46 protein-coding genes (2 of these 46 cut by a window edge) are annotated in these 57,671 nt (G+C 69.3%); 26 read left to right on the forward strand and 20 right to left on the reverse strand.

From position 1 onward, the window contains the following. The 5 genes in view from fdhF to ACGFI6_RS30400 are tightly spaced (at most 37 nt apart) and all read left to right on the forward strand, a layout consistent with a single transcriptional unit that may run on beyond the window. A protein-coding gene (fdhF, locus tag ACGFI6_RS30380; RefSeq protein WP_393124548.1) for a formate dehydrogenase subunit alpha crosses the window boundary here: on the forward strand, positions 1–1,276 show its 3' end. Its footprint begins 1,547 nt before the window's first position; 1,276 of the gene's 2,823 nt are visible here — the last part of the coding sequence; its start codon lies beyond the left edge, outside the window; its stop codon occupies positions 1,274–1,276. Continuing rightward, positions 1,273–1,491, forward strand: a complete 219-nt coding sequence (locus ACGFI6_RS30385; protein ID WP_393124550.1) for a formate dehydrogenase subunit delta — start codon at positions 1,273–1,275, stop codon at positions 1,489–1,491. Before fdhF ends, ACGFI6_RS30385 begins: the two co-directional genes overlap by 4 nt. Continuing rightward, positions 1,488–2,792 carry a molybdopterin molybdotransferase MoeA gene (locus tag ACGFI6_RS30390; RefSeq protein ID WP_393124552.1) on the forward strand — a complete coding sequence of 435 codons (1,305 nt, stop codon included), beginning with the start codon at positions 1,488–1,490 and terminating at the stop codon, positions 2,790–2,792. The genes ACGFI6_RS30385 and ACGFI6_RS30390 overlap by 4 nt, the downstream gene beginning before the upstream one ends. A 37-nt stretch (positions 2,793–2,829) precedes the next feature. Continuing rightward, positions 2,830–3,687 (forward strand): formate dehydrogenase accessory sulfurtransferase FdhD, encoded by an 858-nt coding sequence (fdhD, locus tag ACGFI6_RS30395; RefSeq protein WP_393124554.1) that lies wholly within the window; start codon positions 2,830–2,832, stop codon positions 3,685–3,687. Next, positions 3,684–4,163: an SRPBCC family protein gene (locus tag ACGFI6_RS30400; RefSeq protein WP_393124556.1), complete on the forward strand. Its 480-nt coding sequence runs from the start codon at positions 3,684–3,686 to the stop codon at positions 4,161–4,163. Before fdhD ends, ACGFI6_RS30400 begins: the two co-directional genes overlap by 4 nt. A 39-nt stretch (positions 4,164–4,202) precedes the next feature. Here ACGFI6_RS30400 and ACGFI6_RS30405 read toward each other — a convergent pair whose 3' ends face one another. Both ACGFI6_RS30405 and ACGFI6_RS30410 read right to left on the reverse strand, forming a co-directional pair. Beyond that, positions 4,203–4,628: a MerR family transcriptional regulator gene (locus tag ACGFI6_RS30405; RefSeq protein ID WP_393124558.1), complete on the reverse strand. Its 426-nt coding sequence runs from the start codon at positions 4,626–4,628 to the stop codon at positions 4,203–4,205. A gap of 20 nt (positions 4,629–4,648) precedes the next feature. Next, complete coding sequence (locus ACGFI6_RS30410) at positions 4,649–5,683, reverse strand: aminotransferase class V-fold PLP-dependent enzyme (protein WP_393124560.1); 1,035 nt, start codon at positions 5,681–5,683, stop codon at positions 4,649–4,651. Between the two features lie 102 nt (positions 5,684–5,785). Between ACGFI6_RS30410 and ACGFI6_RS30415 the strand changes: the two genes are divergently transcribed. The 8 genes from ACGFI6_RS30415 (at position 5,786) to ACGFI6_RS30450 (ending at position 13,582) form a co-directional block, all read left to right on the forward strand. Next, complete coding sequence (locus tag ACGFI6_RS30415; protein ID WP_393124562.1) at positions 5,786–6,823, forward strand: aldo/keto reductase; 1,038 nt, start codon at positions 5,786–5,788, stop codon at positions 6,821–6,823. Positions 6,824–6,893: 70 nt separating this feature from the next. Next, positions 6,894–7,139 (forward strand): hypothetical protein, encoded by a 246-nt coding sequence (locus ACGFI6_RS30420; protein ID WP_393124564.1) that lies wholly within the window; start codon positions 6,894–6,896, stop codon positions 7,137–7,139. 51 nt (positions 7,140–7,190) lie between these two features. Further along, positions 7,191–8,201: a LacI family DNA-binding transcriptional regulator gene (locus ACGFI6_RS30425; RefSeq protein WP_393124565.1), complete on the forward strand. Its 1,011-nt coding sequence runs from the start codon at positions 7,191–7,193 to the stop codon at positions 8,199–8,201. Positions 8,202–8,293: 92 nt separating this feature from the next. Beyond that, entirely contained in the window at positions 8,294–9,583 is a 1,290-nt protein-coding gene (locus ACGFI6_RS30430) for an extracellular solute-binding protein (RefSeq protein ID WP_393124567.1), read from the forward strand. Between the two features lie 13 nt (positions 9,584–9,596). Next, entirely contained in the window at positions 9,597–10,541 is a 945-nt protein-coding gene (locus ACGFI6_RS30435; RefSeq protein ID WP_393124569.1) for a carbohydrate ABC transporter permease, read from the forward strand. Beyond that, positions 10,538–11,416, forward strand: coding sequence for a carbohydrate ABC transporter permease (locus ACGFI6_RS30440; protein ID WP_393124571.1), 879 nt, complete (start codon positions 10,538–10,540; stop codon positions 11,414–11,416). The genes ACGFI6_RS30435 and ACGFI6_RS30440 overlap by 4 nt, the downstream gene beginning before the upstream one ends. A gap of 22 nt (positions 11,417–11,438) precedes the next feature. Beyond that, positions 11,439–12,941 carry an alpha-N-arabinofuranosidase gene (locus ACGFI6_RS30445; RefSeq protein ID WP_393124573.1) on the forward strand — a complete coding sequence of 501 codons (1,503 nt, stop codon included), beginning with the start codon at positions 11,439–11,441 and terminating at the stop codon, positions 12,939–12,941. 14 nt (positions 12,942–12,955) lie between these two features. Then, positions 12,956–13,582 carry a TMEM175 family protein gene (locus tag ACGFI6_RS30450; RefSeq protein WP_393124575.1) on the forward strand — a complete coding sequence of 209 codons (627 nt, stop codon included), beginning with the start codon at positions 12,956–12,958 and terminating at the stop codon, positions 13,580–13,582. Here ACGFI6_RS30450 and ACGFI6_RS30455 read toward each other — a convergent pair. Then, positions 13,557–14,006 carry a GNAT family N-acetyltransferase gene (locus ACGFI6_RS30455; RefSeq protein WP_393124577.1) on the reverse strand — a complete coding sequence of 150 codons (450 nt, stop codon included), beginning with the start codon at positions 14,004–14,006 and terminating at the stop codon, positions 13,557–13,559. The two genes, ACGFI6_RS30450 and ACGFI6_RS30455, sit on opposite strands and share 26 nt — an antisense overlap. A gap of 10 nt (positions 14,007–14,016) precedes the next feature. Continuing rightward, a complete protein-coding gene (locus ACGFI6_RS30460) occupies positions 14,017–14,721 on the reverse strand; it encodes a siderophore-interacting protein (RefSeq protein WP_393124579.1) in 705 nt (234 codons plus the stop codon). A 90-nt stretch (positions 14,722–14,811) separates the two neighbouring features. Here ACGFI6_RS30460 and ACGFI6_RS30465 point away from each other — a divergent pair, with 90 nt between their 5' ends. Continuing rightward, positions 14,812–17,370 (forward strand): GNAT family N-acetyltransferase, encoded by a 2,559-nt coding sequence (locus tag ACGFI6_RS30465; RefSeq protein WP_393124581.1) that lies wholly within the window; start codon positions 14,812–14,814, stop codon positions 17,368–17,370. Here the strand turns inward: ACGFI6_RS30465 and ACGFI6_RS30470 are convergent. The 3 genes from ACGFI6_RS30470 to ACGFI6_RS30480 are packed head-to-tail and all read right to left on the reverse strand — an operon-like array spanning position 17,360 to position 24,554. After that, the gene (locus ACGFI6_RS30470) at positions 17,360–23,827 is read right to left on the reverse strand and encodes a hypothetical protein (RefSeq protein ID WP_393124583.1); all 6,468 of its coding nucleotides are present in this window, start codon (positions 23,825–23,827) and stop codon (positions 17,360–17,362) included. The two genes, ACGFI6_RS30465 and ACGFI6_RS30470, sit on opposite strands and share 11 nt — an antisense overlap. After that, positions 23,824–24,174, reverse strand: coding sequence for a hypothetical protein (locus ACGFI6_RS30475; protein ID WP_393124584.1), 351 nt, complete (start codon positions 24,172–24,174; stop codon positions 23,824–23,826). Before ACGFI6_RS30475 ends, ACGFI6_RS30470 begins: the two co-directional genes overlap by 4 nt. After that, positions 24,171–24,554, reverse strand: coding sequence for a YbaB/EbfC family nucleoid-associated protein (locus ACGFI6_RS30480; protein ID WP_393124586.1), 384 nt, complete (start codon positions 24,552–24,554; stop codon positions 24,171–24,173). Before ACGFI6_RS30480 ends, ACGFI6_RS30475 begins: the two co-directional genes overlap by 4 nt. Positions 24,555–24,675: 121 nt before the next feature. On the opposite strand from ACGFI6_RS30480, the gene mycP reads away from it, so the two are divergent. Next, on the forward strand, positions 24,676–25,983 hold the full coding sequence (gene mycP, locus ACGFI6_RS30485; RefSeq protein ID WP_393124588.1) for a type VII secretion-associated serine protease mycosin: 1,308 nt from the start codon (positions 24,676–24,678) through the stop codon (positions 25,981–25,983). A 48-nt stretch (positions 25,984–26,031) separates the two neighbouring features. Here mycP and ACGFI6_RS30490 read toward each other — a convergent pair whose 3' ends face one another. Together ACGFI6_RS30490 and ACGFI6_RS30495 are read right to left on the reverse strand one after the other, a co-directional pair. Continuing rightward, complete coding sequence (locus ACGFI6_RS30490; protein WP_393124590.1) at positions 26,032–26,328, reverse strand: hypothetical protein; 297 nt, start codon at positions 26,326–26,328, stop codon at positions 26,032–26,034. Positions 26,329–26,350: 22 nt separating this feature from the next. After that, entirely contained in the window at positions 26,351–26,662 is a 312-nt protein-coding gene (locus ACGFI6_RS30495; protein WP_393124592.1) for a hypothetical protein, read from the reverse strand. 160 nt (positions 26,663–26,822) lie between these two features. Here ACGFI6_RS30495 and eccCa point away from each other — a divergent pair, with 160 nt between their 5' ends. The 3 genes from eccCa to ACGFI6_RS30510 are packed head-to-tail and all read left to right on the forward strand — an operon-like array spanning position 26,823 to position 32,841. Next, a complete protein-coding gene (eccCa, locus tag ACGFI6_RS30500; RefSeq protein WP_393124594.1) occupies positions 26,823–30,794 on the forward strand; it encodes a type VII secretion protein EccCa in 3,972 nt (1,323 codons plus the stop codon). Between the two features lie 53 nt (positions 30,795–30,847). Further along, positions 30,848–31,210 (forward strand): hypothetical protein, encoded by a 363-nt coding sequence (locus ACGFI6_RS30505; RefSeq protein WP_393124596.1) that lies wholly within the window; start codon positions 30,848–30,850, stop codon positions 31,208–31,210. Further along, positions 31,210–32,841 (forward strand): hypothetical protein, encoded by a 1,632-nt coding sequence (locus tag ACGFI6_RS30510; RefSeq protein ID WP_393124598.1) that lies wholly within the window; start codon positions 31,210–31,212, stop codon positions 32,839–32,841. The genes ACGFI6_RS30505 and ACGFI6_RS30510 overlap by 1 nt, the downstream gene beginning before the upstream one ends. A gap of 186 nt (positions 32,842–33,027) precedes the next feature. Here ACGFI6_RS30510 and eccB read toward each other — a convergent pair whose 3' ends face one another. Beyond that, positions 33,028–34,452, reverse strand: a complete 1,425-nt coding sequence (gene eccB, locus ACGFI6_RS30515; RefSeq protein WP_393124600.1) for a type VII secretion protein EccB — start codon at positions 34,450–34,452, stop codon at positions 33,028–33,030. 1 nt (position 34,453) lies between these two features. Next, positions 34,454–35,836 (reverse strand): type VII secretion integral membrane protein EccD, encoded by a 1,383-nt coding sequence (gene eccD, locus ACGFI6_RS30520; protein ID WP_393124602.1) that lies wholly within the window; start codon positions 35,834–35,836, stop codon positions 34,454–34,456. A gap of 147 nt (positions 35,837–35,983) precedes the next feature. Between eccD and ACGFI6_RS30525 the strand changes: the two genes are divergently transcribed. From ACGFI6_RS30525 to ACGFI6_RS30540, 4 genes are read left to right on the forward strand one after another with little or no spacing between them, the layout of a single operon-like run. Next, positions 35,984–36,601, forward strand: a complete 618-nt coding sequence (locus tag ACGFI6_RS30525; protein WP_393124604.1) for a hypothetical protein — start codon at positions 35,984–35,986, stop codon at positions 36,599–36,601. Beyond that, positions 36,598–37,182 (forward strand): hypothetical protein, encoded by a 585-nt coding sequence (locus ACGFI6_RS30530; protein ID WP_393124606.1) that lies wholly within the window; start codon positions 36,598–36,600, stop codon positions 37,180–37,182. The genes ACGFI6_RS30525 and ACGFI6_RS30530 overlap by 4 nt, the downstream gene beginning before the upstream one ends. Before the next feature lie 13 nt (positions 37,183–37,195). After that, the gene (locus tag ACGFI6_RS30535) at positions 37,196–38,545 is read left to right on the forward strand and encodes a serine/threonine protein kinase (RefSeq protein WP_393124608.1); all 1,350 of its coding nucleotides are present in this window, start codon (positions 37,196–37,198) and stop codon (positions 38,543–38,545) included. Between the two features lie 55 nt (positions 38,546–38,600). Beyond that, positions 38,601–40,931 (forward strand): fibronectin type III domain-containing protein, encoded by a 2,331-nt coding sequence (locus ACGFI6_RS30540; protein WP_393124610.1) that lies wholly within the window; start codon positions 38,601–38,603, stop codon positions 40,929–40,931. A 488-nt stretch (positions 40,932–41,419) separates the two neighbouring features. Here the strand turns inward: ACGFI6_RS30540 and ACGFI6_RS30545 are convergent, their stop codons facing one another. The 7 genes from ACGFI6_RS30545 to ACGFI6_RS30575 form a co-directional block, all read right to left on the reverse strand. Further along, the gene (locus ACGFI6_RS30545) at positions 41,420–42,232 is read right to left on the reverse strand and encodes an SAM-dependent methyltransferase (protein WP_393124611.1); all 813 of its coding nucleotides are present in this window, start codon (positions 42,230–42,232) and stop codon (positions 41,420–41,422) included. Between the two features lie 98 nt (positions 42,233–42,330). Further along, entirely contained in the window at positions 42,331–44,448 is a 2,118-nt protein-coding gene (locus ACGFI6_RS30550) for a DUF3488 and DUF4129 domain-containing transglutaminase family protein (RefSeq protein WP_393124613.1), read from the reverse strand. After that, on the reverse strand, positions 44,445–45,581 hold the full coding sequence (locus ACGFI6_RS30555; RefSeq protein ID WP_393124615.1) for a DUF58 domain-containing protein: 1,137 nt from the start codon (positions 45,579–45,581) through the stop codon (positions 44,445–44,447). The genes ACGFI6_RS30550 and ACGFI6_RS30555 overlap by 4 nt, the downstream gene beginning before the upstream one ends. Further along, complete coding sequence (locus tag ACGFI6_RS30560) at positions 45,578–47,647, reverse strand: fibronectin type III domain-containing protein (RefSeq protein WP_393124616.1); 2,070 nt, start codon at positions 47,645–47,647, stop codon at positions 45,578–45,580. The genes ACGFI6_RS30555 and ACGFI6_RS30560 overlap by 4 nt, the downstream gene beginning before the upstream one ends. A gap of 2 nt (positions 47,648–47,649) precedes the next feature. Further along, the gene (locus ACGFI6_RS30565) at positions 47,650–48,612 is read right to left on the reverse strand and encodes an AAA family ATPase (protein WP_393124617.1); all 963 of its coding nucleotides are present in this window, start codon (positions 48,610–48,612) and stop codon (positions 47,650–47,652) included. A 78-nt stretch (positions 48,613–48,690) separates the two neighbouring features. Further along, positions 48,691–49,983, reverse strand: a complete 1,293-nt coding sequence (locus tag ACGFI6_RS30570; protein ID WP_393124619.1) for a sensor histidine kinase — start codon at positions 49,981–49,983, stop codon at positions 48,691–48,693. 7 nt (positions 49,984–49,990) lie between these two features. Continuing rightward, on the reverse strand, positions 49,991–50,677 hold the full coding sequence (locus tag ACGFI6_RS30575) for a response regulator transcription factor (RefSeq protein ID WP_393124620.1): 687 nt from the start codon (positions 50,675–50,677) through the stop codon (positions 49,991–49,993). 53 nt (positions 50,678–50,730) lie between these two features. Here ACGFI6_RS30575 and ACGFI6_RS30580 point away from each other — a divergent pair, with 53 nt between their 5' ends. The 4 genes from ACGFI6_RS30580 to ACGFI6_RS30595 all read left to right on the forward strand — a co-directional run bounded on the left by ACGFI6_RS30580 (position 50,731) and on the right by ACGFI6_RS30595 (position 55,962). Further along, the gene (locus ACGFI6_RS30580) at positions 50,731–52,335 is read left to right on the forward strand and encodes a BTAD domain-containing putative transcriptional regulator (protein WP_393124621.1); all 1,605 of its coding nucleotides are present in this window, start codon (positions 50,731–50,733) and stop codon (positions 52,333–52,335) included. After that, positions 52,332–53,579: a hypothetical protein gene (locus tag ACGFI6_RS30585; protein WP_393124622.1), complete on the forward strand. Its 1,248-nt coding sequence runs from the start codon at positions 52,332–52,334 to the stop codon at positions 53,577–53,579. Before ACGFI6_RS30580 ends, ACGFI6_RS30585 begins: the two co-directional genes overlap by 4 nt. A 218-nt stretch (positions 53,580–53,797) precedes the next feature. Further along, a complete protein-coding gene (locus ACGFI6_RS30590; RefSeq protein ID WP_393124623.1) occupies positions 53,798–54,343 on the forward strand; it encodes a LuxR C-terminal-related transcriptional regulator in 546 nt (181 codons plus the stop codon). Beyond that, positions 54,340–55,962: an AAA family ATPase gene (locus tag ACGFI6_RS30595; protein ID WP_393124624.1), complete on the forward strand. Its 1,623-nt coding sequence runs from the start codon at positions 54,340–54,342 to the stop codon at positions 55,960–55,962. The genes ACGFI6_RS30590 and ACGFI6_RS30595 overlap by 4 nt, the downstream gene beginning before the upstream one ends. Before the next feature lie 53 nt (positions 55,963–56,015). On the opposite strand, the gene ACGFI6_RS30600 is transcribed toward ACGFI6_RS30595, so the two are convergent. Together ACGFI6_RS30600 and treZ are read right to left on the reverse strand one after the other, a co-directional pair. After that, positions 56,016–56,213, reverse strand: coding sequence for a hypothetical protein (locus tag ACGFI6_RS30600; RefSeq protein ID WP_393124626.1), 198 nt, complete (start codon positions 56,211–56,213; stop codon positions 56,016–56,018). Between the two features lie 156 nt (positions 56,214–56,369). Further along, positions 56,370–57,671: the 3' portion of a malto-oligosyltrehalose trehalohydrolase gene (gene treZ / locus ACGFI6_RS30605; RefSeq protein WP_393124628.1), read on the reverse strand. 438 nt of this gene lie beyond the right edge of the window; the window shows 1,302 of its 1,740 coding nt (coding positions 439–1,740); its start codon lies beyond the right edge, outside the window — the gene reads right to left on this strand; it ends in the stop codon at positions 56,370–56,372.

Here is a 57,671-nt window from a genome sequence, read left to right on the forward strand (position 1 = left end):
GGAAGAGATCCGCGAGGCGGCCCGGCTGTACGCCACCGGCGGCAACGCGGCGATCTACTACGGCCTCGGCGTCACCGAGCACAGCCAGGGCTCCACGATGGTGATGGGCATGGCCAACCTGGCGATGGCGACCGGCAACATCGGCCGGCCGGGCGTCGGCGTGAACCCGATGCGCGGACAGAACAACGTGCAGGGATCCTGCGACATGGGCTCGTTCCCGCACGAGCTGCCCGGGTACCGGCATGTCTCCGACGACGACGTCCGCGGCATCTACGAGCACCTCTGGGGTACGCCGATCCTGAACGAGCCCGGCCTGCGGATCCCGAACATGTTCGACGCGGCGATCGACGGATCGTTCCGGGCGCTGTTCGTGCAGGGCGAGGACATCGCCCAGTCGGACCCGAACACGCAGCACGTCTTCGCCGCCCTCGGCGCGCTGGACCTGCTCGTCGTCCAGGACCTGTTCGTCAACGAGACCGCGAAGTTCGCGCACGTGCTGTTGCCGGGGACCTCGTTCCTGGAGAAGGACGGCACGTTCACGAACGCGGAGCGCCGGATCAACCGGGTGCGGCCGATCATGGCGCCGCAGACCGGCAAGCAGGAGTGGGAGATCGTTTGCGAGATCGCGCAGGCGATGGGCTACCCGATGCACTACGACTCGGCCGCACAGATCATGGACGAGATCGCGATCACCACGCCGACGTTCAACGGCGTCTCGTTCGCCAAGCTCGACGAGCTCGGGTCGATCCAGTGGCCGTGCAACGTGGAGCACCCGTCCGGTACGCCGATCATGCACGAGGACGAGTTCACCCGCGGCAAGGGACGGTTCATGGAGACCGTGTACGTGCCGACGTCGGAGCGGTCGACGCGGAAGTTCCCGTTGATCCTGACGACCGGGCGGATCCTCTCGCAGTACAACGTCGGCGCGCAGACCCGGCGGACCGCGAACGTCGCCTGGCATGCGGAGGACGTGCTTGAGATCCATCCGCACGACGCGGAGGTGCGCGGCGTGACCGACGGGGACCTGGTGGCGCTGTCGAGCCGGGTCGGGCGGACGGAGTTGCGCGCGAAGATCTCCGACCGGATGCCCGTCGGCGTCTGCTACACCACGTTCCACCACCCGGTGAGCGGGGCGAACGTCGTCACCACGGACAACTCGGACTGGGCCACCAACTGCCCCGAGTACAAGGTCACCGCGGTCCAGGTCGACCTCGTACCGCATCCGAGCGCCGAAGACGCCACCCGCGAGCCCGTAGTTGCCGGAGGCAATCGATGAGCGGCGGCGTACCGCCACATGTCCGGCTGGTGAACGAGATCGCGGCCCAGTTCGCCCACCGCGCCCCCGCGGACGCGGCCACCGCGATCGCGAACCACGTCAAGGCGACCTGGGATCCGCGGATGACCAAGGCCCTGATCAGCCACGCCAACTCGGGCGCCACTGACCTCGACCCGGCCGCAGCACTCGCCGCCCAGAAACTCCAAACCCTATGACCCAAGCGCCTCCGGATCGGGCCCAGCCCACCTCGACGGAGCAGGGTCGGTTCGACAAGGCGGGGTGTGTCGGGGAGGGTGTGCCTGTGGAGGACGGGCCAGGGCACACACCTACCGACAGCCGTGGCCTTCGGTCGCGGGGAGATGCGGTCGCGTGGGATGTTGCGCGCCGGCTGGCTCATGCGGTCGCGCGGCCTCCGGCCGTGGTCTCGCGAGCGCTGAGCGAGGCCGACGGGTGTGTTTTGGGTACGCCCTTGGTGTCGCCGGTCGCGGTACCGCCCGTGGATCGATCCGCGATGGACGGGTACGCGGTCCGCGGCGCCGGCCCGTGGCGGGTGATCGGGCACGTGGAGGCGGGCGCGCCAGATCCTGGAGTGCTCGAGGACGGTCAGGCGACCGGCATCGTGACGGGTGCTGCGGTACCGGCCGGCGCGACCTCTGTGGTGCGGTCCGAGGACGCGGTTGTCGCCGGTGATCGTTTGGAAGGGCCGTCGGACGAAGGGCGGCACATCCGTCGTACGGGCGAGGAATGCCGCCCCGGCGATCAGCTGCTCGCGGCGGGCATCGTCGTCGGTCCGGCCGTACTAGGACTGGCCGCGACCGTCGGGCTCAACCGCCTCACGGTCGTTCCACCGCCCACGGTCGCAGCCCTCATCACTGGCGACGAACTGGTCCACCGTGGTCCGTCCACCTCCGGCCGCGTCCGCGACGCCATCGGGCCGATGCTGCCCGGGCTCATCACCCGCGCCGGTGCCCACAACGGCGTCCATCAGTATCTGCCAGATTCACGGGACGAGTTGATCGCGGCGCTGAGTGCGGCGCAGGGCGAGCTCGTTCTGGTGTCCGGATCGTCCGCGGCAGGTCCTGCCGATCACCTTCGGCCGGCGCTCACCGCGCTCGGGGCCGAGCTGATCGTCGACGGGGTCGCCTGCCGTCCGGGGCATCCGCAGGCTCTCGCTCAGCTGCCCGACGGACGGCTGGTGCTCGGTCTGCCTGGCAATCCGTTCGCGGCGCTCGTCGCGTTCCTCACGCTCGGCGTCGCGGCCATCAGCCGACTGCGCGGACTCCCGTTGCCCGAGCTCGCGCACATCGCCGTACCGGGCGGAATCCCGTGTCACCCCACCAGCACGCGGCTCGTCCCGGTTCGCCTCACCCCGCAAGGTGCCGTACCGGTCGGCCATGGCGGCGCCGCCATGCTCCGCGGCCCCGCAACCGCCGACGCCCTCGCGGTCGTAGCGCCCGGGCCCGCCGAAGCGATCGCCGCGCGCCTCCTCCCCATCACCCCGGGACCCCACTCATGAGCGGGAGAGGGCCACTGGTTGCAGAAAGGAGCGCGCCGTGGGGCGGTTGATCGCGCGACGGCCGGTGGTGCGGATCGGCCCGGACGGCCAGCGGTCGCGGCCGGACTCGATCGCTGTCGAGGAGCCGCTCGAGCTGCGTGTCGACGGCAAGGCGCTCGCGGTCACGATGCGGACGCCCGGGCACGACGTCGAGCTCGCGCACGGGTTTCTGCACACCGAGGGCGTGATCGGCTCCGCCGACGACATCCACGACGCCCGGTACTGCGACTCCCGCGACGACGAGGGCCGCAACACGTACAACGTCCTCGACGTCGGCCTCGCGCCGGGCGTACCCGCACCGGTCACCGGCGTCGAGCGGAACTTCTACACCACGTCCTCCTGCGGCGTCTGCGGCAAGGCGTCGCTGGATGCCGTACGAACGAAGACCCGCTACTCACCGGCTGCTGACGACGTCGCCATCTCGTACGACGTGCTCGCCGCGCTCCCGGATGCGCTCCGCGCTCATCAGCAGGTCTTCGACCGCACCGGCGGCCTGCACGCGGCCGGGCTGTTCACGCCGTCCGGCGAGCTTCTCGTCGTTCGCGAGGACGTCGGCCGCCACAATGCGGTCGACAAGGTCGTCGGCTGGGCGCTGCTCAACGGGCACATCCCGGCGCGCGGCCTGATCCTGATCGTCTCCGGCCGGACCTCCTTCGAGCTCGCCCAGAAGGCCGTGATGGCCGGCATCCCCGTCCTCGGCGCCGTCTCCGCCCCCAGCTCACTCGCGATCGACCTCGCCACCGAGTCCGGTCTCACCCTGGCGGGCTTCATCCGCAACGGCAGCCTGAACGTCTACAGCCGCGCCGATCGAGTAAATGTCGAGGTTCAGGAGCGGCCTACGATGTCTCAGGCATGACTGACTACGGAGTGACCGGTGCGAGCATCGGTGTCGAGGTGCGGCTTGCGTTGCCGATCCAGCAGGTCTGGGACGGCATCTTCGCGATCGACAGGTACGGCGAGTGGAGCCCGGAGTGCATCTACGGCGCCTGGCTCGAGCAGGATGCCCGGTTCGAGGCGCGGAACCGGTTCGCGAACGGGTTCGAGACGTACGTGATCTGCAAGGTCACCGTCCTCGAGGAGCCGAAACGGTTCGGCTGGGACGTGTACGGGGACGAGGAGCACCCGCTCGCGCACTGGGAGTACGAGCTGGAGGACCGCGGCGCCGAGACGCTCGTCCGGCAGAGCTTCACGCACGGTCCGGGCATGAGCGGGCTGCGGATGGGAGTCGCCGAGCACCCAGACCGGGCGGCCGAGATCATCCAGGGCCGCCTCGACGAACTGGCCGGCAACATGCGCAAGACGCTGGCGGCGATGGAGTCTGCGCTGCGGTGATGACTCCTCCTCCCCCCGAGCGAAGCGAGGGGGCGGGGCTCAGGACGCTTCGCTGGCTGCCTGGGCGGGTGGCGCCGTCCACAGGCAGTCGGCGGTGCCGGCGTCGACGTGCTCCTGATAGATGCCGACTTTCCAGGTGATCACGTTCAGGCACTCGTTGAGGTCGGCGATCTGCTGACTCACGTGGTCCTGGTGGCTCTTGAGCAGCGCCAGCCGGTCCGCCTCGTTGCCGGGCCCCTGCCGGACCAGGTCCGTGTACTTGCGGATGGTGTCGAGCGGCATCCCCGACGAGCGGAACTTGATGCACATGTTCAGCCAGTCGACGTCGTCCTCGGAGTACACGCGCCGCCCGTTCGACTCCCGCCGTACCGGATCGGCGAGCAGCCCTTCGCGTTCGTAGAACCGCAACGCGTGCACGCTCAACCCGGTCCGCTCGGCCACCTGCCCGATGCTCAGTCCACCCATATCGGCACTGTAGCTCGGGATTAGATCAGCGGTTTGAGCGCGGAGAGTGCCTGGTGGACGTCGGTACGTGTCGTGTAGATGTGGAACGACGCGCGCAGCTTGCCGTCGCGTACGGCGGCCCGGATCCCCGCTGCGGCGAACGCCTCCTGTGCGCCCGGGAGGTTCGTACTGACGATGGCGCTGTTCGACGGGGGCAGGCCGAGGCCGTCGCGGAACTCGTTCGCGAGCGCGAGGTTGTGCTGGTTGATCGTGCCGACGCCGATCTCCTCGATCAGCTCCAGTGCGGGCGCGGCGCCGACGAAACTGAACCACGCCGGCGACTGGTCGAACCTCCGCGCCCCGGGATCGAGCTCCATCACGGGACCGTAGTAGGAACCGTGCACGTCGCGGGCTGCGTACCAACCGGCGGCCGACGGACGGCACAGCTCCTGCAACCGGGGCGACAGGTACCCGAAGGTGGCGCCGCGCGGGGACATCATCCACTTGTAGCTGTGGGCGATCAGCGCATCGACACCGTCGACCGCGATCGGATGCCAGCCGACCGCCTGGGTGGCGTCGAGCACCACGAGCGCGCCAATCTGCTTGCTGGCAGCAACTACCGCGGGGAGGTCCAGAACCTCACCGGTCGACGACTGCACCGCACTCACCGCGACCACGTCGACCCCCGGCGTGATCGCGTCGACCAGCTCGGCCGACGGCACTCCGACCACCTGGACGCCGCGGTCGGCGTGCACCTGCCACGGGAAGACGTTCGACGTGAACTCCACGTCATCGGTGAGTACCTTCGCGCCGTCCGGCAGCGCGGCGGCGATCGGCGCCACCGCCGCGGACACCGTGCTGCCGACGAACACGTCCGCGGCCGCCGCCCCGATCAGCCGCGCGAACGACTCCCGCGCCCGCGTCGTCGACTCGTCCCACGGCTCCCAGCTCGTCGCACCGACCCGCCAGTCCCCCAGCGCCGCCTGCAACGCCTCCCAGGCAGGCCGCGGCGGCAGCCCGTACGACGCCGTGTTCAACCACCCTGGCTCCGCGTTCCACAACTCCGCAATCTCCACAGCCCCACCCTACGGACCGCCTGCTTGACCAAGGTCAAGTCAGACTTGACCTAGACCGCGCTCTAGGAAATAGCTTGGCGGCACTGAGCGAGAGGGGCTTTCATGCGTTACCGGACACTGGGTGCCACCGGGATCGAGGTCAGTACGCACTGTCTCGGCGCGATGATGTTCGGCGCGGTCGGGAACCCGGACCACGACGACTGCATCCGGATCATCCACGCCGCGCTGGACCGGGGCATCAACTTCGTCGACACCGCGGACATGTACTCCGCGGGCGAGTCCGAGGAGATCGTCGGCAAGGCGCTCAAGGACCGCCGCGACGACGTCGTACTGGCGACCAAGGTGCACTTCCCGCTGACCGAGGGACGGAACCGGAGCGGCAACTCGCGCCGCTGGATCACCCGCGCGGTCGACGACAGCCTGCGCCGCCTCGGCACCGACTGGATCGACCTGTACCAGGTGCACCGGCCGGACCACACCACGGACATCGAGGAGACGCTCTGGGTGCTGAGCGATCTGGTCAGCGCCGGCAAGATTCGCGCGTTCGGCTGCTCGGCGTTCCCGGCCGAGGACATCGTCGAGGCGTACCACGTCTCCGGCGACCGTGGGTACGGGCGGTTCCGGACGAACCAGCCGCCGTACTCGATGCTTGCCCGCGGCATCGAACGCTCGGTGCTCCCGACCTGCCGGCGGCTCGGGATGGGGGTGCTGACCTACAGCCCGCTCGCGTTCGGCTTCCTGTCCGGGAAGATCCGCCGGAACGGATCGCTCGACGGATCCGCCCGCGCCGCGCTCGCGCCGGCCCGCTTCGACCCGGCGCTGCCCGCGAACGCGGCGAAGTACGACGCCGTGGAGCAACTCGTCGAGGTTGCCGACGGCATCGGTACGACGCTGCCCGAACTGGCGCTGGCCTTCGTCACCTCGCATCCGGCCGTCACGTCCGTGATCTCCGGTCCGCGGACGATGGAGCAGCTCGAGGGCCTCGTCACGGCCGCCGATCTGACCCTGGACGACAAGACCCTGGACCGCATCGACGAGATCGTCGCGCCCGGCACCGACACCTATCAGGTCGACGGTGTGTGGCAACCCCAGTCCCTCACCAACCTGACCCAGCGCCGCCGCCTGGTGTCCGACCGCTGACCGATCACTCCTGGCTGCGGGGTGGGCCGTATCGTGGGTGGGAGCAACGTTTGACTGGGAGGGTGACGCGATGAGTTTCGACAGGCCAGGTTTGCCGCATCCAGGGCATGAGCTGGATCCCGCGGTCGAGGACGTGCTGCGGGAGGAAGGTGTCGAGTTGAGCGACACCGACGAGCCCGACGTGCCGGAGCATCCGGGCAGCCAGTCCTTGGGCCCACAGCCGAACCCGCCACGCCGTCCGCCGCACAACCCGCAGGCGCAGCAGTCGTCGCAGGACACCGAGGCACAGCAGCCGACGCGCGGCGCCGAGGGCTGACCGGCTCCGGAGCCTGTGCACTACCGTGGCGCCCATGACGGGGAGACAGCCATGGCGGTGACGATGCGTGACGTCGCGCGCGCGGCCGGCGTGTCGCCGAAGACCGTCTCGAACGTGATGAACGGGTACCCGTACATCCGCGAGGAGACCCGGACCAAGGTGCTCGCGGCGATCGAAGCGCTCGGCTACCGGATGAACATCTCCGCGCGGAACCTGAAGTCCGGCCGGACCGGCATCATCGGGCTCGCGGTCCCGGAGCTCAGCCTGCCGTACTTCGGTGAGCTCGCGGACCAGGTCATCGTGGCGGCCGACGAGCACGGGCTGACCGTGATGATCGAGCAGACCGGCGCGGACCGCGACCGCGAGCTGACCGTCCTCAGCCGGCCGCGCGGTCATCTGGTGGACGGCCTGCTGTACAGCCCGCTCGGTCTCGGCCAGGAGGACATCGGTCAGCTGAAGTCGAACACGCCGATGGTCCTGCTCGGCGAGCGGATCTTTCACAGCCCGGTCGACCACGTGATGATCGACAACATCCCGGCCACCAAGGCCGCGGTCGAGCACCTGCTGGCGATCGGCCGCCGCCGGATCGCGGTGCTCGGCGTCCACCCGGGCGAGAAGGTCGGTACCGCCGCGATCCGGTACGACGCGTACGCCGAGGCCCTGACCGAACACGGGCTGCCGGTCCCCCTCGAGCTCGCCTTCACCGCCGGACGGTGGCACCGCTCGACCGGGGCCAGGGCGACCGAGCAACTGCTCGCGTCCGGGCTGAAGTTCGACGCCATACTCGCGCTGAACGACACCCTGGCGCTCGGTGCGCTCCGAGTGCTGTCGCAGCACGGCATCCGGGTCCCCGACGATGTCGCGGTGGCCGGCTTCGACAACATCGACGAGGCCAGCTACAGCACGCCAAGCCTGACCACGGTCGATCCGGGCCGCGCGCAGATCGCCCGCACCGCGGTCGAGCTGCTCGTCCAGCGGATGGCCGGCGACGACTCCGAGCATCAGGAGATCGCAGCACCGTACGCGCTGCACACCCGCGAATCCACCCTCGGCAGTCACTGACCTCTTGACGGGTCTCGAGGGCCCCGGGCATCCTTTCTACACCGATGTAGTACACCGATGTAAATCCGTGCTCCGCTCCGCCTGGAGGACAGATGCCCCCTGACTTCGCTCCCCTCCGCCCAGGACGCCGGACAGTCCTCGGTGGCCTGCTCGGCGCCCTCGCCCTCAGCGGTTGCGGCGCCTTCGACGCCAAGCCCAGAGTCCGCGAATGGAACCTGTTCGGCGGCGGTGACGGCGCCCGCCTGCTGCAGATCCATCAGCAGTACGTCGCCGAGCATCCCGGTGTCAGGTTCTCGGCGACGACGCTCGCCTGGGGCCCGCCGTTCTACACCAAGCTCGCGATGTCGGCGGCCGGCGGCCGGGCACCGGAGGTCGCGACCATGCACATGTCCCGGCTGAAGGGATTCAGCCCGACGACGATGCTCGACCCGATCCCGGTCGACCTGCTGAAGGCCGCCGGAGTGCAGCAGTCCGACTTCCTGCCGGCCACCTGGGACCGCTGCGTCATCGACGGCCAGTTGTACGCGGTGCCGCTGGACCAGCATCCGTTCGTCCTTTACTACAACACCGACATCTGCAAGAAGGCCGGCCTGCTCGACGCGGACGGAAAGATCAAGCCGGTCAAGGGCGTGACCGCGTTCCTCGAGATGCTCCGGGCGGTCAAGGAAACGACCGGAAAGTACGCCGTTTCTGTGGACACCACCAGTCCGTGGCGACTCTGGTACACGCTCTACGGCCAGCTCCAAGGCGAGTTCTTCAGCCCGGACGGCAAGGAGCTGGTGATCGACGACGCCAAGGCACTCGAGGCGCTCGACCTGATCGCGAAGCTCGCGAGTGAAGGGCTCACGCCGAAGTCGGCCAACTACGCGGCGCTGGTCGCCCAGTTCAGCAACGGTGACGCGGAGATGAGCTTCAACGGTGAGTGGGAGGTCACGACGTACCAGACCGCGAAGTTGCCGTTCAGCATGGCGCCGTTCCCGGTCGTGTACGACGTACCGAAGTTCCAGGGGGATTCGCACACGTTCGTGCTGCCGCACCAGGCGCATCGCAACGCCGACGACACCAAGGCGACGATCGAGTACATCGCCTGGATGCTCAAGCACAGCGTCGAGTGGGCAGCCGGCGGGCACATCCCGGCCTACCAGCCGGTGGTGCAGAGCACGGAGTACCTGAACCTGAAGCCGCAGGCGGAGTACCGCAGTGTCGCTCCGAACGTGCTGTACGACCCGGACGGCTGGTTCAGCGGATCGGGAGCCCAGCTCGAGAACGAGTCGGCGGCCGCCTTCAGCGGGATCGCGAGCGGACAGGCCACCCCGAAGGCCGCGCTCGCCCAGTTCAAGGCAGCCACGCAAACGCTGCTCGACACCCCTTCCCCCGTCTGAAAGGAGCCGGATCATGGCTGTTCAATCACCACCACGTGCCATCGGCAGTACCGGGCGGGTCGCGGCGGAGCCGGCAGCGGGTCAGCCGTGGCGGGAGCGGTGGGGCGGGCTGTTCTTCGTGGCGCCGTTCCTGCTGCTGTTCGCGGTCTTCCTGCTCTGGCCGATCGTGTCCGGGCTGTGGAACAGCCTGTTCAACACCAGCCTGGCCGGCGCGAAGCACGAGTTCCTGGGCCTGGCGAACTGGCGCGAGATGTTCGGCGACCCGGCCGTCTGGTCGTCGCTGAAGAACACGCTCGTCTTCACCGCGATGAGCACCCCGCCGCTGGTGATCATCGCCCTGGTGATGGCGCTGCTCGCCAGCCGCAAAGGCCTGCTGGGCTGGCTGTTGCGCTTCTCGTACTTCGCTCCGTTCGTCCTCCCGGCGACTGTCGTCACGCTGATCTGGGTGTGGATCTACCAGCCCGGATTCGGCCTGGTGAACGGGTTGCTGACGGCCGGCGGGTTCGCGGAGATCGACTGGCTGAACACCGACAACCGGGCCATGCTCGCCGTGGTGATCACGACCGTCTGGTGGACGGTCGGGTTCAATTTCCTGCTCTATCTCGCTGCCCTGCAAGGGATTCCGGCGCAGGTGTACGAGGCGGCCGCGATCGACGGCGCGAGCGGACGGCAGCAGCTGTTCCGGATCACGCTGCCGCTGCTGAGCCGGACCACCGGCCTGATCGTCGTCCTGCAACTGGTGGCGTCGCTGAAGATCTTCGACCAGGTCTACCTGATGACGAGCGGCGGCCCGAACCACGCCACCCGGCCGATCATCATGTACATCTACGAGAACGGCTTCACCAACTACCGGATCGGCTACGCGTCGGCGATCTCGTACATGTTCTTCGCGATCATCGTGGTGGTCGCGATCGCCCAGTTCAAACTCTTCTCCGGCCGGAAGGAGGTCGGCGAATGACGGCCGCGACGTTGCCCGCGGCAACCAGGCGGACCCGCAGCGGTCCGGTGGCACCGCGCTGGTCCTTCCCGAAGGCCGCCACCGCCGTCGGTGCGGTGATCCTGGCCCTGGTCTGGCTGGTCCCGTTGTTCTGGGCCTTGGACACCTCGCTGAAGCCCGAGCCGGAGACCACCCGCGCTCCGATCACCTGGTTCCCGCAGTCGCCGACCACCGAGGCGTACCGCAGCGTCATCGATCAGGGTGACCTGATCCGCTGGTTCCTGAACAGTACGGTCGTGTCGATCCTGGTGACGGCGCTGACCCTGCTCGTCTCGGTGCTGGCGGCGTACGGCTTCTCGCGGACGACGTTCCCGGGCCGGCGGGTGCTGTTCGGGCTGATCATCGCCGGCATCCTGGTGCCGCCGCAGGTGCTGATCGTGCCGCTGTTCCAGGAGATGACCGGTCTCCGGCTGGTCGACACCTACTGGGGCATCGTGCTGCCGCAGGTGGTCGCGCCCGTGATGGTGTTCGTGCTGAAGAAGTTCTTCGACGGCATCTCCCGCGACTACGAGGACGCTGCCCGGGTCGACGGCGCGTCCCGGTGGCGGATCGTCTGGAGCGTGATGGTGCCGATGTCGCGGCCGATCCTGGTGGCGGTCGGCATCTTCACCTTCATCGGGGCCTGGAACAACTTCCTCTGGCCCTTCATCGTGACCACCGACCCGTCAATGATGACGATCCCGGTCGGACTCGCGAACGTGCAAGGCTCGTACGGCCTGCGCTACGCCCAGATCATGGCCTCGGCCGTCCTGGGCGGTCTTCCACTGCTGATCGTCTATGCCCTGTTCCAGCGTCAGGTCGTCCGCGGTGTGGGCGATGCCGGAATCAAGGGCTAGGCACTATGACAGGAGCCACCTGGTGCCCTCTGCCAAGCTGACCATCGACCCTGCGTTCACGATCGCGCCCGTGAACCGCAAGACCTTCGGGACCTTCGTCGAGCACATGGGCCGGTGCGTCTACACCGGCATCTACGAGCCCGAGCATCCGACCGCCGACGAAAACGGTTTCCGTAAGGACGTTCTGGAGCTGACCCGGGAGCTCGGTGTCTCCGTGGTCCGGTATCCCGGCGGAAACTTCGTTTCCGGCTACCGCTGGGAGGACGGCGTCGGCCCGCGGGACGCGCGGCCGCGGCGCCTCGACCTGGCCTGGCACAGCGTCGAGACCAACGAGTTCGGGCTGGACGAGTTCACTCGCTGGTGCGCCGCCGCCGGCGTCGAGCCGATGATGGCGATCAACCTCGGTACCCGTGGTGTCCAGGAGGCGCTCGACCTGCTCGAGTACACCAACCACCCCGGCGGTACGGCGTTGTCCGATCTGCGCACGTCGCACGGCGCGGCACCGTACGGGATCAAGCTGTGGTGTCTGGGCAACGAGCTCGACGGTCCTTGGCAGATCGGGCACAAGACGCCCACGGAGTACGGGCGGCTGGCGGCCGAGACCGCGCGCGCGATGCGGATGATCGAGCCGGACCTGCAACTCGTCGCGTGCGGCTCCTCGTCGTCGAAGATGCCGCTGTTCGGGACCTGGGAGCGCGACGTCCTGCGCGAGACGTACGAGTTCGTCGACTACATCTCCTGCCACGCGTACTACGGCAACGAGGACGGCGACACCGCATCGTTCCTGGCGTCGGCGGTGAACATGGACCACTTCATCGACTCCGTGATCGCCACCGCGGACCATGTCGGCGCGGAGCTCAAGAGCACCAAGAAGATCGGCATCTCGTTCGACGAGTGGAACGTCTGGTACTCCGACCGTTCCCGGTGCACCGACGGTCCTGCCGACCAGTGGGAGGTGGCCCCGCGGCGGATCGAGGACCAGTACAACGTGACCGATGCGGTTGTCGTCGGCAACCTCCTGATCTCGCTGCTGCGGCACAGCGACCGGGTCGGCGTCGCATGTCTGGCCCAGCTCGCGAACGTGATCGCGCCGATCATGACCGAGCCCGGCGGCACGGCCTGGCGGCAGCCGACGTTCCACCCGTTCGCGATCACCTCGCGGCTCGCGGCAGGTCAGGTGCTCCGGATCGAGACGGACTCCCCGACCGTCAGCACCACGCGGTACGGCGACGTACCGGCCGTCGACGCGGTAGCGACGTACGACGAAGGCCGGACGTCGATCTTCGCGGTGAACCGATCGAGCGACGGGCCGGTCGAGGTCACCGTGGACGTCAGCCGGACGGGCGCAACCACGATCGAGGAGGCCGTCATCGTGCACGACGCCGATCCGCTCGCGACCAACTCCGCGGCCGCGCCGGACCGCGTCACGGCGCAGCCGTTCGAGTCCGCGCACCTGGCCGACGGCAAACTCACGATTACGCTACCGGCGATCAGCTGGACAGCGATTTCTGTTACCGGCGGCTGACACACTGGGTGCCCGTGAGCACCCCTTCTGAGATGGCGGAGACGAATCGGCTGGAAGCGTTCAGCGACGGCGTCTTCGCGATTGCGATCACCCTCCTCGTCCTCGAGTTGCATGCACCCGAGCTCGAGGAGGGTGAGCATCTGTGGGCGGGGCTCGTGAACGAGTGGCCGCAGTTCGCGGCGTACCTGGTGAGCTTCGCGATCCTCGGCATCATGTGGGTCAACCACCACTCGATGTTCCGGCAGATCCAGCGCGCCGATCGCGGGCTGATGTTCCTCAACCTGTTGCTGCTGCTGTGGGTGACGTTGCTGCCGTTCCCGACCAGTCTGTTCGCGGAGCACCTCAAGGACACGTCGGTCGACGGCCACGTCGCCGCCGCGGTCTACAGCACGACGCTGACGCTGGCCGCGATCGCGTTCAGCCTGATCTGGTGGTACGTGCTGCGCCACAATCTCGTCGAGCACACCATGTCGAAGGCGCAGATCCGCATGTCGCTGGTCCGCTACTCGGTCGGCACGGTGATCTACGCCGCGGCGATCGGCGTCTCGTTCGTGTCCCCGCGGCTGACGTTGCTGATCGTGTTCCTGCTCGCGCTGTACTACGGGTTCGAACAGGTCAGGACGCGCGGCGAAACTGCGTGAGGTGGACGCCGGGCGCAATCTCGATCCGCCCGGTCTCGGTGTAGCCGCGGGACGTGTAGAGCTTCACGGCCGGCGTGTTCGCGGATCCGGTGGAGACGAGGCTCACCGGGCGCGGTTCGAGCTCGTCCAGATGGTCGAGCAGCGCCCGCCCGTGACCGCGCCGTGCGTGCGCGGGATCCACGATCAAGCGGGAGATCTCGACCTCGTCGGCGCTCAGCTCATAAGCAATCGCGCCGACCAGTGTGTCCTCGTCGTACCGTCCGAGCCAGTGTTCGGTCGACGCCATCAGACCGTCGAGATCCTCCTCCAACGGCGGAATCCCGTCGAACCCGATCAGCTCGGCCTCCACGGCGTACGCCGCATGCTGAACCTCGAGAAGACGTCCGGCGAGCGTACGGTCGGTGACATCGAGCGGCCTGATCACGGACGTCAGACTACGCGTCCTTCCAGTAGCCGAGGGACTTGACGCGATGCTTCGGAATCGCAAGGTCCTTCAGTACGTACGAGGTGAGCACACGGGTCGTCGTGGTGTCGCACGCGATCCAGACGAACGTGTCGGGCGTGACGAGTTCGCCCAGCTCGGCCTTCACGCTCTCGACCAGCTGCGCTCGCGGTACGGTCCGGAGCTCGTGATGGTCCGCGATCCGGAACGGGAGCTCCTGATCCGCCGTGTGCGTGGTCTCGAACCAGATCGTCGCGGGCAGCTTCGGGGCGATCGCGAGCAGCGAGTTGATCGCGGGCAGCGAGGCCGGATCGCCGACGACGAGCATCCGCGGCGGCAGCGGATCCGGTACCTCGAACCCGGTCCCCTGCACCGTCGCCTCGATCGTGTCGCCCGGCTCGGCCTTCCGGGACCAGTCGCTCGCGCACCCGTCGTGCAACGCGAACTCCAGGCTGAACGTGCCGGCGTCGACGTCCGGATCGACCAGCGTGTACGCACGCTGGTGCGGTTTGCCCGCGTTGTCGAACCACAGCCGTACCCACATCGTCGGGTGCACGCCGGCCGCCTGCAGCAGACCGCCGTCCGCGAAATGCACCCGGCGGTAACGTTCGGTGACCTGCTCCGCGCCCGTCACGGTGAAGACGAAGTCCTTCGCCCGGAAGAGCTTGAGCACCACGCCTTCCCAGCCATGCCTCACGATGGACCTCCAGCGAGAATTGCACTTGTCGGGCAAGATAGCTGCTGAGTAAATTAGCCAAGCCTAACCTAATCGATGTGGGGGACTGTTGTGAACGCGAGGGTGTTCCGGGACACGTACGGCGTACCGCAGCTGCAGGCCGGGGACCCGCTCGCGCTCGTGTATCTGCAGGGCGTGAACGCCGCCCGCGACCGCGCCTGGCAGATCGAGCTCGAGCGGCGCCGCTGCCTCGGGACGAGTGCCGCGTTCCTCGGGCCGGAGGCGGCCGGGTGGGACGTGTTCGCGCGGCAGGCCCGGCTGGCGGACACGGCGCAGCGGTGCTTCGAGTCGCTCGACGTCGAGACGCGCGAGTGGGTGAGCGCGTACGTCGACGGGGTGAACCACGCGCTACCGGGCGGAGCGTTGCGCGCGCCGGAGTTCACACAGACCGGGCTGACGTTGGAGAAATGGGAGCCCTGGACACCGCTTGGGATCTGGCTGGCGGTTCACATTCTGTTCGCGGGGTTCCCGTCGAAGCTGTGGCGGACGCACGTCGCGGAACAGCTCGGCGAGTCGTCCCTGGACCTGTTCACGTCGGAGGGCCCACATGGTGCCGGGAGCAACGGGTGGCTGATCCCGGGCACGCACACCGCGTCCGGCCAGGCGATCGTCGCGGGTGATCCGCATCGGTACGTCGAGAGTCCGGGCGTCTACCAGCAGATCCGGCTGACCTGCCCGGAGTACGACGTCTTCGGGCTGGCCGTTCCGGGCATCCCCGGCCTGGCGCATTTCGGGCACACCGGGTCGGTCGCGTGGTCGATCACGAATGCCATGGCCGACTATCAGGACCTCTACTTCGAGCAGCTGCGTCCTACGGCGTCCGGGGTCGAGGCGTTGGGGCCCGACGGGTGGAAGCCGGCGACGGTACACACCGAGGTGGTGGAGGTCGCGGGCGCGGATCCGCTGTCCGTCGAGGTCACCGAGACCGAGCGCGGGCCGATCATCCAGCCCGGGATCAGCCTGCGGTACCCGCCGCGTGTGACCGGGCGGCTCGGGTTCGAGGCGGCGTATCGGTTGCTGCAGGCAACTTCCGTGGCGGACGTCGACGCCGCGTTCGACAAGTGGGTCGAGCCGGTCAACGTCGTACTGGCCGCTGATACGGCGGGCGGGCTGCTGCACCGTACTGCGGGCGTGGTGCCGCGGCGCCCGCGGGAGAACATGCTGCGCGTCGTACCGGCCTGGGAGGCTGAGCATCAGTGGGAGGGCTGGCAGGCGCCGATGCCGCGGGCGGACGTGGACGGTCCGGTCGTGATGGCGAACGCGCGTGAGCTGGCGGCCTCGCTGGGCGTCGAGTTCGCGGCGCCGCACCGGGCCAACCGGATCCGCGAGTTGGTCAACGCGCGCGACGACTGGTCGGTCGACGACATGCCGGACATCCACCGGGACACGTACCTCGGCTCGGCCGGCTCTGTCCTCGACCTGCTGACCGGCCTCGACGATCTCTCCACACGAGCAGTTGCCCTACGCACCGAACTGTTCGCCTGGGACCGGCACATGGACGCCACCAGTACGACAGCATCGTCGTACGCCGCGATCCGCAAGGCACTCGTCTCGCGGATCACCGACCACTTCTCGATGCTCGAGAACGCCGACGTGACGGAGATCTTCGCTCCGTGGATGGATCCGCTCACCCACGTCTCGTTCGCGCTGGAGAATCTGCTCGCCACCGATCTGATCCCGCAGGTCAACGTTCGTTGGCTTGCGCGCGAGGCGCTGGAGGAGGTCGCGGCGAACAGCCCGCGGCCGCCGTGGGGCGAGACCCATCAGCTGACGCCGCTGCACGCGCTGCGCGGGTCAGTGTTCGCGCCAGGTGAGGAGCGGTTCGATCTGGAGCTGTCTGGTGACCACCACTGCGTGATGTCCACGTCGAGCCTTCCTGGGTTGACGGATCTGTGCGTGCGAGCGTCCGCGGCCCGGTACGCGTGGGATCTCGCGGATCGGTCGGCCAGCGGCTGGGTCGTGCCGCTCGGTGCGTCCGGCGTGCTCGGGGACCCGCATCATCACGACCAGCTTCGGCTGTGGTTGCGTGGTGTGCTCACGCCGGCGGACGGTGCGGTCGTGCGGGAGGACACCGAGTTCACGTCGGTGGTCGAGGGGCTTGGGACCGTACGGATCTCGGAGGCGGTGCCGGCGCGGGACCTCGACCTGGTGCATGAATGGGTGACGGCGGAGCGGGCTTCGTACTGGGGCATGGGGGCGTTGTCGCGGGAGGAGATTGCGCGGACGTACGAATTCCTGGACTCGGTGCCGACGCATCACGTGTACGTCGTGCGGCTGGACGAGCTACCGGTGGCACTGCTGCAGACGTACGACCCGCAGGCGGATCCGGCCGGCGAGGCGTACGACATCGAGCCTGGGGATCTCGGCGTGCATCTGCTGATTGCTCCGGGGCATCCTCGTCCGGGCTTCACCGGTCAGCTCGTCGGGGCGCTCGGCCGGTTCATCTTCGGCGTACTGGGGCACCCGCGGATCGTTGTGGAGCCCGACATCCGTAACACGGCGGCGATCGCACGATTCCACCGCTCAGGCTTCGTTCTCGGGCCGCAGTCCAAGATCACCTATCCCGATGGGGCGACCAAGATAGCCCAGTTCGCGTTCCTCAGCCGCTGATCCCCTCGGGGCTGATTGCGGGGCGGGGGAAGCCGCCGGGGAGGTTCGTCTGCTCCAGGAGCTCCTCGTAGGCCGCTATGCGGTCGGCTAGTTGTTGCTGGACGGCCGCTCGTGATCTGGCCGTGCCGGCCAGTTTGTGGGCATCCACTGCGTTGGCGGCTCGAACGATTTCCTCCAACGCCACCAGGCGTTCTTCGAGGTGCGGTTTGTCGCCCGGTTCGCCCAGGATCCGCCCGAGCGCCCGCGCGGCGCCGGACCGTACCTGATCGGTCGGCCCGCCTGTCACCCGCTGGCCTCGCCCGGGCGCTACCTGCCGTACGTCCGGGAATGTCTTGCTCGTGCCGTCCTCATCGACAATCCCTTCGTACACGGCGATTGCGTGGGCCAACCGGGTCTGTGCCTGCTCGGCGTCGGACGCATCCGCCCAGTCGAGAGCCGCCGCCAACTGGTCGATCCGTTCGAGCAGTCGGATACGTTGCAGCTGCACGTCCGGGTGGGTGGCCTCGAGGTTGTCCAGGTACGCCTGCTCGGCGGCGGCCCGGATTCGATCGGTGTAGCCGGGATCACCCGGCCGTACGTCGACAGCCTGCCCAACGACCTGCTCGTGCAGTTGCTGGATCTGATCGAGCAACTGCGCGACGAGATACTTGCCGAAGGCCACCTGCTTGTTCAGGACGCTGCGATCGACGTCCTGCTTGCGGAGATCGAAGGCGTTCTGGTCCTTCCGCCGCAACTCGGCCCGGCGGAACAGCATCCGCGCCACCGGCGTACCGATGACACCACCGACGGAGCCGGCCACCGTGATGACCACGCTGTAGTCGTCGAGATCGAAGATCTGGTCGAGCGCGAGTGCCCCGCCCGCGGCGCCGATCGCCGCGAACGCAACCTGTATCAGATACGCCCGGAACTTCGACTGCCCCGGCGGCCGGGCCCCATCCGGGCGTGCCGGTGCTGTCGGGAAACTCAAGCGGTCGAGCGTCCGATCGCCTAGGCCGACGTCCGGGTGCTGGTCTGCGACCGACTGCCGGAGTTGCTCGATCGCGTCGTCGACCCGCTGCAGCTGGTCCGTGAGTACGTCGACCAGCGCCTGTCCGCGGACCGCGTCGCGCTCGGCCTCGTCCCAGAGCTTCTGTGCGTCGCTCGCGCCCTCTTCCTGGTTGAAGAAGATCTTGTCGCCGACAGCGCCGAGGAGAAGGCTGGTGACGGCCGGGCCGACCGCGTTGATCAGAGCGTCGGTGAGCAGCTGAAGTTGGGCGGCTCCGTTGCCCGGCGGCTGGGCCGGATCCGGGTTCTGGTTCTGCATCGCGGAAAGATGGCTCAGCAGCCGGCGAGCAGCGGCGGTGACGTTCTCGATCGACTGTGCGGCGAGTTGGAGAGCGAAACTCGGAGTGCCTGGCGAGTCCACGATTTCCGGACCGTCGATCGGCGCCGGCAGCTCGGTCTGCGTACCGGTGAGCTGCGCCCGCAGGACATCCAACTGCGCGTGATAGTCCTGCAGCAGCGCGACGAGCTGATTCTGCAGAGCGGCGGGATCGGACAGCTGGCGGCGCATGGCGGCATCCAGGCGCGCGATCCGGAGGTCGAGTCTCCGGCGGTCGACCAGGCGTTCGGTGAGCGTCTTCGCGAGCGCGGTGGTGCCGATGACGGCAATCGTCGACATCGCGGGGATTCCGAACAGGCCCAGGATCTTGGCCGTTCCGGTTGCCGCCAGCAACGGCACGGCATGGCGCACCAGATAGTGCCGCCGCTTGGTTGCTCGGGGCAATTTGTCCTCGGCATCCGCGGCCTGATCCTCGTGAGTTCCGTCGAGCATTCCCTTCATTCCCTGGTACTTCTTGGCCCGCAGCGCCTTCTCGGCGTCGTACGCCGACGTACTGCCCTCCTCCTTGCGGCCGTCGAGCCAGTGTTCGGCCAGGGCACCGATGAGTGAGTTGACCATCGTGGGAACGGTCAGCGCGACACCCACAGCGAGGCTGCCGGTGTGTACGTATCCAGCGGCTCCGATCACGACGGCCGACAGGACCGAGCTGCGCACCGACTTCACGACGTACGCCCGCCTCGGTACGCGATCGTCGTGGGGCGACCGGCGGTCCTGGAAGCGTTCGGCCATCGCGCTGTCGTCGCGGGAGACGAGCGTGTGCCGGAGCTCGGCGTCCGGCTGCTCGGCACCGAGGCTCATCGACGCGACCAGGGTGGCCAGGAGCTGCCTGATGCGGCGCCTTCGGATCCCGGACGTTGTCGCTTCGTGCTCGGCAGTGAGCGCGCGGGCCTCTGCCAAGGCGCCGTGGTCCTCGGCCTTCAGCAACGGGTCCAGCTCGGGGTCGCCGGACGGGTGCAGGGTCAGGGATTCTTCGATCCCCGCGAGTTGTGCAGGGGTCGGATCGGTCGTCGCCGCGGCGGTTTCGGCGAGGACGCGCGCGACCACCTGCGGTACCTCGTCCAGGGCGAGGTGGTCCGAGAACGTCACCTCTGCCGCCGTGGTGTTCGGTACGGCGACGTACCGCGCGACGGTGGTGGGACCGAGCGGACCGATCCGCAGGTGCAAAACGTAGGTGCGACCATCGGTCGTCGTCACCTGGTAGCGGTTTGCGGCGAGTTGGACGACCTCCTGGATGTTCGCGGCCTGTAGGACGATGTCCGACGTGATCGCGTCAGCGACCGCGGTCCCCACCAGGAGGAATCCCGGCAGGAACCTCAGTCCGGGCTGACGAGCGCTGTCCCCGGCCGGAGCAGCTGGGCGTGCTCCCGATCCAGAATCAGCGCCACCTGGGTCCGGGTCGCCCCCGATCGGGCGGAACAGGACAACTCCACTCCCCGGATCCGTACGTCCTGATCCGTCCCCTCGATCCGGAGGACCATGCCGGCCCGGACCTCCCCGCTCCGGATCTTGCCGGGGGTCACGAGCCCGGGCTGACTCGGCAGGTCGTACATGGTCTCGATCGTGAACCTGGTCATGTGCGTGCAACCTCTCCAGCGCGGACGCCTCGCTCGCGTACGCCTCGGTCTCCATCTCCGGTACGTTCTCTCTGCTCACCCGGCCGGCCCGGAACTGGTCGGCATGGGTCTTCTCGTGCGCCAGCGTCCTGGCCAACGTCTCCCGGTCGACGAAGCTCGCCGGCCCCAGCTGGATCCGGACCGTACCGTCCTCCAACTGCTGCGCATTCGCCATCGCCTGCTGATCGTCAAGCCTCGCGTAGTCGGCCGCATCATTCAGCACCACCACGTCGATCCCCGTCAGATCCACCCCCGCTGCCCCCGCAACCTCCACCACCACGTCCGCCGTACGCTCCAACCCCCCACCCCCATCCACCACCGCCTGATTGGGCCGCTCCCCCACACCCTCGTGGTTGTGCTCGGGGTTGTCGGGCGGTTGTGGGGTCTGGTGGTTGTTGGGGTCCGGGGTGGGGGCGTCGGCTGGGGTCGGGTCGGTGAGGTCGAACTCTGTGATGCTGAGCCCAAGAGCCGTACGCCCGTCGAGCAGCAGCGGCTTCACCATGAAGAACTCAAGCTGCCCGGTGTCGAGCGCGGCGAGCATCGCCTCGGCCAGCTGGGCCTCGTTCTCCAGCGGTTCGTCCGCGCGTACGTGACGAGGCGCCGACTTCGGCCCCTCCCCGAGCTCGCGCGGACCACCCTCGACCATGACGTCGTTGTCGAGCACCGCAGTCGGCCCGGCGCGCCGGATCATCTCCAGCAGAATGCTGCGGATGTACTCCCGATGCCCCTGCTGATACAGCAGATCGTGCATCCGCCGGTACCCCAACTCACCGCCGACGTTCTTCGCCTCGCCGATCACGAACCCGAGCACCCGCCCCGTACCAGGCTCGAGCCGAATGAAGATCTGATCAAACCGCCCCGACCCGAGCGCCCGATCGGCAAAGACCCGATGCACCTCCTCGCCCACCCCACCCCGCTGACCCAGCCACCTGAGCATCAGCTTCGCAAACCCGTCCCCCATCCGCTCTCCCGCCTGCTGAGGCGTAGGCCTGTACTCCCCACCCACCTCCTCACGCCCGCCCTGCCTAGCATCCCGCCGGGCTTCGATCCACCGATCGGTGTCGCTCTGGACGTCCTGCCGATCTCCAGGTCCGTCACCCAGCGCCGGATCGCCGAACAGTACGTCGGTCTGACCGCCCACCTTCGGTACCGCAGGAACCTTCTGCAGACTTCCGAACTCCCCCGTCCCGGTCACATACCTCAGCTCCGGAACCTGCACCAACAGCACCCTGCCGTCAGGCAACACCGCCTCGAACGTCCCGCTCTTGGAACGCCGATGAACGGTCCCAGTAGGCTTCCCGCCCTTCAACCCGTCAGGCGTCGCGTAGTACCGCCCCCGCAACCCCCGTGCCGCCGGCGTGAACTCACCGTCCGCCCCCCGCTCGTTCAACGCCTCGACAAACGCCTTCTGTGCAGTCGATTCCAGCGACTCCCCATCCACCGGCCTAACCCGAACCCCCTCCACCACCTCTTCCGCCCCCGAAGCCTCCCGCCCCACCCGAGCCAAAACCGGCAACCCCTGCTCCCCATCGCTTGTGGTTGCGCGGGGGGTTGAGGCCGGGGTGGGGTGGTTCTGGGCCCGTGGTTGGGGGGAGCCGGGTTGCTGGGGGTTGGGCTGTGGGGGTGCGGACTGCGCGGCAGTAGCTGACGGTTGGCCTGTGGTCGGCCGAGCAGCATCCTGCTGTTGCGCGCTGGCTGCCGGCTGAGGTGGGTTCGGCTGCTCGGCGGCAGCACCTCGGTGGGTCGCCGGTTGCTGGGCGGTTGCCTGCTGCTGGGCGGCTGCCGGTTGCTGCGTCGACGCCGCTTGCTGCCGCGTCCCCGGTTGTTGGGCTGCCGGCTGTTGCGTCGTCGCCGGCTGCTGTTGGGGCGCGGGTTGCTGGCCTGTCGGCTGTTGCGTCGCCGTCGGCTGCTGGGTCCCTGGCTGTTGGGGTGTCGCCGCTGGTTGGGGTTGGGCTGCCGGTGGCTGGGTTGTCGCAGGCGGCTGGGTCGCCGCGGGTTGCTGGGTCGCCGCGGGCTGCTGGGCCGTTGTTGGTTGTTGCGTGGTTGGAGATTGGGTCGAGGTGGCTTGGGCGCCGGTGGGTTGGGCGCCGGTGGCGGTTGTGGGGTGGGTGGCGGTTGTGGGGTGGGTGGCGGTGGTTTGGGTGGTTGGTTGGGCGTGGGCTTCGGGGGTGGCTGTGGTGATGGGTGGTCGGGGGGTGGCTTGCAGGTCCTGGGAGGTTTGGGTGGAGGCGGTGTTCGTGGTGGTGGGTGGGGTGTTGGTGGTGCCGGGGTGGGTCTGGGTGAGGTCGGTCGAGCCGGGGTGGGGCTGGGTGACGTTGGTTGGGGTGGTCTGTGGGGTCGGGTCGGTTGTGGGGGTGGGTTGGGCGGTGGGGGTGGCGGGCTGGGTGATGTGGGGGGTTTCGGGGGCGGGGGGTTGGGGGGCGTTGGGGGGTGGGGTTGTTGGGGTGGGGTGGAGTTTGGCGGCTGTGTAGTGGCCCGCCAGGTGGCCTGTTTCGTGGGCGGTGATGCGGCCGCTGGCCAGGGCGCCGGAGCCTAGGCCTTGTTGGTAGACAGCCTTGCCCAGGTCGTTCCAGGTCAGGTCGCCGAGTTTGCCGTCGGCAACGGCTTGGGCTGTTACCGAGGTGACTGGGGACGAGATGCCGTTGACTACGAACGCGTGCGTCTGGCGTTCGAGCGAGTTGCCGACCCCGCGTACTGCCGGCTGGAACCTCGCCGGCGCCGGGATCCGGCGTACTGCTGCACCGACGGGTTTCGAGGCCAGCCAGCCCACCGGCTTGAGAATCGGTGCGAGCACCGCACCACCACCGCCCGCACCGGCCGCGATCGCGATCTGCTTCGGGTCGAGCTGTTCGCGGTATCCGCGGATGATGTCGATGGTCTCGCCACTGATCTCGACCAGCGGTTCCTCGATCATCTCCTTGCCGATCTCCTTGCCCGCAGCAACCAAAAGGTTCGCGGCCCCCTCCGAGAGTCGCATCGCGGCGGCGGCCGCGCGGACGATGGCGCCGATCCGGGTCGCGATCCCGACCACGATGCGGCCGCGGATCCACTGCCCGAGCGGGAGCGGCAGCGCGAAGCTGGCCGCGAACGCGAGCCCGTTGGCGATCAGCTCGGCGTAGATCGAGTCCTTGATGTTGGCGATCTGCCGCGCGTAGTCGTGCGACATGGTCGCCATGTCGTTCATCATCTGGATGATCTCGCCGTACCCGCCAGTGGCGCCGACGCCGTTGACCAGGTCGCGTACGCGGTCGTGGTACAGGATGCCGTTCGCGTCCGGCCAGGCGCCGGGCAGCGCGTTCAGCCCGCTGGTAGCCTGCGCCACGGTCTCCCCCAGCGCCTGCGCGGCTGCAGCCCAGTTGTCACCCATCCGCTGGGCGGCGTCCTCGTCGACCCAGACCGGGAAGAAGCCGTCGATCATCTTGCGGAGCTCGAGCCAGAGCGCCGTCGTGGGTTCCGGAATCACACCAGTGAACTCATGTACGCGGGCTGTTCCTGCTCGCTCAGCTGCAGGTACTTGAGCACGCCGAGCCGCCCCCGGTTGCCCGCGTCGTACAGCTTCGGCGCCACCTCGTCGGCCCGCTTCGGCACGACTTCCTTGTACTTGTTGTACGCCTCGCGATACGCCACGCTGAGGTCGTCGAACCCGACGGACACGATCTGCTCGTCGTGGTCGATCGCCCTGAGCAGGTCGGGCCACCGGTTCCCGAACACGCTGCCCGACCGGTAGATCTGCTGCGCCGCGCGGAACGTGTCGTCCGGGTACATGTCGATGTCCCCGACGCCACCGAAGTTGACCGGTTGCGGACTCATCGCCCCGTCCTCCCCTGCGCCCGCGCCAGCTCGGTAAGGAACGGTCCGAACGCCGGGTCGCCCGCCGCCGGTCGGTCAGCCGGCGGCAGTTGGTCCGCGAACGCCAGCAGTACTTCGTCCTGCGCCTGGCCGCGCGCATCGTTCACCGCCGTACGGATCTCGTCCGCGAGCGTCCGGCTGTCGAGGTCCCGCAGCACTCGCGGGTCGAGGATGAGTTCGGCCAGCTCGCCGCGTGCAGTCACGGTCGCCTCGATCAGGCCGTCGGCGGATTCGGCCGTACCGGTCCCGGAATCCATCAGGCGCTGCGCATTGAGGGTCTGCTTCTCCATCTCTTCCAGGTCGTCCAGCCACCCGCCGCGGACCCGCTGATCGTCGGTCATCACGCCTCCCGTTCCGGAGCAGTCGAACCTCACGGTGACCGACGAACCCATCGCCCGGAGGCCCGTGACCGCTTCAGGCCAACGCGGCAGGTACGGCGGCAGCGCGCCCGACGATGCTCAGGTGACGATCAGCTCGTGGGTACGTATTCATGCCCGGTACGCCGTCGGGCTGCTCGCCGGTGGTCTCCTCCTGCTCCCGGTGAACGCCGTCGCCGCACCGCCGAAAGGCGCCTGCTCCAACCCGGATCCTGGCCGGAACCCGGTCCGGATGCTCCCGTGGGCGCAGGAGACCCTGATGCCTCAGCGCGCCTGGCCGTACAGCACCGGCGTCGGTGTGACGGTCGCCGTCGTCGACTCCGGCGTCGACGCCGATCATCCGCAACTGCACCGCGCCGGCAAGGTCCTGCCTGGTCGCGACTTCTTCCTGGTCGGCAAGCTGCCGGGCAACTACGACTGTGTTTCACACGGGACCGGCGTCGCGAGCATCATCGCCGCCGACGCGGCGCCCGGGATCGGGTTCCGCGGCGTCGCGCCGGGTGCGCGGATCCTGCCGGTCCGGGTGACCGACCGGGAGACCACCGGCAACGGGAGTGTCGAGTACGTCGACCCGAACGTCCTCGCGCGCGGCATCGTGTACGCGGTCGACCAGGGCGCGAAGGTGATCAATCTGTCGATGGCCGGGGACCAGGATCAGGCACCGGTCCGGAAGGCGGTCGCGTACGCGGTCCGCCAGGACGTCGTCGTGATCGCTGCCGTGGGCAACAGCCAGCGCGGTTCCGACGGCGAGCATCCCTCGTACCCGGCGGCGTACTCCGGCGTCCTCGGCGTCGGCGCGATCGACCAGGCGGGCGCCCGCACCGACAGCTCTCAAGTCGGTCCGTACGTCGACCTGGTGGCGCCCGGCGACAGCGTCCTCGCGGCGACGCGCCGGACCGGCCATGAATACGTATCCGGTACCAGTTTCGCGGCACCGTTCGTTGCCGGGACCGCCGCACTCGTCCGGTCTGCCTGGCCGAAACTCACTGCCCCGCAGGTGATCCAGCGGCTCAAAGCGACCGCGACGCCGGCTCGGGGCGGCCGGGACAGCCCCGAGTACGGTGCCGGCATCGTCGACCCGTACCGCGCGGTGACCGAAGGTCTGATCGCCGCGCCGGCGAAGAAGATCCCGGCGATGACTGTGCCGCCTCCCGATCAGCAACGGCTTGCCGCGCTGGGTTGGTGGCGGTCTGCGGGCGAACACGCCCGCGAGCTCACGGTGCTCGCGACCGGCGGCGCACTGCTCGTCGCCTTGCTGAGCAGCATCCTGCTCGCCGGACGGCGGCGGCGCTGGCGCGCAGGCCGGACACCGATCGTTCGCACCGAGGCGTCCACGCCGAAGGACGAACTGCCGCCGGAATACCTGTTCGCCGGCGACCACGCACAGCAGTGAGCCCCGGCCGGATCATCCGGCCGAGGCTCACCCGCGCGGATCAGCGGATCAGAACTGGACCAGGCCCGAGACGGTGTTCGAGCAGGTCATGCCGAGGTCGGCGCAGTTGTCGACCGCGTTGCCGCGAGCAATGGTGTGCTGCGCCTGATCCTCGGCGTTGTTCGTCATGTTCAGCGCGTTGCCCTGCAGGACATGGAACTCCGGGCTCAGCCAGTTGGCTCCCTTGCCGTTCAGGAACGCCTGGTGGGTGCCGGACGTCTCGCTCAGCCCGCTGCCGACACCCTTGTACCCTTCGCCGGCCGCGAGCATGCCGTCGAAGTGCTGCCTCAGGAAATCACCTGACATGTTGGTTCTCCTTTCTTGGGGATCAGCAGTTCAGTTGCTGCTGCATGAGCAGTGCGGTGTCCGAGATCGTGCCGTCGATCGTGTTCGCCGCCTGCTGCAGGTTCTCGCCCTCGGTGTGACCGCGCACCACCAGGTTGGGGTTGATGTAGTCGACCTGGTTGTAGACGCCCTGGCTGTTGAGGTCGGCAGCGGTGCACTGGAACGAGGGCTGCAGGTTCTCGGTCTCGCTGACCATCCGGGTGAGGTGCGCCCGGTGCTGCTCGGCGGTGTCCACGGCGTGCTGGCCGAGTTGAGCCACGTCTCCGGCGAAGACATGGATGAAGGGATTGGCCATCGGTCGGTTCCTTTCTGAGTCGGATGTGACCGGCTTCGACGGTACGAACCGGGCGACCTCGGCAGCCGCCGGCGGCACGTTCCTGCCAGTACGCCGCGGACGCCCGGAACGGCCGTGATGATCGGAGCGCCAGATCCGCGCGACGAGATGAGGTTCGCCCATGGCGACGATGGTGGTCCGGCGGCCGGAACGGCGCCCCGCGCCCGAGCTGCCTGCCGGCGAGTTGTTGCTCTCGGCACCGCCCGGGGTTCCCGAACCGGGCGGCCGGCAGTGGGTACAGGCAATGATGGTCGTCCCCATGGTCGCGATGATGGGCGCGATGATGCTGATGTTCTCCGGCAGCATCGGCGGCAGCATCCGGTACGCCGTGTTCGGCCTGTTCGGGCTCGCGATGATCGGCATGATCGTGGTCGGCCTGCTGTCCCGGTCCGGCGGCGGCAAGGCCGAGATGGGTAATGCCCGTCGTACGTACCTGCGCCAGCTGGCCCAGCAGCGCACCCGGCTCGGCCGCTCGATCGAGCAGCAGCGAACCACCTTGTCGTACGTACACCCGACGCCGGACAGCCTGTGGGTGCTCGCGGGCAGCTACCGCCTGTGGGAGCGCCGCCGCGACGACGGCGACTTCGGGATCGCGCGAATCGGAGCCGGTCCGCAAGGCCCGGCCGTGACCGTCGTACCACCCGACACGCAGCCGCTCGAACGGCTGGAGCCGCTGTCCGCGCTGGCGTTGCGCCGCTTCGTGTCGACGTACGCCTCCGTGCCCGGTCTGCCGATCGCGATGGCGGTGACCGGCTTCGCGCGGATCCATCTCCCCGGGGACCGAGCCCGTTCTGCGGCACTCGTGCGAGCACTGCTAGCTCAACTAGCAACGCTCCAGGCCCCCGATAACCTGCGGATCGCGATCTGTGCAGGCGATGACGTACGCGAGGACTGGGACTGGGCCAAGTGGTTGCCGCACGCCCTGCACCCGGAGCGCTCGGACGCCCTGGGTCCGCTGCGCTTGCTCGCCGGCTCCATCACCGCGATCGAGGCGATGCTCGACGACGTACTGGCGAACCGGCCCAGGTACGACCCGCACTCGGACACCCGGCTGCCCGGCCCGCACCTGGTGGTGGTCGTCGACGGCGGCATCGTGGACGGCTCGGACCACCTGCTGGCCGGTCCGGGACTCGAGGGAGTCACGGTCATCGAGCTCGGCGCGCAGCCGCCACGAACGATCGACAGCGGTGCGATCATCCTCGATGTCGATGCCGACGGCACCCTGGTCAGCGAGACGATGGACGGCGAGACCAGGCTCGGTGTGGCCGACGAGCTCGACCTGGTCAGCGCGGAGGGCCTGGCGCGGCAGCTGGCACCGCTACGGCTGACCGCGGGGTCGGTCGGCGAGCAGTCGCTGACCGCCGACCTCGGGCTCGCGGAGCTGCTCGACCTCGGCGATCCGTACGACTTCGATCCGAACGAGACCTGGGTCCAGCGCCCGAACCGCGACCGGCTGCGAGTGAAGTTCGGGATCCGCCCGGACGGCCAGCCGATCGAGCTGGACCTGAAGGAGTCCGCCCAGGAGGGGATGGGCCCGCACGGCCTGCTGATCGGCGCGACCGGTTCCGGCAAGAGCGAGCTGCTCCGTACGTTGGTCCTCGCGCTGGCCATCACCCACCCGCCGCGTTCGCTGAACTTCGCGCTGATCGACTTCAAGGGTGGCGCGACCTTCACCCGCCTGGACAAGCTGCCGCACACCAGCGCCGTGATCACCAACCTGGCCGAGGAACTCCATCTGGTCGACCGGATGACCGACGCGATCAACGGTGAGCTGATCCGGCGGCAGGAGCTGTTGCGTGCCGCCGGCAACTTTTCCTCGCTGCGCGACTACGAGAAGGCGCGGGCGGCGGGCGCTCCGTTGCCCGAGGTACCGACGCTGCTCGTGATCTGCGACGAGTTCAGCGAACTACTCACGCTGCGGCCGGACTTCATCGAGATCTTCGTCCAGATCGGTCGGGTCGGCCGCTCGCTCGGCGTTCATCTGCTGCTCGCCAGCCAGCGGCTGGACGAGGGGCGGCTGCGCGGCCTGGAGGCGCACCTATCGTACCGGGTCGGCCTGCGGACGTTCTCCGACATGGACAGCCGTACGGTCCTGGGCGTCGGCGACGCCTTCAAGTTGCCGAGGGCACCTGGTCACGGTTACCTGCGGATCGGAACCGAGGAACTGGATCGTTTCCGGGCCGCCTACGTCTCCGGCGTCCACCGTCGTCCGGTCGCGGGAGCGTTGCCGGTCGCCGCCGACAATTCGCTGATCCTGCACGACTACACCAGTGCGTACGTCGCTCCGGAGGTCGAGGACGAGGACGGGCCGGACGAACAGCCGGCGAGCGACGACGCCTTCGACGACGCGATCGGCGAGTCGCTGATGGATATCCTGGTCGACCGACTGGCCGGCCAGGGCACAACGGCTCACCAGATCTGGTTGCCACCGCTCGACGAGTCCCCCGGCCTGGACGAGTTGCTCGGTACGCCGGTGGTCACCGACCGTGGTCTGGTTGCGGGAACACCCGATCTCAACGGCAGCCTGCGGACGATCGCCGGCATCGTCGACCGACCGCTCGAACAGCGCCGCGACCCGCTCCTCGTCGACCTGTCCGCAAGCGGCGGTCATGTCGCTGTCGTCGGCGGCCCGCACAGCGGCAAGAGCACCGCGCTCGCGTCCATCATCACCAGCCTCGCCCTCACCCACACGCCGCAGGAGGTGCAGTTCTACTGCCTGGACTTCGGCGGCGGCGTGCTCGGCGGCCTCCGCGATCTCCCGCACGTCGGTGGCGTGGCGGGGCGCCAGGACGTCAACGCCGTCCGGCGCACGATCGCCGAGGTGATCGGCATCATCGCCGCCCGGGAGCGCGAGTTCGCCGCGGCCGGGATCGATGGCATGCCGGCGTACCGCCAGTTGCGGCGCAACGGTGCGTACGCCGATTCGCCGTACGGTGATGTGTTCTTGGTGGTCGACGGCTGGCTGACGATCCGCAACGACTTCGACGACCTCGAGACCGTACTGGCCGACATCGCCACCCGCGGCCTCGCGTACGGGGTCCACCTGATGATCGGCGCGGCCCGCTGGTTCGATCTGCGCACGAACGTCCGCGACCTGTGCGGCACCCGGCTCGAGCTGCGCCTCGGCGACCCGGTCGACTCGATGATCGACCGGCGCACCGCCACGCTGGTCCCGGCGAACACGCCCGGTCGTGGCGTCACCGCCGACAAGCACCACTTCCTGCTGGGGATGCCGCGGCTCGCCCAGCAGGAAATGGCCGACGGCGATCGATCAGCCGGTACGGCGGCCCTCGTCGAGCGGATCCGTTCGGCGTGGAGCGGACCGACGGCGCCCGCGGTACGGCTGCTGCCGACGCACCTCCCGTTCGAGGAACTCGACGGCGTCAGCGACGCCGACCGGGGTCTCGCGATCGGCCTGAACGAGAGCGACCTGTCGCCGGTACGGCTCGATCTCGAGGCGAACCCGTGCTTCATCACGCTCGGCGACTCGGGCTCGGGGAAGAGCAGCTTCCTGCGCAGCGTGGCCCGCCGGGTGCAGGACGTCTACACGCCGGACGAGGCGCGGCTGCTGGTCATCGACCATCGGCGCAGCCTGCTCGGCGGCGTCGAGGGCGATCACCTGCTCGGCTACGGGACCAACCACCAGAGCAGTGCACAGCTGATCGCCGGGGCATGCTCGGCGCTGGAGGCGCGGCTGCCCGGGCCGGACGTGACGCCCGAGCAGTTGCGTGACCGGTCCTGGTGGCGCGGCCCCGACCTATACGTCCTGATCGACGACTATGACCTGGTCGCGGCGACGGAGAACCATCCGCTGATGCCGTTGATGGAGTACATCCCGCAGGCCTCGGACATCGGGTTGCGGGTGATCGTGGCCCGGCGGATCGGCGGCGCCGCCCGCGGCTTCTTCGAGCCCGTACTCGCACGGCTCCGCGACGTCGGATCGCCGGGTCTGATGATGTCCGGCGGCCGCGAGGAAGGTCCCCTGCTCGGTGGCGTACGCCCGCAGCCGCTGCCACCCGGCCGCGGCTGGCTGGTCGCCCGCCAGGGCAGCGCCGAGCTGATCCAGCTCACCCAACCTCCGGCGGCCGACTGAGCCGCCGGACAACCCGTACAGACCGGATCACCCGTACAGAAAGGACTTTCGGCATGTCCCCTCCCTCCCCGTCCGGTGAAGCGCCGAACATCGGCGTCGTCGCACCGGAGATCTTCGACACGTTCGCCTCCAGCATGGAGAACAACAGCACCGCGTTCCGCGAGAAGACCGCGGCGGCGCGATCGGCCGAACCGGGTACGCCCGGGCCGATGTCCGGCAGTCAGGCGTTGATGCCGCAGCTGGACCAAGCTACTGCTTTGCGGACCCAGTACATCGACGCGACCGCGGGCGGCGTACAGGTCTATCAGGCCGCGATGACCGAGGTGGGCGCCGAGCACAAGAAGCTGCACTCCGCGATGGCAGGCCTGACGCGCGGCCTCCTCACGGTCCACTCGTCGAAGGACGGAGGGCACTGATGGCCGGCACACCAGCAGGAGAACCGGCAACGACGATCCAGGCGGTGATGGCGGCGACGAAGTTCGCCGACCTGCTCGCCGCCACCAACGGCCTGAAGAACCTGGCGCAGGAAGAGGTCAACACCACGGGCGCCACGCTGCAACGCGAGGGGCCGTTGTGGACGCAGACCGGTTCGGCGATCGGCACCCTCGCGAACTCGTTCCACCGGGCGGTCGGGGATCTGATGCCCGGCTGGACCAGCAAGCGGGAGGCGCCGATCTTCGAGAGCTCGAGCAGCGCCACCCAGAACGCACTGGTCAGTTCAGCGGCTTCGATCGACGGCACTGCGGCGGGTGGTCCGTCCGCGGCCGGTGGCACGATCGAGCAGGTGTGTGCCGATACTTGTACTTTCATGGCCGCCAATCTCCAGCTCGCGACGGACGCGGTCGCGAAGGTCGAGCAGGCGCAGGCGGCATTTGCGGAGAAGAGCAGCACCAGCCAAGGCGTCATCGGGACCGAGAAGGCGTCGGCACAGAGCGCGGCCGACCCCGCTGCGGAAGAGGCGGCGGCGGTGAGGTTGGCGGTGGAGCTCGTCATGCCGGCCGCCCGTGCGTTGAACGCGCAGAACGCGGCGTATGCGTCGGTCGGGCAGCAGATCCTGGCTGCAGCCCAGGGGCTGACGTGGGTCGGGCCGAACGGGAAGCTCGACGCTCCTGGGGGCTCGCCGGGTGGACCAAGCTCGGGTCAGCAGGCCGCCGGCGGAGAGCAGACCGGTGGTGAGCAAGCCGGTGGCGAACAGGCAGGTGGAGAGCAGGCCGGCGGTGAGCAAGCCGGTGGCGAACAGGCAGGTGGAGAGCAAGCGGGCGGTGAACAGGCCGGCGGGGATCCGAGTGGTCAGGTGCCGGGTGATGATCCGTCCGGTGGGCTGCCCAACAGTGAGTTCCCTGGGCAGGTGCCGGGTGGCGGGACGGGACTGGCCGGTGGGCCGGCGTCGACGATGCCGACCTTACCGCCGCCGACCTTTGGTTCCAACCTTCCGGTTCCACCGGTGACTGGCCCACCGGTGCCGCCTAACCTCGCGCCGGTCGCCGGGATCGGTGGGATCGGAGGTGGCGGCATTGGTGGCATCGGCGGTGGCGGGATTGGTGGCGTCGGAAACATCGGAGGTGTTGGGAAGGCCGACCTCGGCAAACCGTCCGGTGCTCTGATCCGGGGCGACCAGCAGATCGCGCAGGTCGCGAAGATGCAGCCTCCCGGAACACCCGGCAACGGACAGGCACCAGCACAGGCCGGGCCCGGGACCGGTGCAGGCGGTACGACCGGCGTCGGAGGTGCGGGCGGTGGTGGGATGCCGCCGATGATGCCGCCGATGGCCGGGGCCGCCGGCGCGGCAGGTGCAGGTGGTGGCAAGCCGGCGAGCGGGGCGATCCGGCCGGGCGGACGGGAACGCAGGCGGAGCGGCCCGACACCCGGCGTACCGGAAGGTCTGCTGGGCAAGTCCGGCAAACCAGGCACTTTCCAAACCAAGCCGGCCCGCCGCGACAAGGAACAGTCCACCACCCTGGAAGTCCTCGACGAGGACCTCTGGACCGTAGAAACCCCCGAAGCAGCACCAACTCCCACGCACCAAGTCCGCCGATCGGCGCACTAGCCACCACAGCAACCCAAGCAGACGACCGGGGCCTCGGACACTACGTCCGAGGCCCCGGTCGTCCGCAAGGCGACAGGACGCATGGTTGGGGAGAATTCCTTCCCGAATCGGGGGCAAAATCCTCCCCGGATCGGCCAGGCAGTGGGCGGCGCGGCGGTGGGGATCTGCGTGCTGTCCGGCGGCCGGTTATTGGATGGGGTGGGTGGCGGTCGTTGGGTTCAGGCCGCTGCCTTGGGGGATGCGGGCTATCAGGGTGGCTGGGATGCGGATGGGGGTGATGCCCTGGTAGCCGAGGGTTTCCAGGACTTCGGGCCTTGCCAGGGGGAAGGCCCGGCCGAGGTCGGTGACGATCGAGATGGTGCCTGCGGCGGCTCGATCGGCCGGCATCGCCTCGACGACGGCAGCCGTACCCGGCGGGACCAGGACGCGATCCGCGAGTGCCGTACCCATCGGCCCGCGATGAGGTGTGATCGTCGCCGCGTCCCGGGCCGGCATTCGAGGGTCGACGGTGATGGCCGGCAGCGCGGCACCTGGCGCGAAGGCCGCGCACACCGTCCCCTGACCGTCCCGCGGCGCCACGAACACGGGCCACGTCCGCGGCGCCCGTCCCTGGTCGGTGTCCGTCGTCGGCGGATCGGTCTGGCCGACGGAGAGCAGGGGAAGTTCGATCGCGCGCGGTTCCTTCCCGCCGTACGCGGCCCGCATCGGCGCGAAGGCGCGCTGCACGTCGTACTGCAAGGGGGAGATCGCGATCGGCCGGTCCTTGGCGGCGAGGTAGTACTGCACGCTGCCCGCCGCAGTACGCACCATGAAGAGCTGCCCGATCTTGGTCCCCGGCCGATCGGGCACTGCCCGTGACGGCAGCCCGATCCCGGCCGGCTTGAGCGGTGCGATCTGCTCACCGTCGGGCAGCGCCGCCACGAACGCGGCGCCCACCTGGGCCCATGGCCTGGAGGCGAGCGCCCGGCCGACCGTGACCATGTCGGCGCTCTCGATCTTGTGCCGGTATCCCTTGGAGATCAGGTACCGGTCGCCGGTCTCGATCACCTGCACGAGCATCGCGGTGTCGTTCATCGGCGTTCCACCGTCCGGCTGCTCGCCGACCATCAGGACGGACTCGCTCGTCCGGGCGCCGCTGGCGTCGAGCGCGGGCTGCGAGCAGAGCGTCCAGCCACCGGTGAGGACCCGGTCCTTCGGCGGCAGCGCGTCGGGCGCATCCGCGATCCCGATCAGGGGTCCGCGCGGAACGCCGCGCAACGACTTCGCCGAGACCCGCCGCGTCTCCACATATTTGCCTAAGGCAAGCAAAGCCGAGGTGTAGTTGGTGACCGGATGCAGATGGCCGTCGACGTACACGAACCGGGTGCCGGTCTCCTTCTCGACGATGACCGCGTCGCCGCCGGCCCAGGCCTTGTTGCCGCCGGGCACGACCATCCCGTACACCCAGACGCCGGCCAGCACCACGAACGCGATCACGACACTGCCGACCGCCGCCGCGGTGGGGCGGCGGAACGGCGGCTGTTCCGGGTCCGACTCCCGCGTGACCAGTGCCGAGACCATCCGCTGGACCGAGAACTGGTGCGACTGCAGCTGATCCTTGCGCGTCGCCATGTCAGCCCCCGAACCCGCGGAACACGCCGTACAGGCCGAGGACCGCGCAGGCGACCGGGATCAGCGCGAGCGTGATCAGGACCTCGACGATCTCGGCGTACCGGCCGAGGTACGGGCTGGGCGGCTTCGTGCTGTATCGGAGGCCGAGGAAGACGCCTGCCGCGGCCACCACACCGACGAGCGGTACGACGACCGGCGCGGGGTCGCCGTACTGGTGGCTGAGCGGACCGATCACCAGACCAGCAGCACCGGCCAACCCGGGAAGGAGCAGCATCAGTCGTTGCTTCACGATCGGGTAGAGGCGGGATCGGATCAGCAGGCCCGCGGCCAGCAGTGCGGCCAGGATGGTGGCCGAGCGGTTCTCGGAGCGGAGCAGTGCGACCAGACAGCTCGTCTCGGCAATCAGGAGGCCGCCGAGCATTCCGGTCAGCAGGCCGTCCGCGCGGACCACAGCGCTGTGTACCTGACGTCGTGGCGGCAGCGGATCGTCCCGTACCAGGTCGGCCGTCGTCCGCGGCAGGATCGGCATCGGCAGCCGGCCGATCCGGATCGCCAGCGGGGCCAGCAGCGGCGAGAACGCGAACAGGGCCGAGCCGACGATCGCCGCGACCTCGGGCGCGCCGAGTGCGTCCGACGTACCGACCCAGCCGCCGATCACTCCCAGTACGCCCACGCTGATCGCTCCGGCGAAGAAGGCAGCACCGTCGACCACGCCGACGTAGCACGCGACAGCAGCAACTAGTACCGCGGCCGATGCCGCCAGCAACTGTGGTGCACCGATGGCGGGAGCGGGTGCGATCCCAGCGAGCAGCAAACCTCCCCCTGTTGCTGCGAACGGGAGGCTGAGCCCGCCGACGATCGCGCCTGCTCCGGCATCACCAACCACCCTCGCGAGCACAATCGCCGCAGCAATCAAGAGCGCGGCCAGCAACAGCAACCGGCCGGCCGGCGGTGCCCACGGGGCCCCGCCGCGGAGCACGGTGAGCAGTGCGACGACGACGGCTGCCGCCGCGAGGGTCAGGCCGGATGCTCTGGTGTGCCAGGCGGTCCAGGCCGATCCGAGCCGGCTGGATCCGCGGGCGACCGCGTCGACGAGGTCGTCGTACTCGAGCTCGGGCCAGTCGACCTCGCGGCGGACCAGGTGCAGGATCTCCCCGTCCTTCACGCGATGCGATCCGAGGCTGCGGCCCAGTGCGAGCGGCGATCCGTCCGTACGGCGAAGCATCCAGCCGCCATCGGGGACGCCGGCATCGGCGAGGTGCTCACCCGCCTTCGCGAGCAGGCCGGGCACCAGCTCGGCGACCGACGACTGCTCGGGCAGGGCCAGGTCCATGCGTCGTTGCGGCGCGGCCACGGTGACCCGGACCAGTCCAGTGATGTTCATCGACCGCTTCCTCTCGTCGACCGTCGGCCGGTGGTCCAACGATCGATGCAGTCCGGGCGCGCGGGGCGTTCGCGACAGCTTCCTGCCGCCGCCGGGCCAGGCGTCCGGATCGCGATTGACTGATCGGGACGACACGAAGGAGCTCCAGTGGGGACCGATCAAGAGCTGTTGATTCCGGTGGGACACGACATCGGCGTACTGCACTCCGCGAGCGGCGCGCGGGCGCAGCAGGTCCGGGTGGGTCTCGAGGTGGCCGAGCTGGCCGACCAGGAGTTCGCGCTCTGGCTGCTGGCGCACGGCGTCGACGACCAGGACCGGCCGACGCGCAAGACGGTGGTGCGGCGCGCCGGAAAGCTCGGGCTGCCCGCGGACAAGACCGAACCGGTGATCGAACGGTTCCTGACCGACGGGCTGCTCGCCACGGTCGATCCCGAGCAGGCCGAACAGTTCGCGAAGCAGCATCAGCTGTTTCCCTTGCTGTACGGGCTCGGTGCGGATGCGAACCAGCCGTGGCTGCAGACGATCGGGCTGCTCGACCAGCCGGTTCTCCAGGTCTCGAACGCGGTGTACGACGTGTGGTCGTGGACGCATCTCGCGCCCGAACTCTGGACCGGCTGCCACGACGCCGCGAAGGTCGCCGTCGCGGCCGGTGTGACGACGCCTCAGGAGACCGACCCGCAGCAGGTGCTGGCGGGAGTACTTGGTCAGGTCCACGGTTTGCTCGCGGTACGTGCGGCGTACTTCGATCGACGGAGGATGCGATGACAGGCTCGGTGTTTCCGGTCGGGCACTACAACGGTGCTCGCGATGCGGAGCAGGCCGTACGGGTCGGGTGGAGCCGGCACCGATTGGACGCTGATGCGTTCGCGGTCTGGGTGCTCGCGCACGGCGTACCCGAAGTAGGCAAGGGGAATTGGACCGTCGCGGATGTGGTCGCGCATTGCACCGACACCGGAGTCGATGCCCCGGGCAAGCATCTGGAGAAGCTCGCGGACTCGGGGCTGATCGCGGTCGTCGAGGACGATCCGGCGTCGGCGGCGCAGTTCGCGCACCGGCACCGGATGGACGTGCTGTTCGTCGGGCTCGGCAACGCGCCGGAGCAGCTCGAAGGACACGCGGTCGGGATCCCCGGACTGGGGACGGCCGCGGTCCTCGACCCGGAATGCTACGAGCTGTGGCAGTGGGGTTCGGTAGCGCCGACGTTGTGGCACAGCTGCGAGGTCCGCGCGACGGTGGTCGCGGAGCCGGCCGCCCGGCCGGATCCGGACGCCGCGCTGACCGAGATCCTCGGCGATCTGCGGTTCCTGCTCGCTCACGGCTGCGCGTACTTGGACGTCGTGGGATGACAAAATGACGCTGATGGCCGAGATCTCGCCCGACACCCTGGTGCCGCGCGCCACCGGACCGGTGGCCACGGTGTACCTCGTGGCGCCTCCCGGCGGGCGAACGGCCGCGTTGAAGGTGTACCCGCAGCCGCTCGACCGGCGGACCTACAACGCCGTCGAGGTCGAGCAGGCGAAGCTCGCCGGGCTCCGGTCGGCGCCGTCGATCGTCCGGGTGGAGTCCCTCGACGACCTGCCGGACGGCCGGACCGGGTTGCGGATGGAGTTCTGCCCGCAGTCGCTCACCGACCTGATTGCGAACGGCCCACTGCCGATCGACAACGTCATCGTCCTCGGGCAGATCCTCAGCTCGGTGCTCGCCGAGGCGCACGACGCCGGGCTGGTGCACGGCGGCGTGACACCTGCCAACGTGCTCGAGCGGCCCAGCGGGCAGCCGGCGCTGGCCGACTTCGGGATGGCACTCCGGCTGCGCTTTCCGCGCGACCTGATGGGCGACGCGGCGTACACCGCCCCCGAGGTGCTCCGGGAGGGCGAGCTGTCCGAGGCCGCCGACGTCTACGGGCTGGGCGCTGTCCTGTATCTGGCCCTGACCGGGCTGCCACCGTTCCCGGCGCGGCCGGGTGAGTCGGCGGACGACGTCGTACTGCGCGTGCTCCGGGAACCGCCCGCGGAGGTGACCGGGCGGGACGTACCTCCTGGGCTGTCACGCCTGCTGCTGCGGATGCTTGCGAAGGACCCGGAGCTGCGGCCGGAGGCGGCGGCGGTGGTCGGCGAGTTCGAGGCATTGCTGTCCGGTGCCGGCGCAACCCCCGAGAACGAGACCGACTTCGACGACTTCCGCGATGAACTGGCGGCCGGCCGGAGCGTGCCGCTGGCCGTGGTCGAGGCGCCGAAGAAGAAGGCATCCAAGGTCCGCGTGGACGAGCCGTCTGGTGGCAGGAAGTCCCGCAAGCCGTTGCTGATCGGTGCCGGCGCGGCGATCGCGCTGGTCGCCGTCGTGCCTGTGGTGTTTCACCCGGGCAGCGACGAAACCCAGTCGACCCCAGCGCCGCCGGCGGCAGTGACGGCGCCGAGTGTCACCCCATCGGTCGCCCCGAAGCAGGCCGAGATCAAACTGAATCCGCCCGTCGACAAGGGCACCTCGGTGGTGCTGAGCTGGTCGTCCACGAAGAAGTCACTCACGTACGCGGTGATCGTCGCCGAGCAGGGCGTGGACAAGCCACAGACGTCGTTCCGCGGCGAGCTTACGACGCTGACCGTGCAGGTCAGCGCCGGGTTGAAGTACTGCTTCCTGATCCAGGGCTCGGACGGCGCGACCACGTACCAGAGCGCTCCGGCGCCGATCCGCGGGGCGACCTGCGGCTGATCGGCCTGGACAGGGAGTAGACCGGTTCTGGACCCTTATCGCCTAGTCTTTGCCCGTGAAGCCGATCTCGCTCCGCCCCCGGCGGCTCACCGGGCTGCTCCGTGGGCGCGGCCGTTCCGAGGCCACGCTGGCCGCGGTGGTTGCGGGCTGTGTGGCGCTGATGAGCGTGGTCGTACTGACCGGGGCCGGCTCGCCGAGCAGCGGCGTGAAGTTCACGCAGTCCGGCCACTGGGTCTACAACAGCGTGGTCGGACGGATCTTTCACCTGGACGGTTCGACCGGCGAGGTGGACGCGGACACTGCGGCGGAGGCTCCGGAGCCGGGCGCGCAGGTCGTCCAGACCGACAAGCAGGGGTTCGTACTCAGCCGGTCGCGGATCGACCGGTTCGGCAAGTCCGACCTGACCGTACTCGACCCGGTCGAGCCGCCCGCGGCGAACGAGCAGCCGATCGGGCTCGAGGCGTCCGGCGCGGCGTTCGCCGTGTACCGCCAGGCCGGACGGGTCGTACGGTTCGGCGACAAGGAGACGATCGCGTTCCCGGGCGGGCCGTTGGGCGATCCAGTGGTGACGTCGGACGGGACGCTGTGGGTGCACCGTACGGGCGAGGGCGACCTGTGCCGGCTGCCGCTGTCCGCGGACCGGATGACCTGCCCCGCGACTGCGCCGAAGGGGCACAAGGGCGGTCTGACCGCCGTCGGTACGGGGGCCGTGTTCGTCGACCTGACCGCGGGCGAGGTCTTCACGCTGAACAACGGTGGCATGGACAGCATCGGGAGCGTCGACGTACCGGACAGCTCGCTGGTCGCAGGCAACGACGTCGCCGGCAAACTGGCGATCGTCGACCGGGACCACGACGAACTGCACCTGGTCGACGTGTCGCACCCGGACAAGCCGGAGGCGCCGACCACCACTCCGCTGCCCAAGGGCGACTACGACAAGGTGGCCTCGTCCGGCGACGGGATCGCGCTGCTCGACCGGAAGAACGCCAGCCTGATCACGCTCGATCGGGACGGTCGCCAGATCGGCGAAGCCACCAAGCTGCCGAGCCACCCGACCACCGGGCACGACAAGCCCGAGCCGAATCTGTACCGCGGCGACGACTCCCGGGTGTATGTCGAGAACGGAACCGGCGACCGGGTGGTCGTGGTCGACAAGGACGGCCGGACCGAGGCCGTGGACGTCGGGCAGGACCACGATCGCGGTGGCAAACCCACGACCAAGCCCACGGACAAGCCGACTGTTCCGCCGGTGAAACCGCCGGTGAAACCCCCCGTGACTCCGCCGGTGAACCCACCTGTGACGCCGCCGAAGCCGCCGGTCACCTCGCGGACGACGCCGCCGAGCACGCACCGCCCGGAGACCCCACGCCCGCCGGGGCGGACAACGCCTCCGCGCACCCCGAACCCGGGCAAGACGAACCCGCGCCGTACGACACCTCCCAAGACCACGCCGCCCAAGACCACACCACCGAAGACGATCCCGCCGAAGCCGACTGCGCGCGCGACCCGCCCCGGCGCACCGCTGAACGTGGCGGCCCGGATCATCGACGGCGGCGCAGTGGTCAGCTGGGGTGCCGCGGCCGCGCACGGCGCGACCATCTCGTCGTACAAGGTGACGTGGACCGGCGGCGGGTCGACGACCGTGAGCGGTACGACGCGCTCGCTGCTCGTCCCGAGTCTGAAGACCAAGACCGCGTACTACTTCACGATCAGCGCAGTGAACAGCGTCGGCACCGGCCCGGCGGTGAAGTCGGCCCAGGTCGAGCTGAAGTGGAACCCGGCCGAGTCACCGCGCGAACTGCTTGTGTCGAAGGACGGGACGAGCGGCTCGCTGACGCTCGGCTGGATGGAGCCGACGATGGGCGACGGGACGTTCGTACGGTACGAGGTGTCGATGGGCTCCAAGACCGGTCCGGTCCGGGTGAAGACGACCACCACGTCCGCGCCGATCAGTGGGCTGAAGGACGGGACGATGTACGCGTTCTTCGTCCGCGCGATCACGAGGGCGTCGGACGGGCAGGAGGTGGTCGGCAAGTACAGCAGCCTGTCGGCGACCTCGGTCGGCAAGGACCAGCCGACCAAGCGGGTGGTGGCGTCGCGGGGCGACGGGACGACGTACGGCGACGACTGTCAGCACCCTGAATGCGCCTACCTCCAGGTCCGGATCGAGAACCTGGCGCCGAACGCGACGTACAGCATCAAGCCGTACACGTCCGAGTGGGGCAACTTCAACCCCGGCTACAGCGCCAAGACCAGCAGCAAGGGTCAGCTCCTGGTCCCGGACCAGTTCCCCTGCAGCGCCGTCGGCCAACTCACCTGGGTCACCGTCCAAGGCCCCGGAGGCACCTACACCTCCAACAAGTTCTTCTGGAAGGCCGACGGCTAACACCTGACGCCCTCCCCCACCCCACACGCCCACACCCAGCCGCGCCAACCACCCCGCACCACCCGCCCCGCACTGGACCCCACCACCCGCCCCGCACCGCACCGCACCACTCGGCCCGCCCCGCCTGCCCAATTTGCTGGGTAGGCCAGCGAATTTCGTGGGTCTGCCAGTGAAATCAGGGGTTCCACACCGTTCACAACGGTCCGGAACCCCACATTTGCCTGGCCTACCCATCAAATGCACGTAGCCGACACGCGCCGGCCAGCAGCTGGCAGGCTGGTCAAGGGGCGGTCGGCGGGCGGGCCTGCGGGCGGCGAGTCTCGCTCGGGATGGTGGGTGGGGACAGGAAATGGTGGGTGGGGACAGGGGATACAGGGTTCCCGCCCACCATTTGCTGTCTCTGCCCACCGGTTCCTGTTCAAGCGTTCGGGGCGGTGGCCGCGTCGCTCCCCGGGGTAGTGGCCGCGGGGTGGTGGGGTGTGGTGGGGTTAGTTTTTGACGGCTAGGACTGCGGCGATCAGGCGTTGGTAGTCCGTGAGGTCGTCGGGTTCTTCGGGGTTGCGCCATTCGACGGCGGGGACGATGCCTGGGTCGAGGACGGTGAAGCCGTCGCCGAACAGGGCGAGAATCTGATCGTCGGTACGCCAGCGGCCGCGGCCTAGGGAGCCCTGCAGGACCTGCTCGAGCTCCTGGCTGCGGGGATCGTTCTCGCTGCGGAAGTGGCTGACGAAGACGTGGCTGCCGGCAGCGATCCGGTCGTGCCAGAAGCGGACGATGCCGGCCGGGTCCTCGTCGTCGTTCACGTGGTGCAGGGTGGCGCTGAAGATCACGCCGACCGGCTTCTCGAAGTCGATCAGCCGCAGGGTGTCCTCGTTCTCGAAGATGGACTTCGGGTCCCGCAGGTCGGCCTGGATCACCGTGGTGTTGGCGTTCTCGGCGAGCAGCGCGCGGCCGTGGGCGAGCACGATCGGGTCGTTGTCGACGTACACGACCTTGGTCTCCGGCGCGTAGCGCTGCGCGACCTGGTGCACGTTGTCCGCGGTCGGCAGGCCGCTGCCGAGGTCGATGAACTGCCGGATCTGCGTCGACCGGATGATCTCGTTGACCGCGCGGACCAGCGCGCCGCGGTTGTCGTACGCGATCACGCGGGAGCCGGGCAGCTCATTGATGAACCGGTCGCCGAACGCGCGGTCGACGGCGAAGTTGTCCTTGCCACCGAGCAGGTAGTCGTAGGTCCGGGCGATGCTCGGCTTGGTCGTGTCGAAGCCGGGGAACGGCTTCTTCGGATCTTCAGCAGCCATCGCACGGAGTCCTTCCTTGTCGTGACAGCTGTCACTCTATGCGACCCGGAAACTACCTCGCTCCCGCCCCCGGCCAGTCGCCCTAACCGTCCGGTCGGTCAACGGGTGAACAGCGTCCGCAGCTCCAGCGACGCCTGGAACCGGTCCACCCACGGCCGCCCGCGCAACGCCTTCCGCAGCTCCCGCACCCCGGTCCACGCGTGATCCTTGACCTCCGGCGTGGTCGGCCCACCCGACCACAACGCGTGATCGACGGCGTCCGCCACCCGCGACAGTCCGTCCGATGTTTCCGGAATCTCCTGCGCCGCAGCAGCGAGGTCCCGCACCGTCATCCCGGCAGTCACCGGTACGCCGTACGCGCGCAGCCTGTCCCGCGCCTCGGCCCACGCCCCGACCACTCCCGCGCTCCCGGCGCGCCGCCGACGCCGCACCGACCGGACGAGCTTCAGCAGCGGTACGCCGACGAGCCACAGCAGCAGCAACCCGACCGCGACCGCGAACACCGTCGTCAGCGGGATCCGTGGCAGCACGATCCCGTGGTCGCCGTTCCCGCGGTCCCGCGACGGTGGCACCTCCGGGTCCTTGATCTCGTTCACCGGCGGTACGGCGGCCCGTGCCTGGCTCGTGATGTCGTCGATCGAACCGGCGACCGTGCTCTTCCCGGTGGCGGCGTCCTCCGCGGGGTCGAGCGGCCACCAGCCGACACCGTCGACCGCGACCTCAGGCCACGCGAACGCATCCGAGTTGTGCACCACGTAGTACCCGTCGGCATCCGGCTTGGCCGGCGCGCGGAACCCGACCACCAGCCGCGCCGGGATCCCGTTCAGCCGGGCGAGGACGACGTACGCGGCTGCGAACTGCGCGCTCGTGCCCGGGCGCTTGGCGACCGCCTGTGCGCCGCCGGACGGCTCGTCGAGCAGGAACTTCTTCAGCTGCGGCCACCCGTACCCGGTCGGCAGGTCGTCGCCGACCGCCAGGGTGTAGTGCTGGCGCAGGTACTTCTCCAGGGCGATCGCCGTCGAGAACGTCGCGCGCTTCCCCTTCAGTGGATCCATCGACGCGATCTCCGGCGGTACCGGACCGAGATCGTTCAGACCGCCCGGCGCAAGCCCGTCGATGCCGGCGTTCAGCAGGTACTGCGCGTCGATGTCCGGCTTCCGCCAGGTCAGCCGGTAGTCGCCGGGCCGGCCGGCCGCCATCAGCGTCCCGCCGATCGGCTCCACCTGCGGCTCGGTCACCCCGCTGACCGTTGCCGGCAGCAACTGGCTGGGCAGCCACGGGCCGTCCAGGTCCTGCAGTTCGACGTCCGCCGACTCCAGCGTCGTCGGCACCTGGACGCCGGAGTTCAGCTCGGCGCCCATCCGCAGGAACGGGTGATCGGTCGTCCAGTTCGCGCCGTCGAAGTCGTCGAGCGCGACCTGCCGCCACCGATCCACCGGCTGTGACGACCTGTACTTGAACGCCACGTCGTCGCGCTCGCGGGAATTCAACCGATTGGCCAACTCGTCCAGCGGACTCGTCTGCCGTACGCCGGGAGCCGTTGCCGACTGCACCTTCTGCAGCGAGTACGGCGTCCGCCCGGCCGGGTCGATCGCACTGACGACCAGCCCGCACACGATCGCGGCGACCGTCACGATCGCGGTCGCCAGCCACGGCGCGATCCGCCGGTACTCGAGCTTGTCGGGAATCAGCAACGCAACCACGATCAGCGCGAGCGCGATCGCGATCAGAACGGCCCTCCAGCCATCGGCCGCGATGTACAACTGGCTGGCCCCGATGACGCCGAGCCCCGGGATCAACGCGACCAGCGGCGGTGCACGGTCGAGCAGCTCGACTGCCAGCAGACAAGCGATCAGCGTCAGCAGCGGGACGAACACCACCAGCTCGGGATCCGGTCGGGCCGGCCAGGTCGACTCCAGCGTCAGCCGCCACCCAGTCATCCCGTGTCCAAGCGCCCGGATCGACGCAGCGGTGGGCAGTCCGGCGACAGTAGTTGCTCGCAGCACCGTTTCGACGGTGGCCAGCAGACCGCCGATGACGATCAGTACCGGGCGCCAGGCGGCCAGCCAGTGCCGGCAGATTTCCGTGACCACAAAGGTGATCAGGCACGCTGCCCCGACGGGCAGCCAGAGGTTCCGCACACCGAACACCGGCCCGAAGCACAGCCCACCGATCAGTACGGCGGCCAGTACCGCGATGGTCTGCCGCCGGCTCACTGAAGAACTCCCGTCCACTGCTGCAACGCCTCCCGAGCCGACCCACCGAGGACCACCTGGGCGCTCAGGATCGGCGCGACGCCCTGCGCCTCACCGAGACCGATGACGGTCACCGACGAGTACCGGTTGAGCAGCGGCGCGAAATCCGCCGCCGAACCGCGTGCACCCGTCACCACGACGATCGCGCCGCCGGCCGAGGCGCCGGTCGTGAGCACCTGCGGCAGCAGACCGCCCTTGTCGTCGCGTTGCTCGACCACGCACAGCTCGTCGAGGAACATCCGGGACGCGACAGCACCCCCGGGCGCGGCGAGGTCGGCCCCAGCGGTCGTCACGAGCCGGCAGCGGTGTCCCGAGGTCGACGCCGCGAACAGGATCGACGCGGCGACCTCGGTCGCTTCCTCGAAGGTTGCTGGCGGCAATGGTTCGCGCCGGGTGTCGAGCAGCACGGTCAGCCGCGGCTGATCCGGGTCGGCGTAGTCGCGGACCATCAGCTGCCCGGTCCGCGCGGTCGCCTTCCAGTGCAGGTGCCGGACCTCGTCACCGACGACGTACGGGCGTACGTCGCGCAGATCCGCGGACCCGCGCAGCGAGTCGTCCGCCGTACGACCGATGTGGTGATGGCGCGGACGGCCGGCCACGACGGTCTTGGTTGGATGCCGCAACGGATGCACCCACAGCGTCGCAACCTCTCCGGTCGCCTTGCTGTTGCGTGCCAGACCGAGTGGGTCGCGACGTTCCAGCGTCAACGGGCCGACCGCGATCTTCCCGCGGCGCGACGTCGGCAGTTCGTACCGGTACGTCGCTTCACTGCCGGGCCCGAGCCGCCGGATCTTCACCTCCTGGCGTTCGTCGCCGGCCGAGTCGTGCGCTGCGAACGCGGCCTGCCAACGGGTGCCCTCGTTCCGCACCCGCAGCGTGGCCAGCGCCGGACGGCCGCGCTCGACGCGGTCGGGCGACAGCACTCGTTGCACCGTGACCTGCGGCCGACGCACCGTCAGCACGGTCGCCGCGATCAGCGCCCCGACCCCGATCCCGGCCAGCGCACGAAAGACCGGGTAGCCCGCGAGCTCGCCCAGTACGTACCAGACGATCGATCCGAGCAGGACCGCCCAACCACGCCCCGTGAGCCTCATCCGGCCGGCCACTTGAACTTGTTGGACGTGTACGGCCCGCCGGGGCCGGTCGCGGTGACGTAGACCGTCTCACCGACCCGGGAGTTGTGGAATTTCTTCTGGTCCAGGTCGCCGTTGCTGTCCGTGCTCAGCGTGTACGCCTCGTGGATCTGCACATTGTCCGAGTACGCGCGGAAGGTGTAGTCGGTGTTCGGCTCGAGATCCCTGCCCCGCAACAGGATGTAGTGGCAGTCGTCCTCGGAACCCTTCGGGCAGTTCGAGTCGGGTCCCTCGTCGGCCTTCGGTCCGTAGCTGATCGAGAACGCACCGGTCCCGGACGGCGCGCCCGCCGTGGCGGTGATCGTTGCCGCCACCCCGATGAGAAGTTCGCCATCGGTTCCGCGCGTCACCGCACGGACCTCGAAGGTGTACGACTTGCCGTTCTTCAATCCGTCCCAGGTGTACTGCGTGCTGCTCGTGGTCTCCGGATCGCCGTCCTGCAGGACGCTGTAGCTCACGAACGTTCCACCGTTCAGGTTCGGGCGGCGCCAGGTGAGCGTCACCTCGTCGTCTCCCGGGGACGCCTTGAGCCCGGGTGGCGCCGCGGCCGGACTGGCCTTCACCGGCGGCTTCGGGGTCGTCGGCTTGGTCGGCGGCGGAGTGGTCTTCGGCGGCTTGGTCGCCGACGGTTTCGACGGCGGCTGCGTGGTCCGGCGCGGCGGCTTCTGCGTTACCGGCGGTTCGGTCCGCGCGGGCGGCTTGGTGGTCCGCCTGCCCTCGTCGGAGCCTTGGGTGCGCTCCGGCGGAGGGGGCTCCTCTGTACGCGGCGGCTTGCTGGTCTCCGAAGTCGACGGCGGAGTGGACGGCGACGTCGAAGGTGGGGTCGAGGGTGGCGTCGAAGGTGGCGTGGAGGGCGGGGTCGACGGAGGTGTCGACGGCTTGGCGGTCCGGGTCTTGGACGGCTTCGCCGGGCCGACCGCCTGTACCTCGGTGACCTCGCCGTCGTCCTCGACGACCATCGAGTGCTCGCCGGCCACGCTGTCGACGTACAGCCGCTTGTCGGCGCCGCGGAACAGTGTCGGCCGGTCCTGCTTGTCCGGCTTCGCCTTGGCCGACGGCGGCGGGATCGCCTGCACCGAACGTTGCTTGCCATCGGCATCCAACGTCACCAGCGTGTCGTTGGTGCTGTCAATCAACGCCAGACCGTGCCCGGTGGAGGCGATCTGTGAGTACTTGCCCGGCCGGAGCTTCCGCGCGACCGGCGCGGCCGCCTGGCGCTCCCCGGTCACCGGCCCCGCGTCCACCAGTTGCAGCTCATTGTTGGCTTGGTCAACGATAGCGATCCGGCCGTTCACGTCGTACGGCGCAATGATCGAGCCCGGCGTCATCGGGACGGCCGGGACCGGGACCGTACGCCCGAAGCCGTCCGCGTCCACGGCCCGTAGCTCGCGTGCGGTGGTGTCGACGAACACGACCTGATCGCTCACCACGGTCAGTGCCCCGGTATGACCGCTGGCCACCTCGGCCGGGCAGGACAACCGGTCCGCTTCGAGCGGCAACCGGCAGAGTTCGCGGCTGTTGAGCCGGTGCACCCACAACGTGCCGTCGGCCGTCACCACCGGCGGCCCGAGTGCGCCGCCTCCCGGCAGCGTGACCGGGTCCTCGCCGAGCCGGGTGATCGCGCCGGCTTCGCGGTAGACGGCGTACGCCGCCCCGGAGGCCTCGAGCGCGGTCGGCTGCTCCTCGGACGGCGCCTTCACCGGATCCTCGACCTTCAGGTCGGACTTGCCGAACTCGGTGATGCTGCCGCGCGCCAGCATGAACCCGTGCTTGTCGGTCTGCACGGTCCGCACGCCCGGGCCGAGGCCGGACACCGACACCTGCCCGTCGACCGCCTTGGTGCCGCCGTCGATGTGGAAGACCGTACCGAGCGTGCTGTTGTAGATCAGATGGCCGGTCTGCAGGAACTTCATCCCGCTGGTGTCCGCGCCCGCACCGGTGACCGCAAGCGTGGTGGCAACCACGCACACTGTCACCACAGCGGCCAACGCCGCCCGGGAACGCCACACTTCCTTGACCGACCGCATGCTCAGCTCGCGGTGGTGCCGGCCGTCGGTGCCGGTACGGCGGAGAGCACCTCGTCCACCACCGACGACGGAGGTCGTTGACTCAGCTCGGCGTCGGGCGTCAGCACCAGACGGTGCGCGAGGACCGGCTGCGCGACCTGCTTCACGTCGTCGGGCGTGGTGAACGCACGCCCGTCGGTGGCGGCGAACGCGCGGGCCGCTCGCACCAGGGCGATGCTGCCGCGTGGGCTCGCTCCGTACCGGACCGCGGTGTGCTCGCGGGTCGCGGCGGCAAGCTTCACGGCGTACGAACTGATCGCGGGATCCACGTGGACCGACCGGACCGCGGCGATCGCGTTCTGCAATGCCGGCACGTCGATGACCGGGCTGAGCGAATCGGGCCCGACCCGGCCGGTGTCGCCGAGCACGATCCGGACCTCGGCGTCGTGGTCGGGGTAGCCGATCTCGATCCGCATCAGGAACCGGTCGAGCTGGGCCTCGGGCAGCCGGTAGGTGCCCTCCATCTCGATCGGGTTCTGGGTGCCGATCACCAGGAACGGGTCCGGGACGGCGCGGGTGTTCGAGTCGACCGTGACGCGGCGCTCGGCCATCACCTCGAGCAGCGCGGACTGCGTCTTCGGCGTACCGCGGTTGATCTCGTCGGCGACCACCACGTTCGCGAAGATGCCGCCTGGGTGGAACTCGAACGACTCGTTGCCCTGGTGGTACACCATGACGCCGGTGATGTCGCCGGGCAGCAGATCCGGGGTGAACTGGATGCGGTTCCAGCTGGCGTCGATGCTGCGCGCGATGCACCGGGCGAGTGTGGTCTTGCCGAGCCCCGGTACGTCCTCGATCAGCAGGTGCCCCTCGGCGAACAGCGCGGTCAGCGCCAGCCGGATCACCTCAGGCTTCCCGTGAATCACCTTCGCCAGATTGTCCGCCACCAACCGGTAAGCCTCACCAGGCGGAATGGTCGCGCTCATGTAACTCCCCTGTGTACGCCGGACTGCACTCCGTGACCCTACTCAGCCCTGGTCCATCCGCTGTCCAGAACCGGTCTACTACTGGACAGTAGGCAGCTGGATCTCGAAGATCGCGCCGCCCTCGTCGGCGTTGTAGACCTTCAGGTCACCGCCGTGCGCGAGCACGACCCAGCGCACGATCGACAACCCGAGCCCGGTCGAGCCACCACCGGTCGTGCCGGTCGTGCCGTCGCCGGTCGTGTACGGGTCGAACAGGTCCGCGCCGACCGCCGGATCGATGCCCGGCCCCTGGTCCGCGACCGTGATCCGCCCGTCGGCGACCGTGACCGTGATGATCGCCTGGTCGGCGCCCGGTGTGCGACCGTGCCGCATCGCGTTCCCGAGGACGTTGCCGATCGCCCGCTGCAGCAGCGTCGGATCGGCCTTGACCATCGTCGGCGCGGTCACCAGCGAGAACCGCGCGCCCTCGGTCGGCAGGTCCTCGACGACGCCCGCGACCAGCTGATCCAGCCAGACCGGCTGCATCGCGAGGTGTTCGACTCCGGCCGCCAATCGTGCCCGAACGAGCAGACCGTCGATGATGTCGCCCATCCGTCCGGCCAGCCGTACAGTCCGCGGGAGCAGCTCCGCACGTTGTTCTGGGTCGCGGGCAGCGGTCTCGGCCAGGGCGCGGAGCGCGGCAACCGGCGTACGGAGATCGTGCGCGGTCTCGGCGAGGAGCGTCTCCTGCTGCTCCAGCGCGGCCATCGCAGGACGGATCGCGCGGCCGGACAGCCAGTAGCTGAGCAGCGCGGCGGCCCCGATCAGGATCGCGCAGACGACCAGTACGGCGATCGTCAGCTTCTGGTGCCGATCCGCCTGCGGCTGAGTGTTCTCCCAGGCCACGACGGCGCCCACGTACTGGTTGCTGGAATCCTTGAACGGCTTCGCCGCGACCCGGATCGGGTCACCGTTCAACGCCTTCTTGTCGGCCGACACCTGGACGCCGTCGCGCACTGCGTCCGCAGTGATTCCGGCAAGCAGTTGCTGGTCGACCTTGACGCAGCCACGGGTACTGAACCGTGCGGGAAAGTCGCTCGGTCGCCCTGGCATGACAGCGAAATCGGGGCAGTCGGCGGTCAGCGGGTCGGCCGGGACGCGGGCCGTGACGAGGGCGTCGTTGTGCTCGTCGATGAGCCGCAGTACGGGCTCGACGACCACGCTGAGGTTGTTGTCCAGCTGGGCGTCGGTACGTTGCGCGTCCAGGATGATGATGACCGGCGCCAGGATGATCAGCGCGACGGTGTTGATCGCGGTGAACAGGACCGTGAGCCACCAGCGCAACCGGCGCAGGTTGTCCGCGGACGGACCGCGCATCCCACGCCGGCTCATCCGGCCCTCACCGCGCCTGTCCGGGGTTGACCAGCCTGTACCCCTGGCCGCGGACAGCCTGGATCAGGTCCGGGCCGCCGCGCAGCCGGTTCCGCAGGCGGGTGATCGTGACGTCGACGGCGTTCGACATCGGGCCGTCGCCGTCCCAGCAGTGCTCGATCAGCTGGGCGCGCGTGACCAGCTGCTCGGGCCGCGACATCAGGTACTCGAGCACGCAGAACTCCTTGCCTCGCAGCGTCAGCAGTACGCCGGCCCGGTGCACCGTACGCCGCGCAGTGTCGAGCTCCACGTCTGCGTGCCGGATGATCGGCGGCCGGATCGTGGGACCCCGGCGCACCAGGCTGAGCACCCGGACGATCAGTTCCTCGACCGCGAACGGCTTGATCAGGTAGTCGTCGCCACCGTGCTCGAAGCCGTCCACCCGATCGGCCAGCGTGTCCCGTCCGGTCAGGAACAGTACCGGGACCGTCCAGCCCTCCTTGCGGCGGCGGCCGACGTACTCCAGCGAGTCGACCTTGCGGCCGTCGATCTCGAACATCCGGTCGAAGACCACGCAGTCGTACGCATTCACGAACAGCGCCTCGTCCGCGGCCGCGATGTCCACCGCCAGGTCGACGGCGAGCTTGGCGGAGCGGAGCGCCGCCGGGACGGCCACCTGGAGCTCCTCGTCGTCCTCTACCACCAGTACCCGCACGGTCAACCTCGCGTGTCATCGAAATGTCATCGTCCCCCCGGATCGTATGTGTCATGAACGGTCACGCAGCGCACTCACCGGACCGGTTGAGCTTCCGGGTCCTCGGCCCGCTCGAGGTCGACGGCCCGGACGGGCACCCGCTGGACCTCTGCGGCGGCAAGCCCGCAACCGTACTGACACTGCTCCTGCTGCACCGCAACGCCTGGGTCAGCACCGAGCAACTCGTCGACGCGGTCTGGGCGGGCCGGGACGTGCCGGCGTCCGCCCAGAACAACCTCAAGACGTACGTCTGGCAGCTGCGCCGCTCGCTGCCCGAGGAGCGGATCGAGAGCCGCCCTGGCGCGTACCGGGTACACGTCCTGCCCGGTGAGCTGGACGCGGACGTCGCCGCCGCCCTGTGCGACGAGGCGCGGGACCTGCTCACCCACAAGGACGCCGGCCACGCGGTACGGGTCGTCCAGGAGGCGCTTGGCCTCTGGCGCGGTGCGCCGTACGACGGCCTGACCGCCGACGCGACCTCCGCGGTCGACCGGCTCACCGAGCTGCACCGGGCGCTGCGCGAGGACCTCGCGGATGCCCAACTGCTGCTGGAGCGGCCCGCCGAGGCGATCGCTGTACTGCGGGCGCTCACCGAGGAGGAGCCGCTGCGCGAGCTGGCCTGGGCGCGGCTGATGACGGCGTACCGCCAGGTGGGCCGCCGGCACGACGCGCTGGCCGCGTACCAGCGAGCGCGGACCGCGCTGGTCCGCGACCTCGGCATCGAGCCTGGTGCCGAACTGACCGCGCTGCATCAGCAGATCCTCAGTGAGGAGTCGCCTGCGGTCCTGGCGACGCCGGTGCCGCCGGTGACCTCGAACCTGCCGCCGCGGGTGCGCGGGTTCATCGCTCGCGGACCCGAGCTGCGGGCGCTGCGCGGCGCGACCGGAGTGGTCACGATCGACGGGATTCCTGGCATCGGCAAGACCGCGTTCGCACTCGAGGTCGCCGCCGCCTCCGGATTCGAGACCCAGCAGTACGTCGACCTGAACCGGTCGGCGTCCTTGGCGGCGCCGTTCGCGACCGGCCTGCTGATCCTGGACAACGTCGAGCACGCCGACCAGGTCCGGCACCTGCTGCCGAACGACCCGAACGCGCTGGTGCTCGTGATCAGCCGCCGCCGGCTCTCCGACCTGGACCGGACGGCCGCGCTGACACTCGACGTACTCGCGCCGGACGACGCCGCACGGTTCACCGACATCGAGCAGATCCTGTCCTCCTGCGGCGGTCATCCTGGAGCGCTCCGGCACCTGGTCGAGCGGCTGCGCAACCGGCAGCCGTGGACCGTCACGCGGATGGCTGCCCGCCTCGAGGAACAGACGGCGCGCTGCCAGGCGCTGGCCGAAGTACTGGCCCGCTTCGACACCGCGTACGACACGCTCCCCGGTCCCGTCCAGCGGCTGTACCGGCTGATCGGGATGAGCCCGCGCTTCGATCTCCGCCAGGCGGCTCGGGTTGCCGGCGTCAGCCAGTCCGAGGCCGAGTTGATGATCGACCAGCTGATGGACCTCAACCTGGTCGCCGAACCGGCACCGGGCCGGTTCGAAATGCTCGCGGTCGTTCGCGATCACGCGAACCAGCTGCTGGTCGCCGCCGGCCCGAAAGCGGAGCTGGTCGCATGAGAGCGGCCGCCTACGGCTCCGCGCCCCGGGCGGAGGGCGGGTCGGAGTACGGCGGTTCCACGGCGACCATCCCGCAGGCGACCGCGGTCGGGACCGCGCTGGTTCAGCCCCGGGTGCAGCAGCCGCGGACGCTGGTCGCCTCCGTGGGATCGGCCGAACCGTCCAAGCCGAAGTTGCGCCTGAACGACGAGCCGGCCGCTCCCGCACCGTCCGCGGACTCTGTCGAGCGCCCGGACAAGGCGATCCATGTCGGGCAGATCGTGTGCTGGCAGCTGGCCGTCGTCGCGATCGGCGCGTCGACCAGCGGCTCCCGGACCATCCTGGTCCTGACCTCGGTCGCGGCCGTCTCGCTGATCCTGCTCACCGCGGTCCGCGTCCGCGGTTCGTGGCTGTACCGCTGGGTCGGTGTGCTGCTGCTGTTCCTGGTCCGTCGTCGTCGGCACGACCTCGGCGACGACCTCGCGATCCGGCTGGTCAGTACGTTCCAGGGCCGGACCTCGACCGATCGGGTGATCGTCCGCGAGCAGCCGTACGGCGTCCTCAGCCGGCCTGCGGGAGCGAGCGTCGCGTTGCGGCTCGGGCCGGACATGCACCATCGGCTGCTGCCGCAGTTCGGGTCGTTCGCCGAGGCGACCGACGAGCAGCCGGTCGGCATCGACGTACAGCTCGTCCTGCACACCGGGGTGAAGCAGAACCAGCCGCCGCGGGCATGGATCGCGATCGCGGCCGAGCGGACACCGGACATCGCGACCGACGAGCAGCTGCGGCAGGTGCTGGCGAACACGGTCCGCCGACTGGTCCGGCGGTTCGACCGCGAGCAGGTCGAGAGCATGCCGCTCGACGAGTCCGACCTGCTGGCGTCGCTCGGCGCACTGGCGCACGCGAACGCGGGCCGCGGCCAGATCCACGAACGCTGGGCCTCCTGGTCCTGCGGCCCGGTACGGCAGCTGTGCGTCCGGCTGGCCGGATCCGCATCCTTGCCTGCAGCAACTACACAGGCGTTGATCGGCACCCTGCTCGGAACCGGCACCGGCGCCGCACAGACCATCGCCGTCACCGTCACCTCGACCTCCACCCGCCACGACGTCGTCCTCCGGCTCGCCGCCTCACACCCGGCGACGCTGGACACGGCGTTCTCCGTCCTCACCACACTGGCCCGCTCCTTCGGCGTCGAGCCAGAACGCCTAGACGGCCGCCACGCCACCGGCGTAGCCGCCACCCTTCCCTTGGGGGTCAAGCTATGACTGTGCACCTTGCCATGCCTCCGGCGCGGCGGGTCATGGGGCTCGACCTCCCGGCCTTCCCTCGTCGCTCCAGTCGCTCCGCTCCCTCCGCTCCTCAGTCCAGGCCGGGAGGCCCCATGACCGTCACGATGCTCAACCGACCCACTGGATTTCAGCAGGTCCCTGCGCACAGCGGGCTTGCGGAACTGCTTGCGTCCGCTGAGAACGAAGTGATTGCGATGAGCACGCTGACTCCGGCGGGGCCGACATTCGGGCCGCGCGAGGTCAAGCACGGCGTGCGCTACCGGGCGATCTTCCCCGATCACGCACGCACCACGCCGACCGTCGGCCGGCACCTCGGCGCACTGTCGGTGGCCGGCGTCGCCGTACGGACGATCCCGCAGGTGCCGATGAACGCGATCGTCATCGACGGCTCGGTCGTCGTGCTGCCCGCCGACACCGCGAACGGCAGCGTCGCCGTACTGCGACTGACGAGCGTGGTCGCGACCGCTCTGGAGTTGTTCGAGCGGATCTGGCCGGACGCCGTGCCGCTGGCCGACCGCGACCTGCCGGACGAGGCCGACCTGTCGCTGCGGGAGCAGGAGATGCTCCGGCTGCTGGCACTCGGCGCGACCGACGAGGTGGCCGCGGCACACCTGGACATCTCGGTCCGTACGGTCCGGCGAATGGTCGCGCAGATCATGAACCGGCTCGGCGCCCGTAGCCGTTTCCAGGCCGGCGTCAAGGCAGCAGACCGCGGCTGGTTGCTAGAGCGCGCGTCATGAGGACCCTGACCGTCGCGGCCGATCGTCCCGGCGCGTACCGCACGATCGGCTCCGCTCTCCTCGAGGCGCCGGACGGAGCCACGGTGGCGATCGCTGCCGGGACGTACGCCGAGACGCTCGAGCTCACCGGTCGGACGGTCACGCTGCAAGCCGAGGACGGCGCAACCGTCGTACTGGACGGGTCAGGTGCCGACTGGCCGACGATCCGCGCTGTCGACGGCGCACTGACCGTGCGCGGCCTGGAGATCCGTGCGAGTGAAGGCGTCGCGGTCTCCGTCGACCGTACGGCGCTGACACTTTCGCACTGCGCCGTCATGGGGAAGACGCGGCCGGCGATCAGCGTGCATGCGAGTACGTCGTTCAGCATCGAGCGCTGCACCGTGAGCGGCGCGGAGACCGGGATCGTGGTCGAAGGCGCCGGCGGGCAGATCCTGGACACCACCGTCCGCGAGGTCACCGGCGACGGCATAGTCGTTGCCCTGGGCGCCGATCCGCTGATTCGCGGCTGCGTCGTCAGCGGCTGCGGCGGACGCGGCGTGTACAGCTACCAGTACAGCCGTCCGGAGCTCGTCGACGTCGAGGTCGCCCGGACCGGCGCGGAAGGTATCGGCGTCGCCCATGGCAGTATGCCCGTGCTGCGCCGGCCGCAGATCCACGACACCCGAGGACCCGCGATCACCTTCGCGGCCGGCTGTGGTGGGACGGTCGAGGGACTGCGCGCCTCGAACACCGCAGAGCCCGCGCTGTCGGTCGCGGCGGGCAGCACGGTCGACGTGGTCGAGGAGAGTACGGCCGCGGTCGAGAACGGACCCGTCGACGACCTGCTCGCCGAGCTCGACGCGATGGTTGGACTGCCCGCGGTCAAGGCCGAGGTCCGCGCGCTCGTCGACGAGATCCAGGTGAACGAGTGGCGCCGGTCCGCGGGCCTGTCGATCGGCGCGGTCAGCCATCACCTGATCTTCGCGGGCGCACCGGGGACCGGGAAGACGACCGTGGCGCGGCTGTACGGGAAGCTGCTGAAGGCGCTCGGTGCGCTGCCCGACGGAGGGTTCGTCGAGGTGTCGCGGCGGGATCTGGTGGGTCAGTACATCGGGCATACCGCGGAGAAGACCGCGCAGGTGTTCGAGAAGGCGCTCGGCGGCGTGCTGTTCATCGACGAGGCGTACACCCTGTCGCGCGGGGCCGACGGCGACTACGGGCAGGAGGCGATCGACGCGCTGGTCAAGCTGATGGAGGACCACCGCGACGAGATCGCGATCATCGTCGCCGGGTACACCGTCGAGATGACCGGCTTCCTGGCCGCGAACCCCGGCCTGGCATCCCGGTTCTCCAAGACCATCGAGTTCGAGAACTACACCGCCGCGGAGCTGCTGCTGATCACCGACCGAATGGTTGCCGGGGGCGACTATCTCCTGGACCCGGCGGCCGGCGGACCGCTGACGTCGTACTTCGACCGGATCGCGGGCGGCCCCAACTTCGGCAACGCGCGCGAGGCCCGCCGCCTGGTCGAAGCGATCCGGAAAGCCCAGTCGCAACGCCTGCGCACGCTGGGCCGCCGCCCCACCCTCGAAGAACTCCGCGCCCTCCTGGCCGACGACGTAACCACCGCCGCCGGCTGAGAGGCCGATCCCGGTGGCCTGGTCTGGCGGGCCCTGTCACCGGTTTGGTGGGTTCAGTTGAGGGTGTGCTTGGGGATGTCCTGGTGTGCGGATGGGCGGTGGTTGTCGCCCGCGGTGTGCTCGACGGTGCGATCAGTCGGGCGTGGGGCCGGACAGACGGGGCCGCGGCGGATCGGGCCGCCACCCAGTTTCCGGCTCTTCCACTGTTTGTCCTCGTAGTCGTAGTAGGTGTCGACGCCTCCGACGGTCATCCGGTCCTCCCGTGGTAACCCCCCGGCCCTGCTGGCCTCTCCACGGTCCGCCACGTGGACCGTGGCCACAAGCGATTCCGGAAATCACCACGGATCAACACCGGTGAACGCTGGCTTGTGTTGATTTGATCGACAAACGTGGGGCGTTGGTAACTCTCACACGGCGACGATCGCTACGCCGTGACCCGGCAACCGCACTCCGGCGTCGGTCACCTCGGCTCCGGCGAACGACATCACCAGGTACTCCGTGCCGAGCGGATCGCCCCGGTCGACCGGCACCAGCGCCTCCTCGGCGGCCAGGTTCGCGACCACCCGCAGGCTGCCGCGGCTCACCACCAGCCAGCCGCCGGCCGGATCGAACGCGACCCCGGCGGACTCGAGCCGGTCGTCGCGCAACTCCGGCATCCGCGCCCGGAACGTGAGCAGATGCCGGTACCAGGCGAGCAGCTCCCGATGCGGCTCGTCGTCGGGCTCCGACCAGTCGAGCACCGAACTGCGCCACGTCTGCGGATCCTGCGGGTCCGGGATCTCGTCCGCGTCCCAGCCGAACTCCGCGAACTCCCGCCGCCGCCCCGTCCGCACCGCATCGGCCAGCGCCGGCTCGGTGAAGTCCGTGAAGAACCTCCACGGCGTCGAGGCACCCCACTCCTCACCCATGAAGAGCATCGGCGTGTACGGCGACGTGAGCACGAGCGCGGCGCCGATCGCCAACTGCCCCGGGGTCAACGCGGGACGGTCACCGAGCGCCCGGTTGCCGATCTGGTCGTGGTTGGACGTGTACGCGAGGAACTGGCTGCCGCGATGCGTCCGCGGATCGACCGGCCGCCCCCACAGCTTGTGCCGGAACGTGGAGTACGTGCCGTCGTGCAGGAACACCTTGGTCAGTGTCTTCGCGAACACCGCAGGATCGCCGAAGTCCACGTAGTACCCGAAGCGCTCACCGGTCAGCAGCGAGTGCAGCGCGTGGTGGAAGTCGTCGCTCCACTGCGCGGTCATCCCCATCCCGCCATCGGACACCGGGTCCACCGTGCGCGGATCGTTCAGGTCCGACTCCGCTACGAGGCCCAGCGGCCGTCCGAGCTCTCTGGACAGCGCGGCGGTCTCCGTGGACAGCTGCTGGAGCAGGTGCGTCGGGCTGTCGTCGACGAGTGCGTGGACGGCATCAAGTCGCAGTACGTCGAAGTGGAAGTCGCGGAACCAGCGCAGCGCGTTGTCGCAGATCCACCGGCGTACCTCGGAGCTCCCGGTGTCGTCCAGGTTGACGGCCGGGCCCCACGGCGTGGAGTGCCGCGTGGTGAAGTACGGACCGAACTTGTCGAGGTAGTTCCCGCTCGGGCCCAGGTGGTTGTAGACCACGTCGAGACAGACAGCCAGCCCGGCGTCATGACAGCGGTCGACGAACCGCTGCAGCGCCTCCGGGCCGCCGTACGGGGCGTGCACCGCGTACAGGTCGACGCC

It is taken from the genome of Kribbella sp. NPDC048928 (assembly GCF_043197975.1).
GTDB lineage: Bacteria > Actinomycetota > Actinomycetes > Propionibacteriales > Kribbellaceae > Kribbella.

What these genes read in the sequence shown, in the direction of transcription:
- ACGFI6_RS30475 (WP_393124584.1), bottom strand. Translation starts at nt 24,174, where the DNA reads ATGAGTCCGCAACCGGTCAACTTCGGTGGCGTCGGGGACATCGACATG.
- ACGFI6_RS30415 (WP_393124562.1), top strand. Translation starts at nt 5,786, where the DNA reads ATGCGTTACCGGACACTGGGTGCCACCGGGATCGAGGTCAGTACGCAC.
- ACGFI6_RS30555 (WP_393124615.1), bottom strand. Translation starts at nt 45,581, where the DNA reads ATGAGGCTCACGGGGCGTGGTTGGGCGGTCCTGCTCGGATCGATCGTC.
- ACGFI6_RS30580 (WP_393124621.1), top strand. Translation starts at nt 50,731, where the DNA reads ATGAACGGTCACGCAGCGCACTCACCGGACCGGTTGAGCTTCCGGGTC.
- ACGFI6_RS30535 (WP_393124608.1), top strand. Translation starts at nt 37,196, where the DNA reads ATGGCCGAGATCTCGCCCGACACCCTGGTGCCGCGCGCCACCGGACCG.
- ACGFI6_RS30560 (WP_393124616.1), bottom strand. Translation starts at nt 47,647, where the DNA reads ATGCGGTCGGTCAAGGAAGTGTGGCGTTCCCGGGCGGCGTTGGCCGCT.
- ACGFI6_RS30400 (WP_393124556.1), top strand. Translation starts at nt 3,684, where the DNA reads ATGACTGACTACGGAGTGACCGGTGCGAGCATCGGTGTCGAGGTGCGG.
- ACGFI6_RS30385 (WP_393124550.1), top strand. Translation starts at nt 1,273, where the DNA reads ATGAGCGGCGGCGTACCGCCACATGTCCGGCTGGTGAACGAGATCGCG.
- ACGFI6_RS30570 (WP_393124619.1), bottom strand. Translation starts at nt 49,983, where the DNA reads ATGAGCCGGCGTGGGATGCGCGGTCCGTCCGCGGACAACCTGCGCCGG.
- ACGFI6_RS30425 (WP_393124565.1), top strand. Translation starts at nt 7,191, where the DNA reads ATGGCGGTGACGATGCGTGACGTCGCGCGCGCGGCCGGCGTGTCGCCG.
- ACGFI6_RS30405 (WP_393124558.1), bottom strand. Translation starts at nt 4,628, where the DNA reads ATGGGTGGACTGAGCATCGGGCAGGTGGCCGAGCGGACCGGGTTGAGC.
- ACGFI6_RS30430 (WP_393124567.1), top strand. Translation starts at nt 8,294, where the DNA reads ATGCCCCCTGACTTCGCTCCCCTCCGCCCAGGACGCCGGACAGTCCTC.
- ACGFI6_RS30585 (WP_393124622.1), top strand. Translation starts at nt 52,332, where the DNA reads ATGAGAGCGGCCGCCTACGGCTCCGCGCCCCGGGCGGAGGGCGGGTCG.
- ACGFI6_RS30420 (WP_393124564.1), top strand. Translation starts at nt 6,894, where the DNA reads ATGAGTTTCGACAGGCCAGGTTTGCCGCATCCAGGGCATGAGCTGGAT.
- ACGFI6_RS30545 (WP_393124611.1), bottom strand. Translation starts at nt 42,232, where the DNA reads ATGGCTGCTGAAGATCCGAAGAAGCCGTTCCCCGGCTTCGACACGACC.
- ACGFI6_RS30435 (WP_393124569.1), top strand. Translation starts at nt 9,597, where the DNA reads ATGGCTGTTCAATCACCACCACGTGCCATCGGCAGTACCGGGCGGGTC.
- ACGFI6_RS30600 (WP_393124626.1), bottom strand. Translation starts at nt 56,213, where the DNA reads ATGACCGTCGGAGGCGTCGACACCTACTACGACTACGAGGACAAACAG.
- ACGFI6_RS30530 (WP_393124606.1), top strand. Translation starts at nt 36,598, where the DNA reads ATGACAGGCTCGGTGTTTCCGGTCGGGCACTACAACGGTGCTCGCGAT.
- ACGFI6_RS30440 (WP_393124571.1), top strand. Translation starts at nt 10,538, where the DNA reads ATGACGGCCGCGACGTTGCCCGCGGCAACCAGGCGGACCCGCAGCGGT.
- ACGFI6_RS30390 (WP_393124552.1), top strand. Translation starts at nt 1,488, where the DNA reads ATGACCCAAGCGCCTCCGGATCGGGCCCAGCCCACCTCGACGGAGCAG.
- ACGFI6_RS30565 (WP_393124617.1), bottom strand. Translation starts at nt 48,612, where the DNA reads ATGAGCGCGACCATTCCGCCTGGTGAGGCTTACCGGTTGGTGGCGGAC.
- ACGFI6_RS30495 (WP_393124592.1), bottom strand. Translation starts at nt 26,662, where the DNA reads ATGGCCAATCCCTTCATCCATGTCTTCGCCGGAGACGTGGCTCAACTC.
- ACGFI6_RS30505 (WP_393124596.1), top strand. Translation starts at nt 30,848, where the DNA reads ATGTCCCCTCCCTCCCCGTCCGGTGAAGCGCCGAACATCGGCGTCGTC.
- ACGFI6_RS30595 (WP_393124624.1), top strand. Translation starts at nt 54,340, where the DNA reads ATGAGGACCCTGACCGTCGCGGCCGATCGTCCCGGCGCGTACCGCACG.
- eccD (WP_393124602.1), bottom strand. Translation starts at nt 35,836, where the DNA reads ATGAACATCACTGGACTGGTCCGGGTCACCGTGGCCGCGCCGCAACGA.
- ACGFI6_RS30480 (WP_393124586.1), bottom strand. Translation starts at nt 24,554, where the DNA reads ATGACCGACGATCAGCGGGTCCGCGGCGGGTGGCTGGACGACCTGGAA.
- ACGFI6_RS30590 (WP_393124623.1), top strand. Translation starts at nt 53,798, where the DNA reads ATGAGCACGCTGACTCCGGCGGGGCCGACATTCGGGCCGCGCGAGGTC.
- ACGFI6_RS30510 (WP_393124598.1), top strand. Translation starts at nt 31,210, where the DNA reads ATGGCCGGCACACCAGCAGGAGAACCGGCAACGACGATCCAGGCGGTG.
- eccCa (WP_393124594.1), top strand. Translation starts at nt 26,823, where the DNA reads ATGGCGACGATGGTGGTCCGGCGGCCGGAACGGCGCCCCGCGCCCGAG.
- ACGFI6_RS30490 (WP_393124590.1), bottom strand. Translation starts at nt 26,328, where the DNA reads ATGTCAGGTGATTTCCTGAGGCAGCACTTCGACGGCATGCTCGCGGCC.
- eccB (WP_393124600.1), bottom strand. Translation starts at nt 34,452, where the DNA reads ATGGCGACGCGCAAGGATCAGCTGCAGTCGCACCAGTTCTCGGTCCAG.